General features: G+C 40.5%; 50 protein-coding genes, 1 tRNA gene, 1 pseudogene and 1 CRISPR repeat array (2 of these 53 running past the window's edge). Of the genes and pseudogenes, 38 read left to right on the top strand and 14 right to left on the bottom strand.

The genetic code is table 11. The features are described 5' to 3' along the window. Positions 1 to 1,453: the 3' portion of a magnesium-translocating P-type ATPase gene (gene mgtA, locus ABE954_RS13965; protein ID WP_230232986.1), read on the top strand. 1,253 nt of this gene lie to the left of the window's left edge; only the last 1,453 of its 2,706 coding nucleotides appear in the window; the start codon falls outside the window, past its left edge; its stop codon occupies positions 1,451 to 1,453. Positions 1,454 to 1,511: 58 nt separating this feature from the next. On the opposite strand, the gene ABE954_RS13960 is transcribed toward mgtA, so the two are convergent. After that, entirely contained in the window at positions 1,512 to 2,207 is a 696-nt protein-coding gene (locus ABE954_RS13960) for a hypothetical protein (protein ID WP_129466683.1), read from the bottom strand. A 180-nt stretch (positions 2,208 to 2,387) separates the two neighbouring features. After that, positions 2,388 to 2,696: a DUF5339 domain-containing protein gene (locus ABE954_RS13955; RefSeq protein WP_042847942.1), complete on the bottom strand. Its 309-nt coding sequence runs from the start codon at positions 2,694 to 2,696 to the stop codon at positions 2,388 to 2,390. Positions 2,697 to 3,715: 1,019 nt separating this feature from the next. Between ABE954_RS13955 and fliZ the strand changes: the two genes are divergently transcribed. Continuing rightward, positions 3,716 to 4,231, top strand: coding sequence for a flagella biosynthesis regulatory protein FliZ (gene fliZ, locus ABE954_RS13950; RefSeq protein WP_042847941.1), 516 nt, complete (start codon positions 3,716 to 3,718; stop codon positions 4,229 to 4,231). Positions 4,232 to 4,491: 260 nt separating this feature from the next. Here the strand turns inward: fliZ and putA are convergent, their stop codons facing one another. Then, positions 4,492 to 8,475 carry a trifunctional transcriptional regulator/proline dehydrogenase/L-glutamate gamma-semialdehyde dehydrogenase gene (putA, locus tag ABE954_RS13945; RefSeq protein ID WP_166686752.1) on the bottom strand — a complete coding sequence of 1,328 codons (3,984 nt, stop codon included), beginning with the start codon at positions 8,473 to 8,475 and terminating at the stop codon, positions 4,492 to 4,494. Positions 8,476 to 8,975: 500 nt separating this feature from the next. Between putA and putP the strand changes: the two genes are divergently transcribed. Next, positions 8,976 to 10,460 carry a sodium/proline symporter PutP gene (putP, locus tag ABE954_RS13940; protein ID WP_042847939.1) on the top strand — a complete coding sequence of 495 codons (1,485 nt, stop codon included), beginning with the start codon at positions 8,976 to 8,978 and terminating at the stop codon, positions 10,458 to 10,460. A gap of 94 nt (positions 10,461 to 10,554) precedes the next feature. Here putP and cycA read toward each other — a convergent pair whose 3' ends face one another. Beyond that, positions 10,555 to 11,955: a D-serine/D-alanine/glycine transporter gene (gene cycA, locus ABE954_RS13935; RefSeq protein ID WP_042847937.1), complete on the bottom strand. Its 1,401-nt coding sequence runs from the start codon at positions 11,953 to 11,955 to the stop codon at positions 10,555 to 10,557. A gap of 254 nt (positions 11,956 to 12,209) precedes the next feature. Here cycA and ABE954_RS13930 point away from each other — a divergent pair. After that, positions 12,210 to 12,285, top strand: a tRNA-Lys gene (locus tag ABE954_RS13930). Positions 12,286 to 12,299: 14 nt separating this feature from the next. On the opposite strand, the pseudogene ABE954_RS13925 reads toward ABE954_RS13930, so the two are convergent. The 3 genes and pseudogenes from ABE954_RS13925 to ABE954_RS13915 all read right to left on the bottom strand — a co-directional run. Next, positions 12,300 to 12,449 (bottom strand): annotated as a pseudogene (locus ABE954_RS13925) (integrase); the annotation flags it as partial. Between the two features lie 325 nt (positions 12,450 to 12,774). After that, on the bottom strand, positions 12,775 to 13,920 hold the full coding sequence (locus tag ABE954_RS13920) for a hypothetical protein (protein WP_371025487.1): 1,146 nt from the start codon (positions 13,918 to 13,920) through the stop codon (positions 12,775 to 12,777). 1,006 nt (positions 13,921 to 14,926) lie between these two features. Next, positions 14,927 to 15,142 carry a hypothetical protein gene (locus tag ABE954_RS13915; protein WP_048606782.1) on the bottom strand — a complete coding sequence of 72 codons (216 nt, stop codon included), beginning with the start codon at positions 15,140 to 15,142 and terminating at the stop codon, positions 14,927 to 14,929. Positions 15,143 to 15,494: 352 nt separating this feature from the next. Here ABE954_RS13915 and ABE954_RS13910 point away from each other — a divergent pair, with 352 nt between their 5' ends. After that, the gene (locus ABE954_RS13910) at positions 15,495 to 15,851 is read left to right on the top strand and encodes a hypothetical protein (protein ID WP_042844291.1); all 357 of its coding nucleotides are present in this window, start codon (positions 15,495 to 15,497) and stop codon (positions 15,849 to 15,851) included. Positions 15,852 to 15,943: 92 nt separating this feature from the next. Then, positions 15,944 to 16,156 carry an AAA family ATPase gene (locus tag ABE954_RS13905; RefSeq protein WP_129465768.1) on the top strand — a complete coding sequence of 71 codons (213 nt, stop codon included), beginning with the start codon at positions 15,944 to 15,946 and terminating at the stop codon, positions 16,154 to 16,156. Between the two features lie 138 nt (positions 16,157 to 16,294). Here ABE954_RS13905 and ABE954_RS13900 read toward each other — a convergent pair whose 3' ends face one another. Further along, positions 16,295 to 16,723, bottom strand: a complete 429-nt coding sequence (locus ABE954_RS13900) for an antitoxin HicB (RefSeq protein WP_042844289.1) — start codon at positions 16,721 to 16,723, stop codon at positions 16,295 to 16,297. A gap of 1,653 nt (positions 16,724 to 18,376) precedes the next feature. Between ABE954_RS13900 and flhD the strand changes: the two genes are divergently transcribed. From flhD to ABE954_RS13835, 13 genes are all read left to right on the top strand, one after another. Further along, positions 18,377 to 18,727 carry a flagellar transcriptional regulator FlhD gene (gene flhD / locus ABE954_RS13895; protein ID WP_042844288.1) on the top strand — a complete coding sequence of 117 codons (351 nt, stop codon included), beginning with the start codon at positions 18,377 to 18,379 and terminating at the stop codon, positions 18,725 to 18,727. Further along, positions 18,724 to 19,314 carry a flagellar transcriptional regulator FlhC gene (gene flhC, locus ABE954_RS13890; RefSeq protein ID WP_042844287.1) on the top strand — a complete coding sequence of 197 codons (591 nt, stop codon included), beginning with the start codon at positions 18,724 to 18,726 and terminating at the stop codon, positions 19,312 to 19,314. Before flhD ends, flhC begins: the two co-directional genes overlap by 4 nt. A 96-nt stretch (positions 19,315 to 19,410) precedes the next feature. Continuing rightward, positions 19,411 to 20,298, top strand: a complete 888-nt coding sequence (gene motA / locus ABE954_RS13885; protein ID WP_042844286.1) for a flagellar motor stator protein MotA — start codon at positions 19,411 to 19,413, stop codon at positions 20,296 to 20,298. A gap of 7 nt (positions 20,299 to 20,305) precedes the next feature. After that, entirely contained in the window at positions 20,306 to 21,223 is a 918-nt protein-coding gene (gene motB, locus ABE954_RS13880) for a flagellar motor protein MotB (protein ID WP_042844285.1), read from the top strand. Positions 21,224 to 21,326: 103 nt separating this feature from the next. Beyond that, positions 21,327 to 23,393, top strand: coding sequence for a chemotaxis protein CheA (gene cheA / locus ABE954_RS13875; RefSeq protein ID WP_042844284.1), 2,067 nt, complete (start codon positions 21,327 to 21,329; stop codon positions 23,391 to 23,393). Positions 23,394 to 23,409: 16 nt separating this feature from the next. Next, a complete protein-coding gene (cheW, locus tag ABE954_RS13870; protein WP_042844283.1) occupies positions 23,410 to 23,907 on the top strand; it encodes a chemotaxis protein CheW in 498 nt (165 codons plus the stop codon). A gap of 104 nt (positions 23,908 to 24,011) precedes the next feature. Next, on the top strand, positions 24,012 to 25,697 hold the full coding sequence (locus tag ABE954_RS13865) for a methyl-accepting chemotaxis protein (protein ID WP_042844282.1): 1,686 nt from the start codon (positions 24,012 to 24,014) through the stop codon (positions 25,695 to 25,697). A gap of 116 nt (positions 25,698 to 25,813) precedes the next feature. After that, the gene (locus ABE954_RS13860; RefSeq protein ID WP_042844281.1) at positions 25,814 to 27,382 is read left to right on the top strand and encodes a methyl-accepting chemotaxis protein; all 1,569 of its coding nucleotides are present in this window, start codon (positions 25,814 to 25,816) and stop codon (positions 27,380 to 27,382) included. A gap of 150 nt (positions 27,383 to 27,532) precedes the next feature. After that, the gene (locus ABE954_RS13855; protein ID WP_042844279.1) at positions 27,533 to 28,369 is read left to right on the top strand and encodes a CheR family methyltransferase; all 837 of its coding nucleotides are present in this window, start codon (positions 27,533 to 27,535) and stop codon (positions 28,367 to 28,369) included. After that, entirely contained in the window at positions 28,369 to 29,436 is a 1,068-nt protein-coding gene (locus ABE954_RS13850) for a chemotaxis response regulator protein-glutamate methylesterase (RefSeq protein ID WP_042844278.1), read from the top strand. The genes ABE954_RS13855 and ABE954_RS13850 overlap by 1 nt, the downstream gene beginning before the upstream one ends. Positions 29,437 to 29,475: 39 nt before the next feature. Continuing rightward, on the top strand, positions 29,476 to 29,868 hold the full coding sequence (cheY, locus tag ABE954_RS13845) for a chemotaxis response regulator CheY (RefSeq protein WP_034782834.1): 393 nt from the start codon (positions 29,476 to 29,478) through the stop codon (positions 29,866 to 29,868). A gap of 24 nt (positions 29,869 to 29,892) precedes the next feature. Beyond that, entirely contained in the window at positions 29,893 to 30,531 is a 639-nt protein-coding gene (locus ABE954_RS13840; protein ID WP_042844277.1) for a protein phosphatase CheZ, read from the top strand. Positions 30,532 to 30,747: 216 nt separating this feature from the next. Continuing rightward, positions 30,748 to 31,047 (top strand): helix-turn-helix transcriptional regulator, encoded by a 300-nt coding sequence (locus ABE954_RS13835; protein WP_042844276.1) that lies wholly within the window; start codon positions 30,748 to 30,750, stop codon positions 31,045 to 31,047. A 20-nt stretch (positions 31,048 to 31,067) separates the two neighbouring features. On the opposite strand, the gene ABE954_RS13830 is transcribed toward ABE954_RS13835, so the two are convergent. From ABE954_RS13830 to ABE954_RS13820, 3 genes are read right to left on the bottom strand one after another with little or no spacing between them, the layout of a single operon-like run. Continuing rightward, positions 31,068 to 31,625 (bottom strand): hypothetical protein, encoded by a 558-nt coding sequence (locus tag ABE954_RS13830; protein ID WP_129465770.1) that lies wholly within the window; start codon positions 31,623 to 31,625, stop codon positions 31,068 to 31,070. Between the two features lie 15 nt (positions 31,626 to 31,640). Then, a complete protein-coding gene (locus tag ABE954_RS13825) occupies positions 31,641 to 31,949 on the bottom strand; it encodes a CcdB family protein (RefSeq protein ID WP_166686864.1) in 309 nt (102 codons plus the stop codon). Further along, positions 31,949 to 32,149 (bottom strand): type II toxin-antitoxin system CcdA family antitoxin, encoded by a 201-nt coding sequence (locus tag ABE954_RS13820; protein ID WP_238563506.1) that lies wholly within the window; start codon positions 32,147 to 32,149, stop codon positions 31,949 to 31,951. Before ABE954_RS13820 ends, ABE954_RS13825 begins: the two co-directional genes overlap by 1 nt. A 204-nt stretch (positions 32,150 to 32,353) precedes the next feature. Between ABE954_RS13820 and flhB the strand changes: the two genes are divergently transcribed. Continuing rightward, positions 32,354 to 33,505: a flagellar biosynthesis protein FlhB gene (gene flhB / locus ABE954_RS13815; protein WP_048606786.1), complete on the top strand. Its 1,152-nt coding sequence runs from the start codon at positions 32,354 to 32,356 to the stop codon at positions 33,503 to 33,505. Continuing rightward, positions 33,498 to 35,597, top strand: a complete 2,100-nt coding sequence (flhA, locus tag ABE954_RS13810; protein ID WP_042844272.1) for a flagellar biosynthesis protein FlhA — start codon at positions 33,498 to 33,500, stop codon at positions 35,595 to 35,597. The genes flhB and flhA overlap by 8 nt, the downstream gene beginning before the upstream one ends. Positions 35,598 to 35,967: 370 nt before the next feature. Here the strand turns inward: flhA and ABE954_RS13805 are convergent, their stop codons facing one another. The 3 genes from ABE954_RS13805 to flgA all read right to left on the bottom strand — a co-directional run bounded on the left by ABE954_RS13805 (position 35,968) and on the right by flgA (position 37,669). Next, on the bottom strand, positions 35,968 to 36,408 hold the full coding sequence (locus ABE954_RS13805) for a flagella synthesis protein FlgN (RefSeq protein WP_042844271.1): 441 nt from the start codon (positions 36,406 to 36,408) through the stop codon (positions 35,968 to 35,970). A 9-nt stretch (positions 36,409 to 36,417) separates the two neighbouring features. After that, positions 36,418 to 36,720, bottom strand: a complete 303-nt coding sequence (gene flgM, locus ABE954_RS13800; protein WP_042844270.1) for a flagellar biosynthesis anti-sigma factor FlgM — start codon at positions 36,718 to 36,720, stop codon at positions 36,418 to 36,420. Positions 36,721 to 37,000: 280 nt separating this feature from the next. After that, positions 37,001 to 37,669, bottom strand: coding sequence for a flagellar basal body P-ring formation chaperone FlgA (gene flgA, locus ABE954_RS13795; RefSeq protein WP_206226935.1), 669 nt, complete (start codon positions 37,667 to 37,669; stop codon positions 37,001 to 37,003). A 208-nt stretch (positions 37,670 to 37,877) separates the two neighbouring features. Here flgA and flgB point away from each other — a divergent pair, with 208 nt between their 5' ends. From flgB to cas6f, 17 genes are all read left to right on the top strand, one after another. After that, on the top strand, positions 37,878 to 38,291 hold the full coding sequence (gene flgB, locus ABE954_RS13790) for a flagellar basal body rod protein FlgB (RefSeq protein ID WP_042844268.1): 414 nt from the start codon (positions 37,878 to 37,880) through the stop codon (positions 38,289 to 38,291). A gap of 5 nt (positions 38,292 to 38,296) precedes the next feature. Further along, the gene (gene flgC / locus ABE954_RS13785; protein ID WP_042844266.1) at positions 38,297 to 38,701 is read left to right on the top strand and encodes a flagellar basal body rod protein FlgC; all 405 of its coding nucleotides are present in this window, start codon (positions 38,297 to 38,299) and stop codon (positions 38,699 to 38,701) included. A gap of 12 nt (positions 38,702 to 38,713) precedes the next feature. Beyond that, a complete protein-coding gene (locus ABE954_RS13780; RefSeq protein ID WP_048606788.1) occupies positions 38,714 to 39,571 on the top strand; it encodes a flagellar hook assembly protein FlgD in 858 nt (285 codons plus the stop codon). A gap of 27 nt (positions 39,572 to 39,598) precedes the next feature. Then, complete coding sequence (flgE, locus tag ABE954_RS13775; RefSeq protein ID WP_048606790.1) at positions 39,599 to 40,819, top strand: flagellar hook protein FlgE; 1,221 nt, start codon at positions 39,599 to 39,601, stop codon at positions 40,817 to 40,819. Positions 40,820 to 40,834: 15 nt separating this feature from the next. After that, positions 40,835 to 41,590 carry a flagellar basal body rod protein FlgF gene (locus tag ABE954_RS13770; protein ID WP_042844263.1) on the top strand — a complete coding sequence of 252 codons (756 nt, stop codon included), beginning with the start codon at positions 40,835 to 40,837 and terminating at the stop codon, positions 41,588 to 41,590. An 18-nt stretch (positions 41,591 to 41,608) separates the two neighbouring features. Beyond that, positions 41,609 to 42,391: a flagellar basal-body rod protein FlgG gene (gene flgG / locus ABE954_RS13765; protein ID WP_042844262.1), complete on the top strand. Its 783-nt coding sequence runs from the start codon at positions 41,609 to 41,611 to the stop codon at positions 42,389 to 42,391. Positions 42,392 to 42,472: 81 nt separating this feature from the next. Beyond that, positions 42,473 to 43,255 carry a flagellar basal body L-ring protein FlgH gene (locus tag ABE954_RS13760; RefSeq protein WP_173424802.1) on the top strand — a complete coding sequence of 261 codons (783 nt, stop codon included), beginning with the start codon at positions 42,473 to 42,475 and terminating at the stop codon, positions 43,253 to 43,255. A gap of 33 nt (positions 43,256 to 43,288) precedes the next feature. Then, positions 43,289 to 44,392, top strand: a complete 1,104-nt coding sequence (locus ABE954_RS13755; protein WP_042844261.1) for a flagellar basal body P-ring protein FlgI — start codon at positions 43,289 to 43,291, stop codon at positions 44,390 to 44,392. Further along, positions 44,392 to 45,372, top strand: a complete 981-nt coding sequence (flgJ, locus tag ABE954_RS13750; protein WP_042844260.1) for a flagellar assembly peptidoglycan hydrolase FlgJ — start codon at positions 44,392 to 44,394, stop codon at positions 45,370 to 45,372. The genes ABE954_RS13755 and flgJ overlap by 1 nt, the downstream gene beginning before the upstream one ends. Positions 45,373 to 45,514: 142 nt before the next feature. Beyond that, a complete protein-coding gene (flgK, locus tag ABE954_RS13745) occupies positions 45,515 to 47,158 on the top strand; it encodes a flagellar hook-associated protein FlgK (protein WP_166686867.1) in 1,644 nt (547 codons plus the stop codon). A 28-nt stretch (positions 47,159 to 47,186) separates the two neighbouring features. Continuing rightward, positions 47,187 to 48,122 carry a flagellar hook-associated protein FlgL gene (gene flgL, locus ABE954_RS13740; RefSeq protein ID WP_042844258.1) on the top strand — a complete coding sequence of 312 codons (936 nt, stop codon included), beginning with the start codon at positions 47,187 to 47,189 and terminating at the stop codon, positions 48,120 to 48,122. A 269-nt stretch (positions 48,123 to 48,391) separates the two neighbouring features. Next, positions 48,392 to 49,498: a CRISPR direct-repeat array (repeat unit 28 nt; unit sequence GTTCACTGCCATACAGGCAGCTTAGAAA). 149 nt (positions 49,499 to 49,647) lie between these two features. Then, positions 49,648 to 50,622: a type I-F CRISPR-associated endonuclease Cas1f gene (gene cas1f, locus ABE954_RS13735; protein WP_371025486.1), complete on the top strand. Its 975-nt coding sequence runs from the start codon at positions 49,648 to 49,650 to the stop codon at positions 50,620 to 50,622. Then, a complete protein-coding gene (cas3f, locus tag ABE954_RS13730; RefSeq protein ID WP_371025485.1) occupies positions 50,619 to 54,098 on the top strand; it encodes a type I-F CRISPR-associated helicase Cas3f in 3,480 nt (1,159 codons plus the stop codon). Before cas1f ends, cas3f begins: the two co-directional genes overlap by 4 nt. 27 nt (positions 54,099 to 54,125) lie before the next feature. Beyond that, positions 54,126 to 55,394: a type I-F CRISPR-associated protein Csy1 gene (gene csy1, locus ABE954_RS13725; RefSeq protein WP_042844255.1), complete on the top strand. Its 1,269-nt coding sequence runs from the start codon at positions 54,126 to 54,128 to the stop codon at positions 55,392 to 55,394. Then, positions 55,391 to 56,335 (top strand): type I-F CRISPR-associated protein Csy2, encoded by a 945-nt coding sequence (gene csy2 / locus ABE954_RS13720; RefSeq protein WP_166685257.1) that lies wholly within the window; start codon positions 55,391 to 55,393, stop codon positions 56,333 to 56,335. The genes csy1 and csy2 overlap by 4 nt, the downstream gene beginning before the upstream one ends. A 3-nt stretch (positions 56,336 to 56,338) precedes the next feature. Next, on the top strand, positions 56,339 to 57,361 hold the full coding sequence (csy3, locus tag ABE954_RS13715; RefSeq protein ID WP_042844253.1) for a type I-F CRISPR-associated protein Csy3: 1,023 nt from the start codon (positions 56,339 to 56,341) through the stop codon (positions 57,359 to 57,361). A gap of 8 nt (positions 57,362 to 57,369) precedes the next feature. Further along, positions 57,370 to 57,671: the 5' end (the start) of a type I-F CRISPR-associated endoribonuclease Cas6/Csy4 gene (gene cas6f, locus ABE954_RS13710; protein WP_042844252.1), read on the top strand. It continues 334 nt past the right edge of the window; 302 of the gene's 636 nt are visible here — the first part of the coding sequence; the start codon lies at positions 57,370 to 57,372; its stop codon lies off the right edge, out of view.

Raw genomic sequence — 57,671 nt, 5'->3', positions numbered from 1 at the left:
TCAGGCGATAATTCGCCGAGGAAGAGGGAATAGTGAAGTTGAAAAACTAAAAGCATTTCAGAAAATTGATGAATTACCGTTTGATTTTATCAGACGTAAATTATCAGTGACGGTTAGAACCCCTTCAGGAGAGGCCTTGTTAATATGCAAGGGGGCAGCCGAAGAAATGCTGGCAGTATGTCAACATTATCAGCAGGATGGACAGTCTTATTTACTTGATGAGCAGGCGAGGGCGAAAATAACTGAGCTAGTAAGTGACTATAACAGGCAAGGTTTTCGTGTGTTGTTACTTGCGACTCGCCAGTTAAATGATGCGGAAGCTAGTTTGCCCTTATCTGCACAAGCGGAGCAACAGTTGGAGTTACAAGGTATTTTAACATTCCTTGACCCAGCAAAGGAAAGCGCTATTTCTGCAATTGCTGCACTGCGTGAAAATGGGGTTACTGTTAAAGTTCTGACGGGTGATAATGCCATTATTACCGAAAAAATTTGTCATGATGTAGGGCTAAATATTAGTGAAATCATGTCAGGTTTAGAAGTTGAAGCATTATCTGATGAAGAATTAAGTCAAAAAGTAGAGCAAGTTTCTGTTTTTTGTAAATTAACGCCATTACAAAAATCGCGTATTTTAAAAAGGTTACAAGCGAACGGTCATACTGTCGGTTTCTTGGGTGATGGGATCAATGACGCTCCTGCTTTACGAGATGCCGATGTGGGGATTTCTGTTGATACTGGAACAGATATCGCCAAGGAATCAGCAGATATTATTTTGCTAGAAAAAGATTTAATGGTGTTAGAGCAGGGGGTTATTAAAGGAAGAGAGACTTTTGGTAATATTATTAAATATTTAAATATGACTGCAAGTTCAAACTTTGGTAATGTATTTTCGGTATTAATTGCCAGTGCATTTATTCCATTCCTTCCTATGCTAGCCATTCACTTGCTCGTTCAAAATTTACTGTACGATATTTCCCAACTAGCATTACCTTGGGATAAAATGGATAAAGAGTTTTTAAAACGACCTCGTAAATGGGATGCGAAAAATATCGGGCGTTTTATGATTTGGATTGGGCCAACCTCTTCAATTTTTGATATCACAACTTTCGCCTTGATGTGGTATGTGTTCCAAGCAAATAGTGTTGCCCATGAAGCGCTTTTCCAGTCAGGTTGGTTTGTTGAGGGTTTGCTCTCGCAAACATTAGTTGTCCATATGCTAAGAACACAAAAAATTCCGTTTATTCAAAGTACAGCGGCATTACCTGTGTTATTAACAACAGGGCTAATTATGGCATTAGGTTTATATATTCCATTCTCTTCATTTGGTGAAATGATCGGGTTACAACCATTACCAATAGAGTATTTCCCATGGTTAGTATTAACATTGGTGAGCTATTGTGTTGTTGCTCAATTGATGAAGCAGTTTTATATTAAACGTTTTGGGACCTGGCTATAATAGGTTGTTAAATAAGAAAAAGGGAGGGCAAGGACTGCTCTCCCTATCTCCAACTAAATCACCTTTTTTTTTCGATTGAAAAGTATAAAGTAACAATCTCATTATTTGCTTGGTTGAGTTTATTTTCTAGTAATTCCTTAGTTTCAGATTCTGCGCAATCTTTGATTTTCTTAAAATTAATATCCGGGAAAAAAATTTCCTGAACTCTGGCATTGAGTGTACCAATTACATATTTTGTTACAGCCGCGTTATCTCCATTCGGCTGTTCTTTGTTAAGGAATAAATCATGTGTAATTACTTTTTGTATCTGTTTTTGCTGAGAAAGAAGGTGCTTAATAAATTGCTGAGATGCATTTGTATCAATCTCAGACTCAGAAATGCCACATTTTTTCGCAACACGATGAAAAATTTCTTTTTTATCGCTAGAGGTAAGAGAGACTTTTGTTTTATTTAGTTTATCCGATAATTCTTCCCTTGTTTCATCAATAGCTCTATTGATAGTGCTGCCGATTTGAATTTTCTTTTCGCTTATTTTAAATTTTTCTAATTTATCAGCCGTTTCAATTTGAGATTTTAGTTTTCTCACTATTTTACTTTCATTTAACGTAATCGTATTACCCTCAAATTTAAGTTCTATTTTTTTACTATTGATATTTAAAGCTTCTTTGATTTTATGGCTAAATTTACTACAACCTTTTGTTATAGTGATAAATGGCTTGGGTGACTTGATAACTTGGTTTAAATGCACGCTCATTATTTTTCCTTAATGTATTAAATCAATTTAATTCTATAAAGTTAAGGGGGGATAAGCTTGCAAAAAACTATGGGAAAAGTGAATGTATAGGAAGGCATGATTTTCTAGGGAGTTAAGGAAATAAAAAAGAGCCGCAATAGGGCTCTTTTTGGAAAACTGACTAATCTAAATAATTCTTTATTATAGACCTAAAGCCGTTTTCATTTGTTTCATCGCATCAATACCTTGTTGGCAAGCTTTGTCTTGCTGGTCTTTAGGTAGTGCTGCAACTTGCTTTTTACCTTCTTCCAGTTGACCTTTCATTGCATCCAACTGTGCTTTTGCTTGAGGGTTTTCTGAAGCTTTAGCAATTAAGCTATCAACTTCAGCGAAGTAAGTATTACAAGTTTCAGTTGCACCAGCAACTTCACCTTTTTTCTCTTCCTCTGAACAAGCAGTGATCGTCAGTGCCAATAAACCCATACCACAAGCTAAAATTAACTTTTTCATAATCAACCTTATTAAATTTATTTATTTATATAGCAAAACGAAGTATATAAGAGATGTTTTTAATATCAAACGTAACAAATCCTAAAATAATACTTCAACAATATAGTGGTATATGCGAAAGGTTGGATAATAATATCGGGATATTTTTTATTTTAGATTGCTATTATTCTTATAGCGATAAAATCATTGTTTATCAGTGTATTGAGTTGTTGTCATGAGACATGCATTCGAAGTAAGTACTGGGTACTAAGATAAAACATTTCAAAATTTAGCGAAGAAAATGACGTTGCTTACATATTATTGGGGTAAACATATTTTGAATTGAAAAATATGCTTACCCTAATGTTACGCATATTTACTTAACTTTATGGGGTCATATAACATTTTTATATTTATTATAATACTTTGTTATATGCGGTATCTATTGATTAAAACAAGGGTCAATTGTAACTAAATGTTTACATGTGAGTGATGAATTGGCTTTATTAAATATTTTTAGAATTAATATCTGTACATTTAAGATGCAACTATAGATACGAAAAGTGAGCTGCTTCACAAATTTACGAATAAAACCTTTGTATATGTATAAGTTTGATTTTTAAATCAAATTTTCTTTGTACGAAGATGAAATTATAAGGTAAAGTCTTTGCCTTTAGGCAGTCTGAACAGCTCATGTCGCTATTTGGTAGGTTAACAATAAGTGTACAGAGTTAACGGTATTTAGGTTAATTAGGTTGACGCTAAATCAAATTCATACCAAAATTGACTCACTGTTGAAATTCGCCAAAGAGCGAAATACAAGTTAGAATGCTTCAAATAAAGGGTATTAAATTTTCTTACACTACATTCTCAGGAGGATCATTCTCCTAAAGAGAAAGTAAGAGGGCGAGATGCGGGGTTACTCGTATCACTATGCAACATAGCAGATATTCTATTAATGCTATGGGCATGTAATGTATGTAGCTTGATTTATCTAGTTACAATTTTATATTTAGACTTACACACAGGGCTTTACCATTATGTCTGCTTCTATTGTAAAGAAACGGCCTCTGAGTCGTTACATTAAAGATTTTAAACATAGTCAAACTCATTGTGCACATTGTCACAAAACTTTGGATCGTATCTCTTTGGTTTTCAACGATGACATCTTAAATAAAGAAGCTATCGCTGATATGACTGAATTGGTCGATGAAAGTACTTGGGGGGAACTACAAGGTAAATTTACTGCACTTTGCCGCTTTTGTAGTGAGATTTATTGCAATAGTAATACTGATTATTTTGATATCATGTCATTTAAACAGTATTTATTCTTACAGACTGAGATGAGCCATAGTACTGTTCGCGAATATGTTGTTCGCTTACGCCGCTTAGATGAGTTGTTATCTTCATCTAACTTTTCTATGAAAGAATTTACTGCAAGTAAGGTTCAAGAACAGTTAAGTGAAAAAATGACAGACTCTGCATTTAGTAACTATAATATTGCCTTGCGCAAGTATGAGCAGTATTTATTCTGGGAATCAGAAAAAACTCAATAACATATTGAAAATACATAAATAATAGCTATTTTCATTGTTATAATTTAATGAATTGGTGTCCGTAGGGCACCTTTTGCGTTTTTATAGTATTAACCTATTGTTATAAAATGAATTATTATTCGAAATAATGCCCCAAAATTCATTATTCTCATTTGATAAAAAATATGGAAGGTTGAATATTCAAGGGATAAGTAAATAATGAATAGCACTATAAAGTAAAGACCTAGTCTCATGTACGGTGAAACTAGGTCTTTTGTTTTTTAGCCGATGGTCATTAAGCTTGCGTTACCGCCCGCGGCTGCGGTATTGACACTTAAGGAGCGTTCATGAACAAGGCGTTCGATAAGCAAGTTTGTTTCACCTCGTTCAAATCCTTGTACTGAAATAATTGGCCCTTTACGTTGTGCAATAGCTGCGCAAACGTCTTTTAACTGATCACTATCGCCGTGATAAATCACTCCTTCAATTGGCTCCTTCGTTTCTTGCCAGTTTTTAGTCAATGAGATTGATTTTCTCACTTTTTCAGGAAGTGATTTAAACAGTTTTTGATGGAGTTCGCTTTGTGGCCATAAGGACTGACAACCGGAGGAAAGAACCGCGGCTAACTGAATCAAACAATCTTTTTCGTTGTCACTAATACACAGAATTAAACCACGTGGGCGTAAGGTATATGTATTTCTTTCGCCTGTTGGGCCTGGCAACACTCTGGTGGTTCCAGCTTGTGTATAGCGAGTAAATAATTCAATTACCGAAGGTTCAATAATGTTATTTTGTTTTTCTACCCATTGGGCAAAGGACTCAAAAGATGACAGTAAATCTGCTCGAGCACTTGCATCCATAGGTAAATGATTATCTTGTCTTTCTAATGTATTTGAAACTGCGTTATCCGGTCGTTCACTTAATAAACGATAAAGGTATAATGGACCGCCAGCTTTAGGCCCTGTGCCTGATAAGCCTTCTCCACCAAACGGTTGAACGCCAACAACCGCTCCGACCATATTGCGGTTAACATATAAATTTCCGACTTTAGCCTTAGAGACAACTTGGTTAATTGTTTCGTCAATGCGAGTGTGTACACCTAGAGTTAACCCATAACCGGCTGCATTAATTTGGTCTACTAAGGCATCTAATTCATTACGGTTAAAGCGAACAACATGCAGAACAGGGCCAAAAATTTCTTTTTTCAGCTCGTTGACATTATCTAGTTCAATTAATGTCGGTTTAACATAAGTTCCTTCTGTTTGTTCTTGTTGATCGTCAGGGTTTTCGAAAGCGGCTTGGAATACGGCTTTCCCTTTACTGCGCATTTGCTGAATATGTTGTTCAATATTTTCTTTTGCTTCGCGGTCGATAACTGGGCCAATATCAGTAGAAAGGTGCTCAGGGTTAGCCATCCGGCATTCTTCCATTGCGCCTTTTAACATGCGGATTGTTCTATCGGCAACATCTTCTTGTACGCATAAAATACGTAATGCGGAGCAGCGTTGACCCGCACTATCAAATGCAGAAGCAACTACATCAGCAATAACTTGCTCTGTTAGCGCAGAAGAATCGACAATCATAGCATTCAAGCCCCCGGTCTCTGCAATGAGCGGAGTAGGGCGACCTTGTGCATCTAAACGCCCAGCAATATTACGTTGTAGTAGCCCTGCAACCTCAGTTGAACCTGTAAACATGACACCACGAACACGCTTATCACCAACCAACTGTGCACCGATAGTTTCCCCTTTACCGGGTAAAAACTGTAATACATCTCTCGGTATTCCCGCTTGATGAAGTATTGATACAGCAATGGCACCAATTAGCGGAGTTTGTTCAGCAGGTTTGGCGAGGACAGTATTACCTGCAGCAAGGGCTGCCGCAATTTGCCCTGAAAATATCGCCAATGGGAAGTTCCAAGGACTGATACAGACAATCGGACCTAACGGTCGATGGGTATTATTATCAAAGTCATTTTTGACTTGGGTCGCATAATAATTGAGGAAATCTACCGCCTCTCTGACTTCAGCGATTGCATTATTGTAGGTTTTACCCGCTTCACGTACTAAGACATCCAATAATGGTTGCAATTGCTGTTCCATCAGATCGGCTGCGCGTAATAAGATAGCAGCACGTTCAGAAGGGGGCGTTGCGAACCAAATGGTTCCTGCTTCATCGGCAATATTTAAGGCATGTTCCGCCTCTTGCTCAGTAGTTTCACGAACTTGCCCGACAATATCTTTATTACATGCAGGGTTAATGATTGGTGTCGATTCAGGTATTGCTTGGGATGGTTGGAAATCCCCACCGAGTAGCGGCTGGGCAATTTTTTGCTGCATTGCTGCACTGAGTAGAGCGCTAGATAAAGACGCCAAGCGATGTTCATTAGAAAGGTCAAGGCCCATAGAATTTACACGATCTTGACCATATAAATCGCGAGGTAATGGGATTTTGGGGTGCGGTAGCCCAATTTGGCCTTCTGTTTTTGATAATTCAAGGATGTCTTTTACTGGGTCTGCGACTAGCTCATCCAGTGGAATAGTTGCGTCAGCAATACGGTTGACAAATGAAGTGTTCGCGCCATTTTCCAGTAATCGGCGAACTAAATAGGCAAGTAAGGTTTCATGGGTGCCAACAGGCGCATAAATTCGGCAAGGGCGATTAAGTTTACCATCAGCAACTTTGCCTACGACTTGTTCATATAAAGGTTCACCCATACCGTGGAGGCATTGGAATTCATATTGCCCTGGGTAATAGTTTTTACCTGCAATTTGGTAGATAGCCGCAAGAGTATGTGCATTGTGTGTCGCAAATTGAGGGTAAATTAAATTTGGTACAGACAATAATTTACGAGCGCAAGCCAGATAAGAGACGTCAGTATATACCTTACGAGTATAAACAGGGTAACCCTCTAAACCGTCAATTTGAGCACGTTTAATTTCACTATCCCAATAAGCCCCTTTAACCAGACGGATCATCAAACGGCGTTGGCTACGCTCAGCTAAATTGATAATAGAGTCAATGACAAAAGGGCAACGCTTTTGGTAGGCCTGAATAACAAAGCCGATACCATTCCAGCCCGCCAATTGTGGTTCAAAACAGAGTTTTTCTAATAAATCTAAAGAAATTTCTAAACGGTCAGCTTCTTCTGCATCAATATTAATACCAATATCATATTGGTGTGCTTGTAATACTAAAGACAAGAGACGTGGGTATAATTCATCTATGACGCGTGAGTATTGGGCACGGCTATAACGCGGGTGTAGCGCCGATAATTTAATCGAAATACCCGGACCTTCATAGATACCGCGTCCATTTGATGCTTTACCAATCGCGTGGATCGCTTGCTGGTAAGATACCATATAATCTTGGGCATCTTTTTCTGTTAATGCAGCTTCTCCGAGCATATCGTAAGAGTAACGGAAGCCTTTATCTTCAAGCTTGCGTGCATTCGCTAGCGCTTGAGATATTGTTTCTCCTGTTACGAATTGCTCCCCCATTAGGCGCATTGCCATATCAACACCTTTGCGGACTAAAGGCTCACCACTTTTACTAATGATCCGATTCAAAGAGGTCGATAGTTTTGCTTCGTTGTGGGTAGAAACCAACTTACCTGTAAATAAAAGGCCCCATGTTGCTGCATTAACGAACATTGAACTACTTTGGCCTAGGTGTGATTGCCAGTTACCATTACTAATTTTATCGCGGATCAGGGCGTCACGGGTTGCTTTATCTGGAATACGAAGTAGGGCTTCTGCTAGGCACATTAATGCCACACCTTCTTGAGAGGACAGGGAAAATTCCTGTAGCAAACCTTGAACTAAGCCAGAACGACCGACACCATTTTTTTGGTTACGTAATTTTTCGGCAATCGAATAGGCTAATTTATGAGCAGCTTCGGCTTGTTCTACGTGCAGTTGTGCTTGCTGTAATAACATCGGTACTGCTTGTGTTTCAGGAACCCGATAGGCAGAAGTAATTGCGGAGCGTTTTACAGATTGTGGTAAAATGTGCTCTGCAAAATCTAAGAATGGCTGATAGCTAGAGTCAACCGTTGTGTCTTCATCTGTTGATTGGTTTTCTTTTGCGTCGACATCGGCTGATAGCTCAGGAAGAAATTGGCCATTATCGAATTGTTCTAGGTAATTATAAATAGCTTGTTTGATAAGCCAATGTGATGTGCGGTCAAGACGTTGAGCGGCATTTTTAATGCGTTCACGAGTTGCTTCATCAAGTCTCACACCCATAGTTGTTGTGCTACTCATCTTAATTCCTCTAGTTCACGAGTCGGTTAAATCGAAAAGTTACATCAGAGTATCCTAATGTTGCAACTTTGTGCAACATTGTTAATCGTGGTTTCTGAGGGAAATGTGAAACACATCTGGTTTTTATATGGTGAATATTATTTGCTCAATTTATGGTTATTTATTTTGTATGTATTTCATATGGTTATAAACTTTGGGTTGTTGTGGTATTAGTTAGTCATTCATTTGTAAATCCGACTTTAAATTTTAACATTTGTGATATGGATTCTATTTATGGAATAAAAAATAGTTAATTTCTTGTTAATTTAATAGGAGTCTGTCTAGGATGGAGTCGCTAAGAAATTAAAATTAGTGCAACGCAAACAATCACAGCCTATTTGGTGTTCATAGAGATAAATGAAAAAGTGCAATAAAGTGCAACACCATGAAGTGACAAGTTATCAAAGGCAATTATATAAAGATAACTAACAATTTTTAAAAATACTCAATGGAGAAAACGGATGACTGTAAGCACTCCGATGATCATTATGTTCATCGTATACATTACTGGCATGTTATTAATCGGCTACTTGGCCTATCGCTCGACCAAAAACTTTGATGATTATATTCTTGGTGGCCGAAGCTTAGGGAGTGTTGTCACCGCATTATCTGCAGGTGCTTCCGATATGAGTGGTTGGTTGCTGATGGGGTTACCTGGTGCTATTTTCTTGGCGGGTATCTCTGAAAGCTGGATAGCAATTGGTTTAAGCCTAGGGGCTTACCTTAATTGGCTATTTGTTGCTGGGCGTTTACGCGTACAAACAGAAAAGAATAACAATGCCTTAACTTTACCCGATTATTTCACTAGCCGCTTTGAGGATAATAGTAAAATTTTACGTATTATCTCCGCTGTGGTTATTTTAGTTTTCTTTACTATCTACTGTGCATCAGGCGTTGTTGCTGGCGGTTTACTGTTTGAGAGCACATTCAATATGAGCTACGAAAAAGCCATGTGGTTAGGGGCATTAGCGACAATCGCTTATACCTTTTTAGGGGGTTTTTTGGCGGTTAGTTGGACAGATACCGTTCAAGCGTCATTAATGATTTTTGCTTTGATTCTGACGCCTATCGTGGTGATCCTTTCATTAGGTGGAATTGATACTTCAATTGAAGTTATAAAAGCGAAAAACCCTGAATACCTAGATATGTTTAAAGGAATGAACTTTGTTGCCATCCTATCGTTATTAGGCTGGGGGTTAGGCTATTTTGGCCAGCCTCACATTTTAGCGCGTTTTATGGCTGCAGATTCCCATCGCACTATTCGTTCTGCACGTCGTATTAGTATGACATGGATGGTTTTATGTTTAGTGGGAACTATTGCAGTGGGTTTCTTTGGTATTGCTTATTTTGAAAACAATCCAAGCTTAGCGGGTTCAGTGTCGAATAATAGTGAACGTATTTTCATGGAGTTAACCGGAATACTGTTTAACCCATGGATAGCGGGTATCTTGTTATCTGCAATATTAGCGGCAGTAATGAGCACATTAAGTTGCCAATTGTTAGTATGTGCAAGTGCGTTAACGGAAGATTTATATAAACCATTTTTCCGGAAGAAAGCGAGCCAAAAAGAGTTGGTTTGGGTCGGGCGTGGTATGGTGTTAGTTGTTGCAGCCATCGCTATTTATATTGCTCGTGACCCAAATAATAAAGTTTTAGCGCTAGTAAGTAATGCATGGGCAGGATTTGGTGCAGCATTTGGGCCAGTAGTATTAATCTCTGTGATGTGGAAGCGGATGACTCGTACAGGCGCATTGGCAGGTATGTTGGTGGGTGCTGTAACCGTATTAGTTTGGATGAAATATAAATGGTTCGATTTATATGAAATCATCCCAGGCTTTGTGTTTGCAACAATAGCAATTATTGTTGTCAGTATGGTAACTAAAGGGCCTAGTGCGGCAGCACAAGCACGGTTTGATGAAGCGGAAGCGGAATATAAATCTCATTAATTGAGGTGTACCGATAAGATAAAAAGCCGAGTAATTTCAATTGCTCGGCTTTTTTGTTTGTCAAATCAACAGCCTAGTAATTAATGGGCAAAGGTTAATTAACTTTCCTACGTTTAGCTATTTGGTAACCAATAGCCAAAACGATAAACCAGACTGGTGTTGCAATTAAAGCCTGTCTTGTATCGTGTTGGAATGCCAGTAACACCACCATAAAGGCGAAAAAGGCTAAGCTTAACCATGACATAACAATACCCGCAGGCATTTTATAACGTGAAGATTTATGCATCTCTGGTCGTTTCTTACGGAAATTCAAATAGCTATATAAGATCATACTCCAAATAAACATAAATAGGATAGCAGACACAGTGGTAACCAATGTAAATGCATGCATGATATCAGGAATAAAGTAGATCAGAATGATGCCGAAGCTCAGACAGATGCAAGTAAATATTAGGCCTGTTGCAGGTACAGCTTTTTTTGATAATTGGCTGAATTGTTTTGGGGCATCCCCTTCTTTAGACAGCCCAAATAACATTCGACTGGTGGAAAATACACCACTGTTGGCTGATGAAGCCGCAGAAGTTAACACCACAAAATTGACAATGCTTGCAGCAGCAGGGAGGCTGATAAGGACAAACATTTCTACAAATGGGCTTTTATCAGCCAAGATAGTTCTCCATGGCGTTACTGCCATAATAACAATCAAGGACAAAACATAAAATGCAATAATTCGGATTGGGATTGCATTAATGGCTTTTGGTAATGATTTTTCGGGATCTCGAGTTTCTGCTGCTGCCGTTCCTACTAATTCAATCCCAACGAAAGCAAAAATAGCAATTTGGAAGCCAGCAAAAAAACCGCTTATTCCCATCGGGAACATACCGCCATCATTCCAAATATTATTTAAGGATGCGATATGCCCAGTTGGTGACTGGAAGTTCATGGCGATCAACGTCCCACCTACGGCAATTAAGGCAACAATGGCAACAATTTTTATCATTGCAAACCAAAACTCTAATTCACCAAATAGCCTGACTGAAACAAGGTTTAAGGTGAGTAGGCTGATCACACAGATAAACGAGGTTACCCATTCTGGAAATTCCGGAGCCCAAAAACTAACATAGGAGGTTATGGCAATAATATCCGCTATTCCTGTGATAACCCAGCAGAACCAGTAGGTCCAACCTACAAAAAAGCCAGCCCATGGGCCAATTAAGTCAGTTGAAAAATCACTAAAAGATTTATAATCAAGGTTGGATAGCAGCAGCTCTCCCATCGCTCGCATAACGAAAAACAGCACAAAACCAATTATCATATATACGAATATGATTGACGGGCCAGCAAGTGAGATAGTTTTACCTGACCCCATAAATAGGCCGGTTCCAATTGCGCCGCCAATTGCAATAAGTTGTATATGGCGGTTACTAAGGCTACGTTTTAATTGATTACGGTCAGCATTATGCTGCTTCGGTGTTGATGTTGGATTTTCTTCCATACTGTAAAGTGTCCGTAGTGGTTTGTTATTGTTAGCCACAGTCTTTTTTTATTTTGTGGTTATGTTTGCATGAAATATTGTGACATAAATCTCAATTAGAGTAAGGAAAAGTTACCTTACTGGAACCGGAGTGATGTTTATTCGAACTATAATTATCCTAAATTTAACATTCGCAACTAAAATTTAACTTAGGTAATAAAAATAGCAGAATAGTATTGACTGTATCAATTGATGGGCGTTAAATATTTCGTATTGGGTTGTTAGCTCAGTTGGTAGAGTAGGTGACTCTTAATCATTAGGTCGGGGGTTCGAGTCCCCCACAACCCACCAAGTTTTTCAATAAGTTAGGTGTTGGTTGCGTTACTTATGCGTACCATTTGGGATGTATTTGGGACGTGAGCATTAAATATTGTATCAATTTGCTTGGCGTGTTTGGCTAAGTGATCTGGTGTTAAGTGTGCATATCGTAGAACCATTTTAATGTTTTTCCATCCGAAATCCCCATGATAGATTGTGCTTGACTGCATCACCACTTATCCCGAGTACCAAAACGAAAACGGCGACGAATTAGAAAGCGAGGCCCTTGCGATATTCCAAATGGTCACTGGATCGACGTTCGTGTAAACATGCCATCAAACTCTATCTACAATTAAAAGCAAGCTGAAGCTGAGAGACTCGCTAAGATAGAAGCAGAGCGATTAGCGCAAGAGGAAGCTAAATGTGTTGCGGAAGAAGCGGAAAGGGCAGAGCAGGAAGCGGCAGAACAGGTAGAGCAACAATAGAAATCAATGCGCCAACGACTTAAGCTGGCGCATTGGTTTAATCAACGTATTCTATCAAAATAGAGACATTCACATGCCCTTTGTAGGAGCCCGGCTTAACATTTCCTAGAGCGCATAAATTAAAATATAACGACTTAATAAAGTTTTGGCTAGGAAGCGTTGATAACGAGTGGCTGTTTAAGTATGAAATTGCGTCAGATGAGTTAGCATTACAAACAGTATCACTTTGAGAGCTTAATGATGTGGCGATATAAGGCAAGTCTGCTACAGCATTAGCAGTGCTACTCGTTAACACCATTCCTGTGGTGCTATTTTCCACCAGTGCATTCCCGGGGGATAACGTTAAAAAGCCTTCCTTTCCGGCCTCGTTACAGCTTACCTGTATAGACGCTAGGTTACTGGCTAATTTTTTCGGTGTCGGGAAATTCTGGCTTAATTGTGTTGGAAAAGTAATATCAGTTTGTGTTATAGGGGTGACTCTGCACGCTTTGAGTGCGGTGATAGTGAAGTTATCACCGCGAGTAAATAAAACGGGTCGACTTTCACTAGTTATGCCACCAGATGTAGCTCGCAAAGCTACCGAGTCAATAGTTGAGCGCAATTTATATGTCCCCGGTTTTAACTTACCGCCAACAGCATAAGCAGAATAACTTGATACAGTAAAGACCGATGCGTTTTGACTATCATTAATACCTGTAGGTTTAAAAAATTTTTTATTGCCACTTCTCGGGTTTATCCCCCAAGAGCCCTCCCCTTTTTCATAGGCATTATTGAAAATATAAAGTCCATTCAATGAAGTTATTTTCGTCTTATTAAGAGTTGCAGAAACATGTTGCATTGCCCCATAATCGCGCATAAATTGTGCATTAAAGGCTCCATTGACGGTAAGTACAATCATCGCACCGTTAGGGTCGTCCTCATTGACAAAGGGAATACCCGTTGTGCCTATTTCAGAATAATAGGGTAACCCTGAAACGACATAGCGTTCAGTGATTCTAAGTCCATAATAATAAGTATTGGCTTCAAGCACCGCTGATGTTATAAGGTAGGCTGTAGTTACTGCAACAGGAGGAACAACCTCTCCTAAATATCCAGTTGCACCAACCGGCACTTTTAATTCAATGGCATGACTCTGTGTGGATAGGGTTAATAAGGTGCTGAGCAAGAGTAATGTTTTTTTCATATTCGTTATGCCTGCTGTAGAAAGTCAATATAAGCGTAAAATAAGTATAATAGTGTATTGTAGAGCATATAACGAAATGCTAAGAGAGAATTTGTATTAGCATTTGTAAGTAATGGATACATTTATAATGGGTAAGAGTAGAGTTATATTTTTTATCCGTTCAGCAATGTGTGTTCTGAGTGTATTAGTGAATATGATACTTTGTGTAATAAGATAGAAAAAAGCCGCAGAGAGTGACTTTACTTGCTATATGCATCCAATAAGTCTTGAATACTCACATCCAGAATACCTGTTATCATGGATAGGTCATCTACGAATATTGATTATTTTCCATTTTCATATTGAATATATTTAGTTTCAAGCACGTCTAGGTATTTTATCATTTCTTTAGTTGAGATATTTTGGGCTATCCGCAAGGATTTAATAAATTCACCGAGCTTTTTATTTTTTATAACTCATCCTACCTTTAGATTTGATACCTTGAATACTGAACTCATATTAAGAAAGCCTAATGTGGATTGCTTTTTTTATTTTATATATCAGGTTATTACATTTATTTTTTGTGGGATATAAGCTCGTTGGTATGAATAATTTTGCTTTCTGTCTCAGTTTTATAGAAAACATAGATGAACACTAACTCTTTGTGAGGTGGCTCACTATTTTAATTAATGCAACTGAGCACCCGCAATATAGGAGAAGAAAATGGGTGAGTAAGTGGCTGTGATAAATTGTGACACAAAAGTAATGGGATGTGGTTGGGACTAAGTGATCTTTAAATCATTTTCAAGTATTGTTAAGTGTACTGTTATGGGACGCAATTTCCACTACCTCTGTTAGCTTTTTAATCGGTTTAAAATTTATAGCGTAAAGTGCTTATACGTTATGATTTCATACCATATTACCATATGAGTCAGTAAAGTAGATATAAACACATCATGGTCAACCGCAGAGATTGAAACATTGCAATGTTTCAAATGTTCCATAAATCTTAACAAAGTCACTTTGTTTACGCTAAAAGCGATTGTGTTACCAATATTTTGATTGTTCTTTTAAATAAGGGTAGGTGAACATCATTGTTGTTGATGACTAATGGCCCACCTAGGTCAAACCAAAACTTAAATTTAGGCGTTACTTCAAAAAATAAAATGTCTTTATACCATTTTATGGCATCGTCAAGGCCATCGACATACACATGTACATGGTCTATTGCTGTCAGTTTCATTGCGTACTTCAATAAACATATAGAGTAGGATTCATCAAGGTGAATAATTATGCCAAAAATGATTTTTTAATATTCTATGAGGGGACGGTTGTAGCCTATAAAAAATAATGCCCACCGATAAGTCAAAGATTGTTTAAAAAAGTATGAGATATCTAGGCGAAGCTAACTGAATTTATTGCTGCATTGGAGAATGTTATACAGGGTTGAGGGTGTTTTTTGATAAGAAAAATAGTTTTTACGCATTTTTCTTGTATTGAATATCAGTTTTTTATGTTTGTGTTGTAACAACGTAGATAGGAACCTAGTTAGCTTAACTTGAAATGCGAGCAATAAGCTAACCTACGGAGTAAAAATGGCAAAGGTAATCACTATTTTTGTATTACTGTACAGTATGAGTTTACCTACTTATGCGATGAAAACCTATCAACTGGATTGCCCTGATCGTGGAATAATGACAGTGCTACATACGAATTATTTAATTACCACTTTGAAATGGGGAAGCGAGTTTTTTGTATCGCGACCGACTATCCGGTATCGCAAGGAAGATGCAAGATATAATATCTACGATTTTTTAAACGGTGATTCTTTGATTAAAACCCTAGGTGACAATAAGCGTTATTATTTTATATATAAAGATGGGGATAGGGTGGAGTGCCATAAGCAAAGTGAAACCCAACTAGTTATTACCCAACTACCTATAGTGCCTTAATAACAGGCTACACCTACCTTTCAAGCTTGTTGTGATATTCTAATTCTGATAAGTTTTGCTTCTTCTAATACGCGCTTAGGTAAATAGACTTAATGAAACTTATTTCTTCACTTTTTTGTTCTTTTTTGATTGCTGGGTGTACATTTAATCCTAGTTTTGAAGCGAATAAATCAACATGGCCAAAGCCACATAAAGATCAGCGCACATCTGAACAAAAAAGAATAGATAGAGAAGCTGTACATGAACAACAAAGAGCAGTGATGAGAGGTGAAAAACCAGATTATGGTGTTTTTGATAGGTACTAACTTTTTGTTAAGTGTTTTTTAAAACTGTATGTTATAAACCTTTCTTTTATCACTAAAACAAGTGATTTTCTGGTGGTGAAAACCACCAGTTAAACCATACAATTATATTTCAATACGCCAATATGAATGGTCTCAATACTACCTTGGGGTGACGGTGACTGAGGCTTCATAACCTAATAAATACAAAGCTTGCTCTAAAATATCGAGCTTAGAAGCATAATGGATATCGAGTAAGCGTTCTATCTGCTGCGCATTGATATTTAACCTACGGGCGATATCGAGTCGTTGAATTTTTGAATCTAGCATCGCATTATGTAAGGCAATTTTTAGGCAGCAAGTTATTGGTAGGTAGACAGTGAATGCATTCTCAGTTGGTTGAGTTGGCGTAGGTATTCGTTTTTTCCCTTCAATATACTCTGCAAAAGTGGCTAATAATATTTCTTGGGCTTCTAATTCAACATCTTCTCTACAATAGCTCACACCTTGAAGATCAGGAAAATCAGCAAAACTGATTTCATATGCTCCTTCTTCCTCGACAAACTCGACTGTTGCTTGATAAGTAAACATACCTTTCCTTTTGCTTTTTTAATGAGGGAGGAAGTGTTGCATTTGCTTGAGGGTAAAACAAGGGATAACACATGACTTCCGAGTTTGTATGCTTATCTCTAACCATTATAAGGTAGGCCAAGGAAAAACAGACTAGCTAAAAACCTGATGGGAAGGCCGATAATTTTTCATATGGTCGCCGTAACACAAATGCATCAATAGCGGAATAGTTTTATTCGGAAACTATTAAGAAAGACAAGAAATATATGTGAATTAAGTCACAAACTTAACAATATTTTTAAGCTTAAAATGCAGCAAAATTTGTATCTTTTATAAGCATTATTTTAACTGAATTATTTTAAATAAAATTAATTTATTTTTATTGTTGTTGTTATTGAATTACGGGGTTTACTTAGATTTGGTTTTTAGTCAGCACCATTTGTTAAAATAAAAGTATATAGTAATCTTTGTAAATAATAACACATAGTTATTAGGTGAGCAGTGTACAGTTGGGGGCCATTTAAAAAAATAAGTATTGTTACCAGTAAAAATGTGTTTATCGGCAATTATTTTGATCATATTTTGAGTATATTAAAATGATACAAAAAACATATCCTGAACAGAATGTTCTTAATTGAAACCTCTATTTTTTCTCAAGATGATAAAAGAGATTAGTTATCGTAGGTTGATCATTTTATTAAAAAAAATAAATATTCGACTATTTAAATAGAAAAATAAAATCGAATTAATACAAAAATAGACTTTAATGAAGTAATAACAAGATGATTACTGAAAATATAAAATAAGCAAAAATATATAACAATGAATTTTAAGTTAAATGAATGATTAATTATATGCAATACTCACAAAGTTAATTAATTTTATTAATATTATGATGTGACTATATAATAGACAATGTTTAATGATTCTAATGAAATTTGTGTGGGGTGACGATAATATGTATGACAATATAATTATTTTTTATCTATACACGATTGAATAATTTTGAATGATGGTTCGTTTTTCAATTAAACGTATTGAAAATTAATGACTAAATTTTATTCCTCTTATGCCGATATTGACTTAAATGTAATTTCAACAATTCAGTTTCTCAATACCAAACTTTGATTTGGATCAATATGTTGGTTTTGATGTTGTGATTGGTTTTTATTGCTTAGTTATCGCATAAGGAGAGTGAACAGATTGATTAAAATCCTGCCATTTACCTTAGGTTGATTCAAAATGTTGTAGATATTTGGGATAAGATGAAAGAAGATAAAGAAATAATAAAGATTATTTAATGAATTAATGGGTAATCGCCCCAATGGTACAAAAAGAAACATAAGTACCTTGAATAGTTAATTTAGTGGTGCATAATAATTGACGACTAATAATGACATCGGCAAATTCTGACTTTTACCGAAAATGCTAACTTTCTAGTCATTCTTTATTGTTGTAGGTATTCAGGAAATGTATTTAATTTAAGTTTGAAACTTTGTGTTTTTATACTCCAAACTGGGTATTCACCAATGGACAACATGGGAAAGTAATGGAATACATATACCCAATTTAATTACTTTTTATATTTAATAATTTGGCTACACACAATACTTTCAAATTCATATTTGTTCTTTTTGCACACAGATGTTGATAAATATTCGTAAAGGAAAAAAAATGAGCTCGACGACAGATTTTCTGAAGCATATATACGATATTAACCTCTCATATTTGCTATTAGCCCAAAAACTCATCTCTCAAGAGAAAGCCTCTGCGATGTTCCGTTTAGGTATCTCTGATGCAATGGCAACTACTTTAGCAGAACTCACGCTTCCTCAATTAGTCAAATTAGCAGAAACAAACCAGCTAATCTGTCAGTTTAGATTTGAGAATAGCGATACGATAGAAAAGCTAACTCGTGATTCAAGGGTGGATGAATTGCAACAAATTCATACAGGTATCTTACTTTCGACCCGATTATTGCAAACGCATAATGAAGGCGACAATGAAATAGCGAGAAAAAGATGAGTACCGCAGCTGAGAAAAGTATTGTTAAAGAAGCGAATGATATTCGCTTAGCAATGGAGTTAATCTCTTTAGGGGCTCGTCTTCAAATGTTAGAAAGCGAAACTCAAATCAGTCGTGGCCGATTAGTTCGTTTGTACAAAGAGCTAAGAGGCTGCCCTCCACCAAAAGGAATGCTACCTTTTTCGACAGATTGGTTTATGACATGGGAGCAAAATATTCATTCATCCATGTTTTATAATGCTTATCAATTTTTACTCAAAAGTGGCCAATGCAAAGGGGTTGATGCCATATTAAAAGCGTATCGGTTATACCTTGAGCAATGTATTCCAGAGCCTGATCAGGAACCTTTGTTAGCTTTAACGCGTGCTTGGACGCTTGTCCGTTTTGTTGAAAGTGGCATGTTGCAAAGTTCACAATGCAGTTGTTGCCATGGGTCATTTATTACTTATGCACATATCCCTGAAAACAGTTTCACTTGCAGTTTATGCCAGCCGCCATCAAGAGCAATAAAAAAACGTAAACTTTCCGAGCATCTAGCCGATATTACGGTATATCGACAGGATGGCATTACTAAAGCGGTAATGTAATTGGATTGATTGGTCAACAGGCAAAGCTTTTTGCCTGTCATTTCCAAAATTCCCTTTGACTGCCATCTGTTAACCAACGGAGTGAAAGGGAATATTGTGTTAATACTCATCGGGTATCTCATTGTTACAGTAGCGGTTATTGGCGGATATATAATGGTCGGTGGCCATTTAGGTGCGTTATATCAACCAGCTGAATTTGTCATTATTTTAGGCGCAGGCTTAGGTGCGTTTGTTGTTGGTAACAGTGGCAAATCTATCATCGCTTTGTGCAAAGTATTACCAAAACTCTTTCGCCGTTCTTCTTATAACAAAACCATGTCGATGGATTTAATGGCGTTGTTATTTCAATTACTCAATAAATCACGTCAACAAGGGTTACTTGCCCTTGAGAAAGATATTGAGAACCCGCAAGAAAGTGAAATTTTTTCCCAATACCCTCGTATTTTAAAAGATGAAACAACCATGATGTTTGTGGTGGATTATTTGCGTCTGATGGTAAGTAGTAACTTACAAAGCCATGAAATTGAGGCGTTAATGGATGAAGAATTAGAAACCTTTCGTCAAGAAAATGAAGTCCCAGCTTCAGGTTTAAACATGGTTGGAGACTCGATGCCTGCATTCGGGATTGTTGCTGCAGTTTTAGGCGTAGTGAATGCGCTTGGCTCGGCCGACCGTCCTGCGGGAGAGTTAGGCGCTTTAATTGCCCATGCAATGGTTGGGACATTTTTAGGTATTTTAGTCGCTTACGGATTTATTCTGCCATTAGCAGCACTGATTAGGCAGCGTAGTAGCGAACAACTGAAAATGATGGAGTGCATTAAGGTGACCTTTCTTTCAGCATTACAAGGTTATGCGCCGCAAATCGCCGTTGAGTTTGGTCGTAAAGTACTCTTTAGCGTAGATAGACCTTCCTTTGTTGAACTTGAGGATAGAGTTCGTGAGGTGAAAGTAGGCGCTCGCACACAAGAAACGACTGAGGAGTAGCATTAGGATGGCAGCCAATACTCCTCATATTATCCGAGTTAAAAAGCGTAATTCACATCGGCAAAGTGGCCATGGCGGTTCATGGAAAATTGCTTATGCCGATTTTATGACTGCAATGATGGCGTTCTTTCTCGTGATGTGGCTGATCTCAATTTCAAGTCCTCAGGAACTGACTCAGATTGCTGAGTATTTTCGCACCCCATTAAGTACCGCAATTAACCCAGGTAAAAAAAGTGGGGATGCTACAAACCCAATTCCCGGTGGTGGTAAAGACCCTATTTTCCGCGAAGGGGATGTGATGCCAGAACCAAACAATATTATTGACGGTGACGCAAATTATCGCTTTGAAAAATTAAAAAAGTCCCTTGAACAAGCCATTTTAAAAGACCCTCGTTTGAACGAATTAAAACCACATTTGCTCATTGATATGATTAATGATGGTTTACGTATCCAAATTGTTGATAGTGAAAATCGACCCATGTTTAAAGTGGGGTCTGCCACTGTTGAGCCTTATATGCGCGATATCCTACGTGCGATTGCACCGCTTCTGAATGATGTCCCAAACCGTATCAGCATTTCCGGTCATACGGATGATTTACCTTATGCTAATGGGGCAAATTATAGTAACTGGGAGCTGTCATCTGACCGAGCAAACGCTTCTCGTCGTGAGTTAATTCGTGGAGGGATGGATGAAAACAAGGTACTACGAGTTGTAGGAATGGCATCTGCAATCCATTTAGATACCGAAGATGGACTTGCACCTATTAACCGCCGGATAAGCATTATCGTGTTAAATGATGAAGATGCAAAACAAATATTACGTGAATACAGTGGGGCAAAACCCATCAACGATGTTCTGAATAAACCGCAAAAAATATCGTCTGACCCCATTGTGGATGAAATATCTGCGGTAAAAATACCGTGATAAATCATAGTAATTTGAATTTATTACATGATTTGTTTAGTTGTCTGCCGGTCATTCCGGCAGACAGCGTTAAGTGAAACCTAAGCGAAACTGGATAAAAACCATGGATATTACCGAGTTTTATCAAACATTTTTCGATGAAGCCGATGAGTTGCTCAGGGATATGGAACAACATTTACTTGAGCTTGATCCTTTTGACCCGGACAGCGAACAGCTAAATGCCATTTTCCGCAGTGCCCATTCAATAAAAGGAGGAGCTGCAACCTTTGGTTTCACTCAGTTGCAAAACACCACTCATACATTGGAAAACTTGCTGGATAAAGCGCGTCATGATGAGTTAACGCTCACACCTGACATCATTGACGTATTTCTTGATGCAAAAGATGTAATGGCGTCACAGTTAGATGCGTATAAAAATGATTCTTTACCTGATGAGGAAACATTTAAGCGGATTTGCGAGGTCCTTAGCCGGGTTGAAAACCATGCTGAGGAGGTCACTGAGCTAGCTCCATCGCAAACGGAACAATTAGTTGAAACTGAGATTGCTGAAACGGCCACGTCACAAGGCGAGTTTTCACACTATTTTATGATCACATTAAATCAACTAAAAGAAAGTGAAGTTGATTTACTTGCCGATGAATTAAGTTTATTTGGCAATCTGTACCACACTGAAAAAACCGCTGATAGCCTACAGGCTTGGCTTGGAACTAATACAGATATTGATGATATTTGTGGCGTATTATGTTTTGTGGTTGACGAGTCACAAATTACTCATCAAACGGTCTCTTTTAGCGACTGCCAGGCTGTTGCTCCTGAAAAAATCACTGCTAGTGAACCTGACAACCAAGCCAACGCCAACGTTGTTGAGCCGAAGGAAGAAACTAAGCCAGTAGCCACATCACCGGCTACTGCTGTAACAACGAATACATCGAAAAAACCTGCTGTAGCTAAACCCAAAGGGGACTCTAGCAGTATTCGTGTTGCAGTCGAAAAAGTTGACCAACTGATTAACTTAGTTGGCGAGCTAGTCATTATCCAATCTATGTTGACGCAACATAGCCAGCAAGTAGACCAAAACGAATACAGCGATTTATTAAGTTCGATTGTGCAATTAGAGCGGAATTCACGGGCATTACAAGAATCTGTTATGTCTATTCGCATGATGCCAATGGATTATGTCTTTAGCCGTTTTCCTCGCATGGTACGCGATATTGCATCGAAATTAGGCAAAAAAATCGAACTCAAAGTGGAAGGTAGCTCCACGGAGCTAGATAAAAGCTTAATAGAGCGGATTGTTGACCCGCTAAATCATTTGGTACGCAATAGTCTTGATCACGGAATTGAAAAACCAGAAGTTCGGTTAGCCAATGGTAAACCAGAAGCTGGCACATTGACGTTGGCTGCGGCACATCAGAGCGGCAATATTTGCATTGAAGTTCGTGATGATGGTGCGGGGTTAAACCGTGAACGCATTTTGGCAAAAGCCAAGTCTCAAGGCATGAATGTGCATGACGGGATGAGCAATGATGAAGTAGCCATGCTGATTATGGCACCCGGTTTTTCAACTGCTGAGGTCGTGACGGATGTCTCTGGTCGGGGTGTTGGAATGGATGTTGTTAAGCGGAACATTCAAGACATGGGAGGGCGTATTCAGATAGGTTTCACCGAAGGTAAAGGGACAATCATCCGTATTTTACTCCCCTTAACTTTGGCTATTCTCGATGGTATGTCCGTAAAAGTTGCGGAAGACGTATTTATCGTGCCGTTAAGCGCCATCATCAGCACATTACAACCACGTCAGGAAGATATTTACCGTTTAGCGGGTGAAGAAAAAATGTTGCTTGTGCGTGGAGAATACTTACCACTCGTTGAATTACATAATGTTTTTTCAATTGACGGGGCTGAACGCCATTTAGATAACAGCATTGTGTTGATTATCCAAAATGCAGGTCATCGCTTTGCCTTATTAGTTGACAAGCTAGTAGGACAACAACAAGTGGTGGTGAAAAATATTGAAAGTAATTATCGCAAGATCCCAGGTATTTCTGCAGCAACAATTATGGGCGATGGCTCTGTTGCATTGATTTTAGATGTGGCCGAGCTGCAAAGAATGAATAACAGCATTTTGATTAAAAAGAAACAACAGGTTTCTCAACCTGTCGTGCACTAAATAGAGGCCATACACCATGTCTATGTTAGATGATGATTTAAATAAACACGAAGAAGAAAAGAACGGCGAAGGCTATCTTATTTTCACTTTAGGTGAAGAAGAGTACGGCATTGAAATTTTAAAAGTGCAGGAAATTCGTGGCTATGAGCAGGTTACTCGTATCGCGAATACACCAGATTTTATTAAGGGCGTGACCAATTTACGTGGTGTGATTATCCCTATTATTGATTTACGCGTGAAATTCTCCCATGAAAACGTGGTGTATAACGATAATACCGTTGTCATTGTGGTGAATTTAAAAGACCGAGTCGTTGGAATTGTTGTGGATGGTGTTTCTGATGTGCTGGTATTAAATGAAGAACAAATCGCACCGCCACCTGATTTTGCAGTGACCTTATCGACACAATATTTAACAGGTCTTGGGACAGTTAATGACCGTATGTTGATATTAGTCGATATTGAAAAGTTACTAACAAGCGATGAAATGGCACTAATTGACAGCATGGCTGAGTAATTCTCAGCCTAACTATTTGTGCAAATAATAATAAGTCATTGGCTAAAGTTTTTGGCTTGATGACCGATATCCAAAATACAACAAAATTATGTTAGTAAAACGTCATGTACAGTCGAATTAAAATCGTATCAGGACTTTTGTCCGTCATTTTTATCTTTATTTTACTGCAGCTGGTATCCAGTGGTTTGATGTTTACCAAACTGGGCGATAACAGCGACAGTATAAATTACTTGAATTCATTACAACGCCAAAGGCAAGTCTTAACAGAAAGTTGGGTTAATTTATTACAAGCTCGAGCTAATTTAAATCGGTCAATTAACGCTTATTTATTAGAAGGGCGCAAAATTCAAGACGATGCCACCAATGAAGAGCTGATTAAGGCTGCGAAAAATAACTTCAAAGCGGCGGATGGTGCTTATGACCGTTATAAGAAGCTAATGCAAAGTTCGGATTATGATAAAGCCAAATTTGAACAGCTTTTTAACACTTATGAAACCTACCGAAATGCACTAATTAAGCTAGGTGAATATGCAGAAAAAGGTGATTTAGAAGGTTTTTATGCCCATAGAACCTCAGGGCATCAAGTGAAATTTGAAGAGCAATTTAACGCATACTTTGCTGATATCTCCTCTGACTTTCAAGCCGAAGTCGTAAATGCAGACAATAATTATCGCCAGTCATTATATATGTTGATGACGTTATCGATTGCGTTAGCCTTTATTGGTTTCTTCAGTTATCGCTATGTTCGTAAGGGAATTATTGAACCTCTCAGTTTATTAAATCAACGAATTCAAGTCTTTGCTTCAGGGGATTTGACGCCAAATATAACCACAACGGCGAACAATGAAATTGGTGAGTTGGCGAATGGTGTCCAGCACATGCAGCAGGAGTTGATTAATACGGTGCGTGGCGTATTGGATGGTAGCGAAACTATTTACCAAGGTACTACTGAGATTGCTGCGGGTAATAATGATTTATCTGCACGAACAGAGCAACAAGTAGCTTGCTTGGAAGAGACTTCTGCCAGTATGAGTGAGCTGACGGCAACGGTGAAACAAAACACTGAGTATGCACATCAAGCCAGTGAATTTGCTAGCCAAGCATCGGTTATTGCGAAAGAGGGCGGTAAGGTTGTTTCCAATGTGGTGAGTACCATGTTGAACATTGCGGATAGCTCGCAAAAAATTTCTGATATTACCGCCGTCATTGACAGCATTGCCTTCCAAACCAATATCTTAGCATTGAATGCAGCAGTAGAAGCTGCACGAGCGGGTGAGCATGGGCGCGGGTTTGCAGTCGTTGCCGATGAAGTGCGTAACTTAGCTCAGCGTAGTGCGGATGCGGCAAAAGAAATTAAAACGCTTATTGAAGATTCAGTATCAAGAACGGATACCGGGGCACGCCAAGCCGAAGACGCAGGTGAGACAATGACTAAAATTGTCGAATCGGTTACCCGTGTGACAGACATTATGACTCATATTGCAACGGCTTCCGATGAGCAAAGCAAAGGGATTGCCCAAGTCAGCATCGCCGTAGCCGAAATGGATAAAGTCACACAGCAAAACGCGTCTTTAGTTGAGCAATCGGCAGTTGCTGCCAATGTATTGGAAGAACAAGTCGCGAAACTGTCGCAATTGATTTCTATCTTCCGCTTACCACCATTAAAACAAAGTGAAATACGTAATATTAAACCGGCAGAAAGAACGGTTTCGAATATCGTTAAAACGCCGGATTTAACAAAAATATCATCGAAGGAACATAAAGATGATGACAATTGGGAAACTTTCTAACGATTAAGCTCAGTTTTACGCTGCAAAGCTTCGGTTTTGCAGCGTTTCTGTGCATTAGAAAACAAGGCAATGTATTAGGCGATCAGTTCTCTTAGCTGGCACAAGTGGGGATTTCAATGTTTGGTAAAAATATCCGGATTTCAGTGAGTTTATATCTACTTCTCATTTTATTTTGTGGGATGCAGATCGTGTCTAGCGGGGTTTCTGTTGGAATAGTTGTTAGTGAATTAAATTCATTGGAACGCATCGATTTAGGGTCAAATAAGCGTGCACTATTAGAAGAAACGAATAAACACTTAATGCAGGCACGTAACAGCCTGACGCAAATTGCATTACTGAATAAAGTTGGGGGGCATGAGCCTCTGATAGAAGAAACACAGGTGACATTCGATAATTTACTAGCGGAAGCGGCTAAAGATTACACCGAATTTAAAAACCAGCCAATCCTTAGTGAAGAAGAGAACCTCGCGGCGCTGGATGAAAGGTACCAAGCTTTTGTTATCACATTAAAAGCGTTAAAAACGCATTTAGATAATAAAGATGTTCCAGCTTACATTGCCTTACCCGCTCAAGAAAACCAAGAACAACTTGAAGCAGGGATTCGCGATTACCTCGATTTACTGAAAATCGAGAATGAAGAGTCTTTATCTGCGGCAAGGATGTACAACACCTTCGCTTGGAGCTCATTTATCTCTGTTATCGTGATCATCATAGTAGTCATCGCATTTGCCCACTATTGGATGAAACGCAAGGTAATCACTCCTCTTAAAAGTATGGGAGAACACTTTGCATTAGTCGCAGATGGGAAATTAAACCAAACTATCGAAGTGAAAACGGGTGATGAAATTGGCGAGGTTTTTGGCAAGTTAAAGCAAATGCAAGAGTCTTTAGTCACATCAGTGACAGCGCTGCGTTCAAATACCGACCAAATGTATACGGGTATCCGCGAAATTGCTTTAGGCAATAATAACTTATCCTCACGTACTGAGCAGCAAGCCGCATCTTTGGAAGAAACGGCGGCTAGTATGGAAGAGCTGACAGCAACGGTTAAGCAAAACGCAGACAACGCGCGTCAGGCGAGTGAATTGGCGGTGAGTGCTTCTAAGACGGCAACGAAAGGGGGCGAAATTACAGAAGATGTCATCGATACCATGACGTCGATTGCAAACAGCTCTCAAAAAATCAGTGCCATTATTAGTGTGATTGATGGTATTGCCTTCCAAACTAACATCTTAGCGCTAAATGCTGCTGTTGAAGCTGCGCGAGCGGGTGAGCAAGGGCGAGGTTTCTCTGTTGTTGCAGGGGAGGTTAGGGCCTTAGCCCAGCGCAGTGCCGAAGCCGCCAAAGAAATTAAAACTCTTATTGATGAGTCCGTGGGCCGTGTAAGCCAAGGCTCTCAATTAGTGAATGAAGCGGGTACCACAATGAGTGAGTTGGTTGCAGCTGTTAACCAAGTTACTGAATTGATGGGAAATATTGCTTCAGCCTCAAATGAACAAAGTCGGGGTATTGAGCAAGTAGCTACCGCTGTAAGCCAAATGGATCTTGTCACCCAGCAAAACGCAGCTTTAGTGGAACAATCTACTAGTGCTACTGCCGCCTTAGAAGATCAGGCTAACAACTTAGTTGATACCGTTGCGTTCTTTGAACTCCCCGAAAATGGGACTCAGCGAATTCGACGTTGAGTAGATGAGTTTTAATTTACAGTTTTAAGTGAATCAATTTATTGGTTTTCGGCTGAGGAAGTGAAACACAATTTTCATTTCCTCCGCCATCAAGAGCAGCCTGAATATCCGGCTGCTTCTGGGTTTTTATTGAATAGGACGACAAGTACGATGCTTTTTGTACCACAGGTGGAACCACTGACTGATGACGAGTTTAGTCGGGTTTGTCGATTTATTCATAAAAAATCAGGCATTGTCCTTACCATGAATAAAAAAAATATGGTCTATAACCGGCTATTAAAGAGGTTAAGGGATTGTAATATCGGCAATTTTTCGGATTATTTGCGGATGTTAGAGCGTGAACCTCAGCATCCAGAGTGGCAAGCTTTTGTAAATGCTTTAACCACCAATTTAACGGCTTTTTTCCGCGAACCGCATCATTTTGTGACGCTGGCGGAGTTTATCCGTACACGGAAAAACAGCCCTATTAATGTTTGGTGTGCAGCTTCTTCGACTGGTGAGGAACCCTACTCTATCGCCATGACACTGAGTGATGTTCTGGGGCCTAATGCTGTTAATGCCAAAGTGATTGCTAGTGATATTGACACTGAAGTCTTGGAAAGAGCTAAGCAGGGTGTATACCGCATTGAAGAGTTGAAGAACCTAAGTGCATTACAGCGACAGCGCTATTTTATGAAAGGTGTTGGTGAGTTTGATGGCTATGCCCGAGTGAAACCCGCATTACGGCAAATGATTGAATTTCGTTACTTAAATCTTAGCGACCATGACTGGCAATTACAGCATCGTTTTGACGCTATTTTTTGCCGTAATGTCATGATTTATTTTGATAAAGAAATGCAAATGAAAATGCTAGAGCGTTTTGTTCCATTGCTTAAGCCAGATGGTTTGTTATTTATTGGACATTCAGAAAATTTATCTCAGTTATCGCAAAGTTTTGTGATTAAAGGGCAAACCGTCTACAGCTTGCAAGCTGCGAGGAGGGGGTAATGAAAAAAATTAAAGTGCTATGTGTGGATGACTCAGCACTGATGCGTCAATTAATGCGCGAAATTATTAATAGTCATGAAGACATGGTAGTGGTGGATACCGCTCCAGATCCTTATGTTGCACGTGACTTAATTAAACAACATGAGCCTGATGTCATTACGCTAGACGTCGAAATGCCACGTATGGATGGTATTGATTTCTTAGAAAAATTAATGCGTTTACACCCAATGCCCGTCGTCATGGTTTCGACATTAACCTCTAAAGGTTCCGAAGTGACGTTAAAAGCACTGGAATTAGGCGCGGTAGATTTTGTCACCAAACCGCAAATTGGTATCCGTGAAACGATGATCAGTTATCGCGATGTGATTGGTGAAAAAATTCGTGCAGCGGCGATGTCAAAAATTACACAGCGCAGTCGTTTTACGCGTGCAGAGAAAAAAGTTACAGAGCCGATTTCACAGGCTAAAGCTTTGTCTCCATATGTTTGTAATAGCCGAGTCATTGCGGTTGGTGCATCGACTGGGGGGACAGAGGCGATACGTCAATTTCTTGAAATGCTCCCTAAAGAGTGCCCGCCCGTAGTGATCACCCAGCATATGCCCGCAGGGTTTACTCGCTCGTTTGCTGAAAGACTAAATAAACTTTGCGTGTTGACAGTCAAAGAAGCGGAGCACAACGAATTGCTGCAAAAAGGCCATGCGTACATTGCTCCTGGCGACTCACATATGCTAATTGCAGATAAAGGCAAAGGTTTTCAAGTCATTTTGCAACAGAGTGAGCCGGTTAACCGCCATCGCCCATCTGTTGATGTGTTATTTGATTCTGTTGCCCAGTGTGTTGGCCGAAAATGTATTGGCATTTTGCTGACAGGAATGGGAATGGATGGGGCAAAAGGGCTACTTAATTTACGCCAGCAGGGGGCTATCACTTATGCGCAAAACGAAAGTAGTTGCGTTGTATTTGGTATGCCGCGTGCTGCGATAGAAATGGATGCGGCGGATGAGGTGCAAGATATTCTTAAAATTGCCCCTAGCGTTTTAGCAAGACTTTCTTCTGTGTCGGTTTAACGATGCAGAAATTCACAATTGTTTTTTGAAGGAGTGGTTATGGCCGCTAAAGATCTCAGTTTTTTGGTTGTCGATGATTTTTCTACAATGCGTCGTATCGTCCGTAACTTATTAAAAGAGCTCGGGTTTAATAAAATAGAAGAAGCAGAAGACGGCGTTGATGCATTAGAGAAGATCCGCACAGGCAATATCGATTTTGTTGTTGCAGATTGGAACATGCCAAATATGGATGGTTTAGAACTGCTTAAAACTATCCGTGGTGATGATGCCCTGAAACATATTCCAGTTCTAATGGTCACCGCAGAAGCCAAAAAGGAAAATATTATTGCAGCCGCACAAGCAGGAGCAAGTGGTTATGTGGTTAAGCCGTTTACCGCAGCTATCTTGGAAGAAAAATTAAATAAAGTTTTTGAAAAAATGGGTCTGCAATAAACGCGTATACCAAAGGAGATTGTCATGACAGAACAGTGTGGTATCGGGAGCAATCGCAATGGTAATGATGATTTAAAACAAGTCATTACGCGGATTGGTACCTTAATGAGAACGCTAAGAGAGAGCATGCGAGAGCTTGGTCTTGAAAAAAGTGTTCAACAGGCGGTTGCCAGCATTCCTGATGGTAAAGATAGGTTACGTTATATTGCTCAAATGACTGCGCAAGCGGCAGAAAAAACGTTAAATGGCATTGATGTTATCAAGCCATTACAAGTTGATATGAATAAAAACGCACAAGCGTTACAACAGCAATGGCAAGAAGCGGAAAATGATGCTGTCCCGGCTCAATTGCGACAATCAACAGAGGCATTTTTAAGCCAAGTGATCCAAGACAGCGAAACGACTAAAGCTGAACTACTTGAAATTATGATGGCGCAAGATTTCCAAGATTTAACAGGGCAAGTCATCAAAAAAATGATGGAAGTTGTTGAAGAAGCGGAAAAACAATTACTGGCTTTGTTGATGGAGAATACGCCACCAGAAATGCGCGTCAAAACGCAAAATGAAGGTTTGCTCAATGGGCCTCAAATTAATAAAGAAGGTGTGAACGTAATGGCATCACAGTCACAGGTTGATGATCTTCTTGATGAACTCGGTTTCTAACCGAACATTTTAAGCCTTTGTTTATGGAGCTACCCTAATAGTCATCCTGCTAGAGTAGCTTCAATTTAGTTGAATTATATCTTCATCAGGCTGCAAGCGGCTGCGCTGTTGACTACATTCATTCACCTTAGTCACTTTGTTGATAGAGGCTTTATCGACGAGTTCATTTATTGGCTAGCGCTAACTTGAGTTATTTAGAGTATAGGGGGTATTGTAATGATAAATAACGATTTAATCTCTACTATAGTCAGGGACACTGAAACAGAACAACATAATGAGACTGATATTGAATCACCTTATATAGAATTAGAAATACGCAAAGAGATGATTAACCAGCTTAAATTAGCCCGCATTGCCAATAATTTAACCCAAGTCCAAATCGCTGAAAAAATGAAAACGCAAAAGCAAAATATTTCACGTTTAGAAAAAGGGCAATTTGACCCTAAGCTTGGCACATTACTAAAGTATGCAGATGCATTAGGCATGCGCCTTTCACTGAGCGTCACGGTCAAATAAGTTGAAAGGTACAGCGAATATTAATCATGCTGATATACCGTGATGATTTTGCTGCCGAGCACCTGTTCTAGTTGGTCGATAAAGCAGTCTTGTATGTCCCAATTATGGAAGCTAAAACCTAAATTTCCAAAAGCCCATTGTGGGTCAAAATTCCAACCGGAAAGTGGGGCATTGAAGTTGCAATTAAAACACCCAAGAATTTCAGGTCTCCCTTCGTACCAATCGGAAACGGTATCGCCCCATGCGTTACTATGTTCACTTTGTTCTTTGGCGCATTGTGGGCAATAAATACCAAGACCATTTCCCCCTGCGTGGAATACGGTGCGTTCGGTGACGATAGTTAAATAGTTTTTTAATGTCTCTTCAGGTAATTGAGTCGGTACTATCTCATCATTGACAACATAGAGAATTGGCTCTTTATAGGCGGGCGTTGGGCGATAAATGACTTCACCATATTCAATATGTTGAAAATGTGGGTCAATAATGCCTTGTTGCTTTAGCCAATTAAGTATGTGCTGCGCATGCTTAGGGGCATCTTCTAAGGGAATATCAGGGGCAACAAGATGACAAATATCCATAATAACCTTTTATTGTTAAAAGCCATCAATAAGTAAGTCAATTGCGTGTTTAATCGTGTTTTGTTGGCAGTTCAAGTCAACGATTTCTTTCCCTAATAATGAATGAGGGACGCAAGCCATTTGGTGTGTCATTAAAACAAACACCTGCCCGTTGCTAAATAACTGGGGGTTAAGGCAAGTAGGTAATGGTTTTTTAGCTAGCCTGCTATCGAATAACGGGATGACTAAAAGAGTATTCAATATATCAATAATATTACTTTGAATGTCCAGTAAATATGGGTGTTTGACTGTATTTTCTCGATTTTGATAGAGGCAATATTGCATTAAAAACCCTTGTATTTATCTGAGAGTAATCCGTATTCTTCATTGTTCCTATTTAATTGATTAAAACCTTCGATATTTTCATTTTTCCACTTTTGTGCTTCTAGGCGTTTTAATTCAGCTTGTAAGGCACAAGTTAGTATTGCAGATAAGTTGAGTTTAGCCCGCCTTGCTTGTTCGCAGAGCTCAGGCGCTACAGTGATACTGATGTTTTTTTATTCTTTATTAATACGAAATATAGGATTATCTTCAGTGAGCGCTCATGTTTGCGAAGCTATTCGCAAGATTGCTGGCTTATTGCTCAATGGGCAAATAACCCCCTCGAAGTGTGTCTATTTTCCACCATTGATTTTCTTACACTCTGTCATGCTATGCGATAACTCGTATTTTAAAATGATGGAACAGATGTGTCCGACGAGAGTGATGTAGAAAAAACAGAAGAACCCACTCCCCATAAAAAGCAGAAAGCCAAAGATGATGGGCAAATAGTTCGTTCAAAGGAATTGAGCTCGTTAATGATGATGTTAGCGGGTATTAGCTTACTGTGGCTAAGTGGTGGGCATCTGGCAACTCAACTAAGACAAATAGCTCGTCAAGGATTTATTTTTGATGGGCATTATTTACAAAATACGGGCTTAATGATCAGCTACTTAGGTAGGGTCGTTAGTGAGGCATTATTTGCTTTACTTCCGGTGATTGGTGGGTTGGCGCTCGTTGGGATTTCGGCTTCGTCACTGGTGGGCGGGCTAGTATTTAATAGCAAATTGATTAAGTTTGATTTGAAAAAACTTAACCCGTTGAAAGGGTTAAAACGTATTTTTTCAATGAATGCATTATCTGAGCTATTTAAAGCAATTTTGAAATCGTTATTTGTTGGGTTAGGGGCCTTTATATTTTTATGGGAAAGCTGGCCATCATTGCTGCATTTAGTGATGGAATCACCGATTACCGCCCTTAGTAATGCACTACAAAAAGTAATTTTTGCTGGCTACTTAATTGTCTTTTTACTGATCCCAATGGTGGCGTTTGATGTGTTTTACCAATTTCGCTCTCATTTGAAAAAATTAAGAATGAGCCGCCAAGAAATCAAAGATGAATTTAAACAGCAAGAGGGTGACCCCCAGATAAAAGCCAAAATTCGCCAGCAGCAACGTGCTATCGCGCGTAATAGGATGATGGCGGATGTCCCCAATGCGGATGTGATAGTCACCAACCCAACCCATTATGCGGTGGCGCTAAAATATGATGATAAAAGAATGGGAGCGCCAAAAGTATTAGCAAAAGGTGCCGGGGTTTTTGCTCAACGTATTAAAGAAATCGGTGAAGAACACCGAATATTGCAGTTAGAAGCACCGCCCTTAGCACGTGCATTATATCGCCATGCAGAGATAGGACAAAGTATCCCTGTTGCCTTATATGCTGCGGTAGCAGAAGTTTTAGCATGGGTTTACCAATTACGTCGTTGGCGTCGTGAAGGTGGGCTCAGACCGAAAAAACCGAAAAATTTACCAGTGCCACCAACACTGGACTTTGCTGGAGATAACAATCGAGATGGCTAATTTGGCTTCACTTTTAAAATTGCCGAAAAACTTACAAGGAACGCAGTGGCAAATACTTGCGGGTCCGGTTCTTATCTTATTGATTTTGTCGATGATGGTACTGCCATTGCCGGCATTTTTATTGGATTTATTGTTTACTTTTAATATCGCACTTTCCATCATGGTATTGCTAGTGGCGATGTTCACTAAACGGACCCTCGATTTTGCCGCGTTTCCAACCATCTTGTTATTCGCCACATTGTTACGTCTTTCCCTTAACATTGCTTCCACGCGGATTATTTTACTTGATGGTCATACAGGGCCAGACGCAGCAGGGCGAGTCGTTGAAGCATTTGGCCACTTTTTAGTCGGCGGTAATTTTGCTATCGGTATTGTGGTATTTATCATCCTAGTATTAATTAACTTTATGGTTATCACTAAAGGTGCGGGGCGCATTGCGGAAGTGGGCGCACGCTTCGTACTTGATGGTATGCCGGGTAAGCAAATGGCTATCGACGCAGACCTCAATGCTGGCATCATTAGTGATGACGAAGCGAAAAAACGCCGTGCCGAAGTAACCCAAGAAGCTGATTTTTACGGTTCAATGGACGGGGCGAGTAAGTTCGTCCGTGGCGATGCTATCGCGGGGATCATGATTATGGTGATTAACGTGATTGGAGGCTTAATTGTTGGGGTCGGTCAACATAATATGTCTCTGGGGGATGCGACCAGTGCCTATACCTTGTTAACCATCGGTGATGGTTTAGTTGCCCAAATTCCGGCATTAATTATTTCGACCGCGGCAGGGGTTATCGTCACTCGTGTTGCAACGGATGAAGATGTGGGTGAACAGATGGTCAACCAACTCTTCAATAACCCGCGAGTGATGTGGCTCAGTGCAGGGGTCCTTGGGCTAATAGGTTTAATACCTGGAATGCCTAACTTTGTTTTCCTGTTGTTTACTGCAGCGTTAGCGGCATTGGGTTGGTATCTAGTTCGTAAAGCTCAGCAACCGGAAAATGCCGCGGGGGACAACAACCAAGCACAACATTTTCAAGAAGCGAACAAAGTTGTTGAAGCAACGTGGGATGATGTGCAATTAGAAGACTTGTTAGCGATGGAGGTCGGGTATCGATTGATACCGCTCGTTGACAGTGAGCAGCAAGGTGAATTGCTGGGTCGCCTTCGTGGTTTACGTAAGAAATTCGCTCAAGAAGTAGGCTATTTGCCCCCTGTTGTCCATATTTGTGACAACCTAGCACTTTCCCCATGTGAATACCGTATTTTAATTAAAGGCGCTGAAGTTGGGCGTGGTGAAGCACAACCGGGGCGTAGTCTTGCTATCGACCCTGGTAATGCGGCGGGGTCATTGCAAGGTGATGAGACTAAAGAACCTGCATTTGGTTTACCTGCCGTTTGGATTGATGATGATTTACGTGAGCAAGCGCAAATTCAAGGCTATACGGTAGTGTCTGCGAGTACCGCGGTAGCAACGCATTTCAATCAAATTTTATTGCAAAACTCAAGCACGTTATTTGGTCGCCAAGAAGCACAAATGTTATATGACCGAGTGAAAAAAGAGATGCCAAAACTGGCTGATGACCTGATCCCCGATACCATCTCATTAACAATTTTGCACCGTGTTCTACAGAATTTATTAATGGAAGACGTAGTGATCCGCGATATGCGTACCATTATTGAAACACTAGCAGAAATGGCGGGGGAAAATGGCGAGCAAAAAGACACGGACTATTTAACTTCGCAAGTGAGAATTGCATTAGGCCGCGCTATTACTCAACAGTGGTTTGGTAATGCAGAAGAAATTCAAGTTATTGGTTTAGATGCGGGGCTTGAACAAATTTTATTGCAAGCGGCCAAAAATGGTGGGGGCTTAGAGCCTAACCTTGCGCAGTTTATTCAAACTCAAGCAGAACAAGCAATTTCTCACCAAGAAGCGATGGGGGCTCCTACAGTGTTATTAGTTAACCATGCTTTACGCCTAATTTTATCGCGTTTCTTACGCCGAAGTTTGCCGCAGTTAGTGGTGATGTCTAATTTAGAAATGACTGACCACCGTAAGATTAGAATGACTTCGATGATTAGTGGTAGCTAACCCTGTTGCGCCAACCTATATGGCCTGTAGGATAGGTATGTCATTGTTTTAAGGCATATACCGAAGGCGTATATTTGAACCCACGTTAAAGCGTAAAGAAAGTATGCAAGGTCACTCTTATTCGAGTGGCCTTTTCGCATTTGATAGCTGATTAAAATGAACCAATTTGTTTATGAGGGGAAACTGAATTAGGCCTTTATCAGAGGCTTCTTAGATGGGCTGCATATCAGGGGATAGCCAGCAGGTCGGTTAAATGGCGGTAGGTTTCCTTTAGTCGACTTAATGTTGAAGCTATATCAGGTCATTGAGTAAGCTGTCTGATAGGCTTTGAGATGATAAAAAAGGGTTTTTGAACTAGGCAGAACACAGCTTAAATCGAAATTTTTTTACCTAAAACAGGGCGTTTTGATTCTAAACCATCAGCACCATAAGTGGATTGGTTATTGTGTTTCTTTACAAAGTTTAGGCGTTGAGCATTGAGTTCTATATGTAATTGCAGCATTTGGTGGTTGCGATAGTTTAATTCTTTTAAGCTGGTTGTTAATACTTTAATCGCTTCCCATACACTGGCTAATTCAGTATTACCTTCATAAGGCGCGGTAATTTCTGCTTGTGATTCGAGTTGTAGCCGCTGGGTCTCCCCATGGCCTATCGCCGCAACAAGGAAACGTTTTTGTTCAGTCGTTTCCTGAAAAGGCGAAGGCGGAACACGCTGGTAACCTAATAGTAGTTCCTCATTTTTCATCACGATTTGCAATGATTGTAAATGAGCATGTTGCTGTTCTAGCAAGATTAATAGTTCATCAGTCATGGTAGTTATTTATTTCATTGATAACATGCACTCATGTGCATCACGTAAAATGCCATCAGCAATCTTTTCTGCATCCATTTTCAGGGTGCCATCTTTGATAGCTTGTTTAATTTGTTCAACTTTAGCGCTGTTAATATCGCTAGCTTGGGGCTGTAATAATTTTTTTTGCAGCTCACTTGGGACAAATGTACTTTCTTTAATGATTTCATTTGTCGAAATTTTTTTATCGCGCATCGGGGTAGCCGTATCTTGTGGGTCACGGTTTGTTACCTGAGTTAGCGCAGAAATTGCAGGTGTTTGCTCAATAGCCATAATGTGTTTTCCTGTTCCCGATTTTTATCATATGAGAGTTATCGGCGTATTTTGTGGGATCTTTAGTCTTTATAGTGTTACAAAATATTGCCTTTATTCGTCATATTTCAAGCCGCCTCTGCGTTAACTTACGCTCATTCGCACTAGTCACTTACTTATGTAAGCTCCTAGCGACTCATTCACTTGTCGCCTTGATGCGACTTGAACTATTTAGAATAAAGGTTCATTTTGAGTGAGTTGACATTAAGTACAGACTCGTCATATTCGGTCTTGATGGCATTTATTTTAATGCGATATTAACACTGCCATTCTCTTGTGCTAACCCATTGACTACTTGACCATTGAGTAATCTTACACGAATATTTTGCCCAATGGTGGCATTATTAATGGCGCGCCCCTCATACTTCACCGAGAAATTATCGCCATTAGCAAAAACAAATACGGTTTGACCTGCTTTTATTGCCCAAGGGAGCCGGATCATCGATTTGGTAAATGTTTGCCCCGCAGGGATATTACGAAGTGCTATTGCGCCGCGTAGTGCCATTTTATCAGTACTCGCTCCAGCGGGAAGCTTATGTAATAAGCCTTTTTTACTGCCAATATCCACAAACTCAATAGATTCACCACGATTTATATTACGTGTTGCAACGAAATATTGCCCCGTCACATTCACAATTAGCTGAATAAATTGTTTTTTCTTACCACACTGCACTGGAATAGATACATTTCCCATATTTCTGCCCCCAATAGGTGGACTGATTTGGGGTTTCTCACAGCTTGGCCAACGTTCAATCGGCGTTTTGATCTCAATAGAAACTTGGTTTTTTTTACCGTGAATTTGGCGGAAATAGTGATTGATATCTTGAGGTAATGAAGCTTGAGCAAGGCTAATGGTTAACCCTAAGACACTAATTACAATGCTAAATGACAGCTTTTGACGATAACGCATGTAGGGATAGCCTCCTTGGTAAGCAAACTTTTTCACGATTGCAGTTTACGCAGGTCTTTAATAATGAATGAGCCAAATAGGTCAATTATTTTGCCTTTATCTTGCCATTAGATTTTTTAGTAGACGGCTAAGATATGCAGGTCGAATTTTAAATTATATGAGCGAATGTTCAGATTCAGGAGTCGCTTTATTTCCATTGAGGGCCATCATGATTGATAAATTAAATGCCACGTTTGCTTTTCAGCAGCAGGCGTTATCAATACGCGAAGCAAGGCAGACTGTTTTGGCTTCAAACATCGCAAATGCGGATACTCCGGGCTATCAAGCACGTGATATTGACTTTAATCGTCAACTTCAACAAGCAATGGACAAAGGTGTCGTTGGTTCAAAGGGCGTCACCCTTGCCGTGACAGCTAAAGGCCATATCGAAGGACGAGGCATTAAAGCGCCAAATTTAGACTTGAAATACCGTGTTCCTTATCAGACATCGATGGATGGTAATACGGTAGATATGGATATTGAACGTAGTCAATTCGCTGATAATACCCTGAAATATCAGGCTGATCTCACATTTATTAATAGCCGCGTTAAAAGTATGTTGGCTGTTCTACAGCAAGGGTAATAAGCATGGCGTTACTGAGTATTTTTGATATTTCTGCTTCTGCATTAACAGCGCAGTCTCAGCGTTTAAATGTCAGTGCAAGCAACATGGCAAACGCTGAAAGCGTCGCAGGACCGGACGGGCAGCCGTATCGTGCAAAGCAAGTGGTCTTTCAAATGGCACCACAAGGGCGCAATGAAGTGGGTGGTGTGCGTGTGAGTGAACTCATTGAAGACCCCGCACCGCCGCGTATGGAATATAAGCCTGGCCATCCACTGGCTGATGAAAAAGGTTATGTGCAAATGCCAAATGTCGACATGGTCGGGGAGATGATCAACACCATTTCGGCTTCTCGGAGTTATCAAGCCAACCTTGAAGTGATGAATACGGCAAAAACGTTATTGCAAAAGACATTAACAATAGGCCAGTAAGGGAGGTTTGTAATGGGAATTGCCGCCACAATGTACGACTCTTTGGATAATACTACAGCCGGTCCAGAGCCGGCTGCCAGTAATGTACCAAAGAAAAGTCAAAGTGATGATATGCGTGACACATTTTTAAAGATGATTGTCACACAGATGCAAAACCAAGACCCTACTAACCCTATGGAAAATACCGACTTGACCAGTCAATTGGCACAAATCGCAACGCTTGAGAGTATGAATAAGCTAAGTGATAGCGTTAGTGGTATTTCCCAACAAATCGGTTCAGGGCAATCATTACAAGCCACTCAGCTTGTTGGCAAAGGTGTTCTTATTCCTCGCAACGAAATTATTTTAGCGCCACTTAAAAAAGAGAGCACTGGCGAAGATAGTTCAATCATTAAACCTTCAAATCCATTACCGGATGAGGGGATTAGCCCTGATAGTCCTTCAAACTTTGCACTGAGTGATAAAAGTGTGATGGGTGATGAAGGCGGCAGCGAAGAACCACAATCCGAATTTATCTCATCTCCGTTTGGTTTCTTTTTGCCGAAATTGGCAGATAACGTTGAAATTACTATTCGCGATAAAAACAGAATGGTGGTACGCACCATTACTTATGATACCGAAGTCAAACCCGATATTTATGATATGGCTTGGGATGGTCGCGACAACAAAGGAAACCTAGTGGCAGATACAAAAGGGAAATATTACTTTGATGTGAAAGCCGTCAGAGCCGGAGCCGAAGTTGAAGTCACAAAACTAGGTTATACCCGCGTCAACGGCGTGACCCCAGGTTCTGACGCACCATTATTAGATGTTGGTATTGGGCAAAGTGTCCCCCTGAGCAGCATCTTCAAAGTTTATCCTTCATCTTAATTTATCCCCAATACTCATGGAGAAAATATGTCTTTTTCACAAGCAGTCAGTGGCTTAAATGCAGCATCAGCGGGGCTGGATTCAATTGGTAATAATATTTCCAACTCCGCGACCAATGGTTTTAAAGGGGCGACAACCTCTTTTGCCGATATGTTCGCAGGATCAGGCGTTGGTCTGGGTGTTAATGTTGCAGCAGTAACACAAAATTTTAAAGATGGCCCTATCACACGTACGGATAGACCAACGGATGTCGCTATTTCTGGCAATGGTTTTTTCCGTGTGCAAGACAAAAATGGCGATATTTACTATAGCCGTGATGGCCAGTTTTTACGTGATAAAAGCGGTAACTTAGTGAACAACCAAGGCATGATCGTCACAGGTTATCCGGCAGGTGTTGATGAGGACGGTAATGTCACTATTCAAAGTGGTGGTGTTCCTGCGGGAATTAACATTCCAACCGATATGATGGATGCTAAAAAATCAGACTTAGCCAAACTGACAGTTAACCTTAATTCAGAAGATAAAGTTAAAGATAAAAAGTTTGATATAACAAAACCTGATGATTCAGCAACTTATAATTTCAGTACCACAATGACTGCATTTGATAGTCAAGGTAATACTCACGAAATTTCAGTGTATTTTGTCAAAGAGTCTGACAATAACTGGACGGCTTATGCAAAAGATACTAACGACACAGAAGCTAAAAAATTAGGTGAATTAGAGTTTGACGGCAACGGCAAGCTAAAAGACGCTGATAAAGCCACATTCGCCTTTGCTTATAACGGGTTAAATGGGGCGGATAATGGAACGTTAAATGTCGATCTGAGTAAAACTCGCCAACAGAAAGTCAGTGAATCCTCGGTCAGTGCTATTGATGTAGATGGCTTTCCTGCCGGTGAATACACCACGTTTAAAATTGAAGATAACGGTTTAATTACTGCGAATTATTCTAACCAACAAAAACGTGTGGTAGGGCAAGTTGCGCTGTCTGCTTTTGCTAACCCGAATGGTTTAGTTTCTCAAGGTGGTAACGTTTGGGCTTCTTCAAATGCTTCAGGTAACCCAATGGATGGTGTCCCGGGTGTAGGGCAATACGGCAAATTAACCAGTGGTGCGCTGGAGTCTTCTAACGTGGATATGAGCCAAGAGTTGATCAGTATGATTGTGATGCAGCGTAATTATCAATCCAATGCGCAGACCATCAAAACGCAAGATCAAATGTTACAAACATTGGTTAACTTACGATAAACCGAGAGGGTGGGCATGGATCACGTCATTTATACTGCCATGGGTGGGGCGCGTCATGCGCTTGAAAACCAAGCGGTTGTTTCAAATAACATTGCTAATGTGTCAACGGCGGGCTTTAAAGCACAACTATCGGCAATGCGTGCTGTGCCCATTAACGGGGACAGCGAACCAACAAGGACACTGGTCGTTGCCTCAACACCCGGTGCAGATATGAGCCAAGGGCCACTGAACTATACAGGCAAGTCAACAGATGTGGCGTTAAATGACAAGCACTTTTTGGCTGTTGAACTTGCCGATGGCAGCGAAGCCTACACGCGTAACGGTAATATTCAGGTTTCGAGTGAAGGTGAGTTAATGATTGGCGAGCGTCGTTTACAAGGGGATGGTGGTCCTATTAATGTTCCGCCGAATGCCGAATTAACTATCGGCACAGACGGCACAGTGACAGCGCTATTGGCGACCGACCCCCCAACGATGCTAGGGCAGATTGGCCGTTTAAAAGTGGTTGAAGCACAGCCACAAGACCTACTTCGTGGGGAAGATGGGTTATTTCATTTATCACCTCAAGGCCAAGCGGCTAATGGCAATGTGCTTCCACAAAGTGAGCGCGCTATCGTTACCGCTGGTGTGATTGAGGGAAGTAACGTTAATGCTGCTGAAGCCATGGTTTCCATGATTGCCAATGCAAGGCATTTTGAAATGCAAATGAAAGTAGTCCGTAGTGCTGATGAAAATGCACAGCGGGCAAACCAATTGCTTGCCGTCAGCTAAATTCAGTAAGGAATTATTATGATCCGTTCATTATGGATTGCAAAAACAGGGCTTGATGCTCAACAAACCAACCTTGATGTTATTTCTAATAACTTGGCAAACGTCAGTACTAATGGTTTTAAACGCCAACGTGCCGTTTTTGAAGATTTAATGTATCAAAATATTCGCCAACCTGGCGCGATGAGCTCTGAGCAAACATCGTTACCGTCAGGGTTACAAATGGGGACGGGGGCTCGTCCCGTTGCCACAATGCGAGTTCACGCACAAGGTGCGTTAAACAAAACGGGTAATACCAACGATATCGCTATTCGAGGCCAAGGTTTCTTGCATGTACAAATGCCAGATGGTACCGACGCCTATACCCGCGATGGGGCATTGCAGCCCAACCAAGATGGCCAGCTTGTAACCTCAAGCGGTTACCAAATTGTCCCTGCGATTATGATCCCTGATAACGCAAACAGCATGTCAATTGCCCGTGATGGTACGGTTTCTATCACCGTTTATGGTGATAATCAGCCGCAACAGATTGGTCAAATCACCTTAACTACTTTCATCAATGATGCAGGTTTAGAAAGTATGGGTGAAAACCTGTATATGGAAACGGCAAGTTCAGGTGCCCCTAATGAAAGTGCTCCGGGAACGAATGGTGCAGGGTTGATTTATCAAAATATGCTAGAGACATCTAACGTCAATGTTGCCGAAGAGTTAGTGAATATGATCCAAACTCAACGTGCTTATGAAATTAATAGTAAGGCAGTATCCGCATCTGACCAGATGCTACAGCGTTTAACTCAGCTGTAATTGGTTTATTGAGCGGGAAAGACACAGAAAGGTAACTTGCAATCACGATGGTGAGTTACCTATGAGAGGGATCTCTTCGTGATGGTAGAACGTACACTGCAGCAAAAGAGTAGCATGATGATTGAAAGCAGCACGATTTCTCAACAGCAAAAAATAGCGTTGCAAACGCCTTTAATCGCAACCAAACAGGTGGGATTAGTCATTGCTTTGGTTTTGATTACCAGTGGCTGCGCACACATAAAATCACGTCCGTTAGTGGACACACAGACAACGGCAATTCCAAGTGCACCGACGGCACCTGCACCGAATGGCTCAATATTTCAAAGTGCTCAGCCGGCGTATTATGGCTATCAGCCCCTATTTGAAGATAGGCGCCCTCGTAATGTTGGCGATATTTTGACTATCAATCTACAAGAAAATGTCAGTGCTAGCAAAAACTCGTCTGCAAATGCGAATCGCACTGGGAAAACTGGTTTCTTGGCTGCGATACTGCCCGGCTTTATGCAAGGTTGGATTGGCGGTAAGAATACCGAACTCGATATTAAAGGTAATAGTGACTTTAGTGGTAAGGGCGGAGCGAATGCCAATAACACCTTTAAAGGGACGATTACCGTGACGGTAGACCAATTACTGGCGAACGGTAACTTACATGTCGTCGGTGAGAAGCGTATTGCCATTAACCAAGGGACGGAGTCGATCCGCTTCTCTGGCGTGGTTAACCCACGGACCATTGGGTCAGATAACCATGTAAGCTCCACACAGGTGGCGGATGCACGTATTGAATATGTGGGTGATGGTTACATCAATGAATCGCAAAACATGGGCTGGCTGCAACGCTTTTTCTTAAATGTTTCGCCTTATTAATTGAACATAAGAGAGAATAGCCGAGAGAACTCAATGAAAAACAAAGTATTAATTTTGCTATCGCTATTTTGCTGTTTTGTATTTGCAGCGCACAGTGAACGTATTAAAGATTTAACCACGGTTCAAGGGGTACGTGATAACGCATTAATCGGTTATGGACTTGTTGTCGGGCTCGATGGCACGGGTGACCAAACCATGCAAACCCCATTTACAACCCAAAGTTTAAATAACATGTTGTCGCAAATGGGGATTACGGTCCCCCCCGGTACTAACATGCAATTGAAAAATGTGGCAGCGGTGATGGTAACCGCAAAATTACCACCTTTTGCGCGTACTGGTCAGTCTGTGGATATCGTTGTTTCTTCAATGGGGAATGCAAAAAGCTTGCGGGGTGGAACATTATTGATGACGCCACTGAAAGGTGTTGATGGGCAAGTCTATGCCATGGCGCAAGGAAATATTCTGGTTGGTGGAGCTGGCGCAAGCGGTGGTGGTAGCAGCATTAAAGTGAATCAACTTAATGGTGGACGCATTACTGGCGGGGCAACGATTGAGCGTGAACTACCAAGTAACTTTGGGCAAAGTGGCGCAATTAACCTGCAATTAAACGAAGATAGCTTCACATTAGCGCAAGATATTGCAGATGCAATAAACCGTATGGGGGGAGTCGGTTCAGCTTCCGCGTTGGACTCGCGTACGGTTCAATTATTAGTTCCGGCTAACAACCGTGACCAAGTACGCTTTTTGTCTCGGGTACAGGAACTTAACGTGCGGACACCAATGGCAGAAGCAAAAGTGATCCTCAATTCACGGACCGGTTCAGTTGTCATTAACCGCAGTGTGACACTCGAAAGCTGTGCGGTGGCTCATGGTAGTTTAGCGGTTACCGTTGAAAGACAAACACAAGTCAGCCAACCTGATACCCCATTTGCAGGTGGGCAAACGGTCGTAACCCGTAACACCAATGTTGGTATACGCGACCAAGGTGGTTCATTGCAAAAAGTGAATGCGAGTGTGCAATTAAACCAAGTTATTCAGGCTTTAAATACTTTAGGTGCGACGCCAAACGATTTGATGTCAATATTGCAAGCTATGGAAAGTGCAGGTTGCTTGCGTGCAAAATTGGAGATCATCTAATGAGTGATATGCAGCTATTGCAAGGTGCCGCGTTTGATTTACAGTCGCTAGGCCAGCTAAAAGGCGAACTGAATAAAAACCCAGAGCAAGGGCTGCGCCAAGTCACGCAGCAACTTGAGGCAACATTTGTCCAAATGATGCTAAAAAGTATGCGTGACGCATTACCCCAAGATGGTTTATTTTCCAGCGACCAAACACGTATGCTCACCAGCATGTATGACCAGCAAATCGCCCAAGATCTTTCACAAAAAGGCTTAGGTTTTGGTGAGATGATGTACCAACAGTTAACGCGCGAGCAAATAGAGCCTAATGTAGCGCTCAGCAATAGCATGTTACCGCTCGATGAAAAAGCCATCCAAACATTGCCACCATTTAATATGCAGCAGATGATGCGCCATTTTTCGCCTATGGGGGATACGCTTTCAGCACCATTTCAAAAAATCAAAGCGTTATCGCTTAACAGCAGTAATTTTATTCGTCGCTTAATTGAACCAGCAAAGGCTGCAAGTCAAAACAGTGGTATTTCACACTTTCTCGTCTTAGCGCAGGCGGCATTAGAAAGTGGTTGGGGACAGAGGGAAATTTTGAAAAGTGACGGTAAAACCAGCCATAACTTATTTGGTATTAAAGCTGGGAAAAACTGGCAGGGACCCGTCACTAATATCATGACAACCGAAGTCATTAATGGCAAAACAATAAAAATGCGCGATGACTTCCGAGTCTATGGTTCATACGAAGAAGCGATTGCTGATTATATCAGTCTATTAACCGAAAACCCGCGCTATAAAGATGTGAAAAAAGCGCCGACGCCTGAAATTGCTGCGCGTCGCTTACATCAAGCCGGTTACGCCACTGACCCAAGTTATTCAGACAAACTGATCACCTTGATTAACCAAATTCGCGGTCATCAACCGACAGCAAATACCTCGGCATCAAGGGCAGTGCAAGCCTATACCATAGACTTAAACGATATTTTTTAAAAACACGGAATTAATGCGAGTTTGGCCTAAACAATTACGCTGAATTTCCGATAACCAAATATGCTGTAAATAATTTGAGTTGCTTATCACTTTGATTGTGTCAGCCAATTAAAGGGGTCAGCATCTAGAACAGGAAAAGCTTATGCTGAACAATGTAATGAATAATGCGCTCAGTGGTGTGAACGCTGCACAAGGCGGGTTAAGTGTGATTTCTAACAACTTAGCGAACGCAGGTGTAGGTTATTATCACCGCCAAAGTGCTGTTTTCGGGGAGAATCCCGGTACGATGACACCTAATGGCTATTTTGGTAACGGCACTTATTTCAGCCATGTTCGCCGTGAGTTTGATGAATTTATCAATGCACAGTACAGCCAATCACGCGCTCGCAGCGGTGATTATGAGGCGTACGTTAAAAACTGTAATAAAGTCGATGATTTGCTTACTAATGATATTGAAGATATCTCCAGTAATATCGGTAGTTTTTTCACTTCATTAGATGCAGCAACCAGTGACGCCAGTGATAAAACATTGATTGACGTTTTCTTGGGCAATTCAAATGCGTTGGTAAGTCAATTTAAAGACGCTGATCGCCGTTTACAAGAAATGGAGCGGGATATTAATCACCAAATCGAAAATAAGGTGAAAGATATCAATACATATGCGGAAAAAATTGCTGGTCTAAACCAGCAGATCTCCCGTGTACGTTCAGTCAGCGGTTCTGAACCTAATGATTTATTGGATGTGCGTGATCGCTTAGTAAATGAAGTTAACTCGTTAGTTGGGGTTAAGGTCATTGAACAAAACGGCAACTATAATGTGACGTTTGCCAATGGTTTACCGCTGGTGACTGGCGAAAAAGCTAACCGTTTAGAAGCAGTCCCTTCATCAAAAGACGATAGCCGTTTTAGTATCGGTTTTGTGGGAGCAAATGGCCAAGCGCGTGAAATCCCAGATGGGTCATTTCGTGGGGGAGAGCTAAGCGGTATTTTGCGTTCTCGTCAGGAAGTGATTGACCCGGCTTATCAAAAACTCAATAAATTAGCATTAGTTTTTGCAACGAAATTCAATGAAGTTCATAGCAAAGGCTATGATGCCAATGGTAATACGGGTAAAGACTTTTTTGAGATTGGTAAAGGCAGCGTTGTTAGCAATACCCATAATAGTGGTAAAGCGGATTTCGATTTGAGCTATAGCGATGTCTCTAAGGTGACAGGCAATAACTATGAAATGCGTTTTGATGGTAGCGAATGGAATGTCACTCGTTTACCTGAAGGCACTAAAATTTCGGTAGATGATTCAACCGCAGGCACACTGAAATTTGATGGTATAGAAGTCAAAATAAGCAATAGCCAAGGCATGACAAAAGGTGATTCTTTCCTTGTTAAGCCTGTGAGCGGTGTTATCAACGGTATGCAAACATTGATTAGTGATGCATCGGGCTTTGCTGCCGCGGGGAGTAAAGATAGTGGCCCAGGTGATAATGAAAATATTAAAGAGCTGGTTAAATTACAAGACCAAAAACTGATTGATGGCGGCTCGACCTTCTCTGATTTCTACGCAACCTTAGTCAATGATGTCGGTAGTAAAACTAAACAAGCCCAAATTGATTCGGAAACACAAAATAAAATGACTGAGAGCTTTTATGCCCAAGAGCAGGCTATCTCAGGCGTGAATATGAATGAAGAAAGTATTCAAATGCAGAAGATCCAGCAGTTTTTTAATGCGAATGCGCAAGTATTAAAAACGGTGGATGATTTGTTTAATGCGTTGATGCGTGCATTCTAAGTTTTAGCAATATAATAAGGGTTTAGCGATGCGTTTAAGTACAAATATGATTTATCACCAACGCCTGCAAGACATGAATAATGCTCAGGCGCGTTGGATGGATGCAGGTAGCCAATTAGCCTCGGGTAAGCGCGTGAGTAAACCGTCTGATGACCCTCAAGCCTCATCACAAGCGGTGCGAATTAGCCAATCAGAAAACCGTAACCAGCAATATGTCGCAAGCCGTGGGTTTGCAAAAACGGGCATGACATTGCAGATGAGTATTTTGACTCAAATGACGGATGTGACCACACAAATTGATACCACTATCATTCAAGCTTCTAACCAAGGTGCTTTAAGTGATAAAGACCGTCATTCACTGGCAGAACAGTTAACAGGTTTAAAAGAACAACTGGTGGGATTAGGTAATACAACGGATGGTAATGGCCGTTATATTTTTGCTGGTTTTAAATCGGATAAGCCCCCGTTTGAAATTGACGCTGATGGTAATGTGTTGTACCACGGCGGCGATAAACCAATTATGCAAAATGTCGCTAGTGACCGAGAAATGACCACCTATTTTACGGGTGCGCAAGTTTTTGAGACGGGCAGCGATAATGTTGTTAATGTTTTCAAAGCGTTGAATGCAGGTATTGATGCGCTGAAAATTCCACAACAAGATGCGCCTCAAGCTGATTTAGACCGCGCTCAAGCAGGGATGGATGAAGCTAACCGTGGAATTAAAGCAGCGCTTGACCAAATTTCTAATATTGAAGCGAAACAAGGCTTACAACTGCAAGAAATTGATAAATTAGATTTCTTGGCAGATACCCGTTCGATTCAAAATGCAGCTCGTAAAAGTGAGCTGCTTGAGACCAACTGGACGGGTACTACGACGGATTACTATAAAGAAAAGGCGATGTTTGATGCATCCCAAAGTATTTTTAAAGATTTAAACAGTATGTCACTTTTTGGTAACCGTTAATAAATTAAAGGTTTAATTTTACTCACCGCGCTTTGGAGTGATTCGAGCGCGGTTTTTTTATTTTGAGGTACCTATATTTACGCACTATTTTTGTTTAGTGCATATTGCATAAATCCCGATTTGTTTTACCCTAGTTTAACCTTTATTTTTTGCTATTTAAAAAATTAATTATTAAACAATAAGTTAGAATGCCCTCCCAAAACAAAGGTATTTTGGCGTTTATAAAACTAGTACATTGTTTTTCTTTGTTTTATCTTATTTAACTAATAGTTCACTGCCATACAGGCAGCTTAGAAATGTGGAATCAATCCCGATGTATTGCACGTTGTGTTCACTGCCATACAGGCAGCTTAGAAAACATAACTCCATATCCGAATTTGCTGTCATCGGTTCACTGCCATACAGGCAGCTTAGAAAAAAACGATATTAATAGATAATGACGAGCTTTTGTTCACTGCCATACAGGCAGCTTAGAAAGTGCCACTACCGCCAGTGGTAACCGCCCAACTGTTCACTGCCATACAGGCAGCTTAGAAATATTGATGCTTAAATACTAACACCCCCATTTAGTTCACTGCCATACAGGCAGCTTAGAAAGCTGAAAAACATCAAAGTCAATTCGTCAATCCGTTCACTGCCATACAGGCAGCTTAGAAAGTTAAACTTATTGGCGGCGGGTTTTCGTTGTTGTTCACTGCCATACAGGCAGCTTAGAAAGGCACGTTAGAAATCGACTTATGCCAGCCTTGGTTCACTGCCATACAGGCAGCTTAGAAATAGGTAGGCGCTCGGTGACGACGATATCGAGCGTTCACTGCCATACAGGCAGCTTAGAAAATTTGCTCACAAAATCATAGTAATCAGACCAAGTTCACTGCCATACAGGCAGCTTAGAAAGGGTCAGGCTACGACAGGTTTTTATGGTGACAGTTCACTGCCATACAGGCAGCTTAGAAACGACAATCACGCTCGCCCTTGATGGTGAAGCTGTTCACTGCCATACAGGCAGCTTAGAAAAGATTTAGTGGGGATTTCAGGCTTATCTAAGTGTTCACTGCCATACAGGCAGCTTAGAAATATTTTTAAGGTGACCTTATGGATTTTGTTTCGTTCACTGCCATACAGGCAGCTTAGAAAATAAGGTTGCAAATCCCCGCAAAATGAACACGGTTCACTGCCATACAGGCAGCTTAGAAATATCACTCCGCGTGAATATGACTTGCATCCAGTTCACTGCCATACAGGCAGCTTAGAAATCAGAGGTTTGGGGTATCACATTGGACTGGGGGTTCACTGCCATACAGGCAGCTTAGAAATCTTCATTGCATCCCTGCGAGTTAAATTAATCGTTCACTGCCATAAAGGCAGCTAAAAAACAGCCAAGGAGTTATTTTTACTGGATATTCTGTGAAACCCCTCGCAAATTTGGCTTTAGTGATAATTTAAGGCTTGTTTCATTGGTTAAAGCTTATTCTAATAAGATTGATTCAAAAAACTTATTATTTAAGGAAGAATTCAACTGCTTATGGATGACTTTTCACCTAGTGACTTAAAAACCATCTTACATTCCAAGCGCGCTAACATGTATTACTTAGAGCATTGTCGAGTGATGCAAAAAGATGGTCGAGTGTTGTATTTCACAGAGGCAAAAAATGAAAACCTCTATTTCAATATCCCTATTGCAAATACAACAGTTTTGTTACTTGGTACAGGAACATCAATTACCCAAGCCGCAATGAGAATGTTATCTCAAGCGGGGGTACTAGTTGGGTTTTGTGGGGGTGGTGGTACACCTCTGTATATGTCTACAGAAGTAGAATGGATGACACCACAAGGCGAATATCGGCCAACGGAATATTTACAAAGCTGGTTATCGTTTTGGTTTAATGATGAAAAAAGGTTAGCCGCGGCTAAGGTATTACAACAGTCGCGTATCACATACCTACAGAAAGTTTGGCAAAGTTCTCGTGAATTACAGAATGAAGGGTTTGTATACCAAGACAGCACGATTCAATCCGCATTAAAGGCCTTCCATAATCGCACTATCTCTGCTCAATATACACAAGAACTACTGCTTACAGAAGCTCAGTTAACTAAAACCTTGTATAAATACGCTGCTAATAATACAGGGCAAAAAAATTTCACTCGTCAACACCAAGCTGTTGATAAAGCGAATTCTTTTTTAAACCATGGTAATTATCTGGCTTATGGGTTAGCCGCAAGTTGCCTATGGGTACTGGGTATTCCCCATGGTTTTGCAGTAATGCATGGTAAAACTCGTCGTGGCGCTTTAGTCTTTGATATCGCAGATTTAATTAAAGATGCGGTTGTTTTACCGTGGGCATTTATTTGCGGTAAAGAGGGGGCAACAGAGCAAGAGTTTCGCCAGCAAATATTGCAATCATTTGTTGACCATCAATCCCTTGATTTTATGTTCGATGTAGTTAAATCTTTGGCATTACAACAAAACGAGGCACAACAACAGGTTACTCAGCTATGATGGTAACCTTTATTTCTCAGTGTGAAAAGCACGCGTTAAAGCGGACTCGGCGGGTACTAGATGCATTTGCTAACCGAATTGGTGATAACACATGGCAAACCTTGATCACCCAAGAAGGGTTGCATACAGTACAAAAATTACTGCGCCGCAGCGCCAGTCGCAATACAGCTGTAAGCTGCCATTGGATACGTTCTCGCTCTCGCAGCCAATTATTATGGGTAGTGGGAAGAAAAAACAAATTCAATGAACAAGGTTATGTTCCAGTGAACCGAACAGAAAAATCCTTACTGGGTAGTGAGCAAGGAAATGATTGGAAGTATTTGCCGTTAATTAATGGATTTGTTCGTTTAGCCGCTTTGTTACATGACTGGGGAAAAGCCTCACAATTGTTTCAAGATAAATTAAACCCCGCGTCAAACATGCGTTTTAAAGGCGACCCGCTGCGCCACGAATGGGTATCGTCACTGCTATTTAGTGCATTGGTAAAAAGCCAGAAAGAACCGAATAGTGACGAAAATTGGTTGGATGCATTAATCACTTCATCATGGCATGAGCAACAATTACAGTCGTGGATGAAGGGAAAAAATCAACTGGAAAAACCACTAAACCAACTACCTGATGCAGCTTCATTGCTGGTTTGGTTGATTGTTTCCCATCACAGGTTACCCTTTTTGGCTAATAAAACAGAGCGTCTACAATATGCAGATCAACCCTGTAACTCATTAGCTCAATTATTAGATATTGTTGATAAACAATGGGGATACCAAAATCTCTATGATGCTTCAGAATATGCGCAACGCATTCAGCAATGCTTTGAATTCCCTCATGGCTTATTAAGTGAGTCAAAAGTTTGGCGTCAAGCCCTAAGTCAAGCGGCAGAACACCTTAAACACCAACTTCCGTTATTTGATGAAGCGCTAAGCAATGGTTGCTGGCAATTAGTTGCTGAACAAGCACGCTTGTGCTTGATGCTGGGAGATCACAATTACTCCTCAAAGGAGGCAGACCCAACATGGCAATCAAATATGGCGTTATATGCCAATACCCAGCGCGTGAATGGGCAAACTGCATACAAGCAACGGCTGGATGAACACTTGGTTAATGTGGCTAATATTGCGGCAAATATTACGGAGTACTTGCCATTCTTTGTCATAGAACCCCCTGTAGCGAGTGATATTAACTTACTGAAACAGCATAAAAATGCCTCAGGGCAATTTAGTTGGCAGGAAGATGTGGTTAATACCATTGAGCAATATCGAGAACAGCAACAAGATAAAACGGAAGGATATTTTGTTGTCAATATGGCAAGTACGGGCTGCGGTAAGACGGTTGCCAACGCTAAAATTATGCAAGCGTTATCGGAGGATAAACAAAGCTTGCGGTTTATTCTTGCGTTGGGCCTCAGAGCTCTCACATTGCAAACAGGGGATGAGTATCGTACTCGCTTAGGCATAAAAGATGACAACCTTGCAGTATTAATTGGCTCTAAAGCCGTTTTAGACCTTCATCAAGAAGATAAACAAAAAACAATTCAACAAGAGCTCCAATTAGCAGAATTTGGTTCTGAGTCCCAAGACCGCCTTTTTGATGATGAAGGGCTTGAATTAAATTGGTCAGAAGAAAAATGGCAAGGTAGTTTACCAGAAGAAGAGTTGGCTACTGTATTGACGCGGCCTAAAGATAGAGCTTTGCTTTATGCCCCTATTTTAGCTTGTACCATTGACCATATTATGGGGGCGACGGAAACCCTGCGAGGTGGTCGCTATATTCTTCCCTATCTTCGATTAATGTCATCTGACTTAGTTATTGATGAAATTGATGATTTTACAGGGAATGACCCCGTAGCTATTGGGCGGCTTGTTTATCTCGCAGGGGCCTTGGGGCGTAAAGTTATGATTTCATCAGCCACTATCCCCCCTACACTTGCTGTTTTTTATTTTAATGCTTACCAACAAGGCTGGCATATTCATGCACTTAGCCATCAAAAATCCTTAAAAGTCGGTTGTGTTTGGGTGGATGAGGGGCAGTATGATGAGAAAAAAGATAAATGCATACATGCATGCCAAATCGCAACCATTACCACAGCCGATGATGAATTAACGGTCAGTCATTATCGTCAGTACCATAACAATTTTATAGAAAAACGTGTAAAGGCATTGCGGGGGCTGGTTGCTCGCCGAAAAGCCTTTATCTTGCCGATACAAAAAGAACAAGGCAAAGACTTACAAACTCAGTATTTTACTCACATTCAGCAAGCTATTCTTAGATTGCATCAGGCTCACGCCTATTCTGAGAGGGAAACCCAGTTGCAAGTTTCCTTTGGGGTTGTGCGTGTTGCTAATATTCCAGTTTGTGTTGCATTGACTCACTATTTACTGGCGGCACAATGGCCTGAAGAGGTGGAAATTCGTACTATGGCCTACCATAGCCAACAGGTACTACTTTTACGTCATGAGCAAGAAAAACACCTTGATGGCGTATTGAAACGTAAGGAAAAAGAAGGAGAGCAGCCTGAAGCATTCCAAAACCCTATTGTTAGGCAGCATTTAGACCAAGCCCACCGAAATGGGAAAGCTAAACATCTTATTTTTATTTTAGTGGCAACACCGGTGGAGGAAGTCGGGCGTGATCATGACTTTGATTGGGCCGTTATTGAACCATCATCTTACCGCTCAATCGTACAGATGGCGGGGCGGGTTCGTCGGCACCGTGCGGGTGAAGTGGCGAGCCCTAACATCGCTTTACTGCAATATAACTGGGTCGCTTTTCAAGGGAATAATCAACGAGATGCATTTTCCAAACCAGGTTATGAAAATCGCAATCTAAACCTTAGCTTATCAACTTATAACCTATCTGAGCTGGTGGATGAATCACAGCTACTTAAATCTGTTGATGCCATTCCTAGAATACAACCCATTACAGGTTGGAAAACTCAGCAAACAACTAATTTAGCCTGTTTAGAACATGCATCAATCGAACGGCTGATGGGCGATGTATCCACCGCTAAGCCTGCTAAGGCAGCCGTAAGAACACGCTCTACATTTTTATCAAGCGCAGTACTTCCTAAAAAACGCCCGACCACGCTATGGGGGTATACCAGTGGGGGGTGGTGGATGACGGCACTTCCTCAGCAGTTTGCGTCATTTAGGGAAAGTGAAGCGACCAAACGGGTATCCTTAATCTTATCAGCAAAAAATAGACTTCACTTTTGTGAGTACGACAAAGACAGTGGTTGGGTCACGAAGGAGGATGAATATGGAATTGGTTTTCAACCACTTGCCGAACCATTAAAACAGCGCTTATGGCTCATCCGAGACTATCAGCAATCATTGGCGAGCCGAGAAAATGAATATCAGCAAGCAGAGCAGCTTTCAAAACGGTATGGCGAAATTAGTTTCTTACCGCGTAAAAGTAGCGGAGTTTTTTACCACTATAACGACCAAATGGGGCTCAGCACATTTAAGGTTTTTGAATAGAAACTTAAGTCACAAGGACCATTTACTATGTTAGATCCAGCAATAGAGGCTTTCTTTACAGAGCGTAAAGAAAGTTGGCTTAAAAAAAATGTAAAAGCGTCGATGAGTGAAGGGGAAATACAGCAACTGCAGCAGAAATGTGATGCTATTTTATCATTGGCTCAGTGGTTGCCGAGTGCTGCGAAGCGGGCGGGGCAAATTTCATTATCCACGCATCCTTGTACCTTTAGTCATCCAAGCTCTAGAAAAAACAAAAACGGGTATGTCACCCCAATATTAGCGAGGGCAGAGCACACAAATGATGGCTTGCTCCGAACAGGGAATGTCATGGTTGAGACGGATGCATTGGGTAATGCGGCAGCGCTTGATGTATATAAATTTCTCACACTTGAATTGCAAGATAACCGAACGTTGTTGGCCCATATTAAGGATGAAACACCGTTAGCAAAAGACATACTTAATCAAGGGGATGAAGAGTATCATTTACTCAGGGATGGTTTTCTTGCCATGGTGGCGGCAGATAAAACCGTGATCACTAGCTCAAAAATAAAACAAGTTTACTTTCCTGTGTGGTTGGAGGATAACGAATACCATTTATTATCTCCACTGACCCCATCCGGTTTGGTTTTTGAACTACGCAAACGTATTGATACAATTCGATTTTCTGAGCAAACTAAGGCACTGCGTGATTTAAAACGCAAGGGGGAATTTAGCCAGGTTGGCTATAAAGAAATTTATGGGTTAACTACTATTGGCTATGGGGGAACTAAGCCCCAAAATATTTCCGTGCTTAATAATCAAAATGCAGGGAAAGCCCATTTATTGCCGTCATTACCCCCCCAAATAGCTCAGCGTAAGCGGCGTTTACCTACTTATGACTTCTTTACCAATACTGTAAACCCTTGGCAAGTTAAAGAAACGTTAGAAGCATTTCATGGTTTGATCTCCCTACCGAAAGCGCAGCGTGGTAGCCGTTTTATTGAATATCGTGATAGGCGTATCCAAGAATATGTAGACTACATTATGTTGACCATGTGGGAGGTCAGGCGTGGGTTTGAACAGAATAACATTCAATTACCCACTCAATTAGCAAAAGTACAGCAAATTTGGCTGTTTCCAGACCAACAGCAGCGTAATAACTCGGATGAATGGCTAGAGGGAATTATTACTCTTATTGCTCAGCAATTTATGCGTCATTACAAAAAAGTGTTAGGGAAAAAAGCCATTGCTTTAGGTAACGACGAGCTAGCGGCTATCGCGCAGGTTATCGCCATTAATAAGGAGCTGTTACGATGAGCTCAACCTACATACTCAAGCTTCCTCATATCAAAATACAAAATGCCAATGCGTTATCTAGCCCTTATACCATTGGCTTTCCAGCCATGACGGCTTGGCTCGGTTTTATGCATGCCCTAGAGCGTAAATTGCGGGCTGATGGCCACTTGGATATTGTGTTTGATTCTATTGCTGTTATTAGTCACGCGTGTGATTTACAAACCTATCGCGGGCCGAATGATTATGTTAACTCCATTGTAGGTACTGCAAACCCATTGAATAGTGACGGTACGCGTTCCGCATTTATTGAAGAGGCCCGTTGTCATTTAGATGTGTCATTACTTATCAGATATGGCGTGAATGACGGTGGTAAGACTAAAGCACTCCCTACACAATCGCCTATTTTAGAGGTCATTTACGACTTAATACAGACGATGAAGCTCGCTGGTGGCGACATTCTTTCATTAGGTAAACCAACAGCACATATTCTGCAATCAGATGAGGTAGACGGGGAATCAAGGCAGGGGCTGCTAAATAGCGTAATGCCCGGTTATGCGCTAATAGAACGCAGGGATTTAATGATTCGAGCGATGGAAGATGGGCAAGATGCTATGGATGCTTTGTTGGACTATGTGGTGGTAGAGAATAATTGCGTCGAATGGGGCAACGAAAATGAGGGGAAATCGCAATTTGAATGGCGTGCTCAACGTAAAGTGGCAGGTTGGGTTGTACCTATTGCTACCGGATATCAAGGGGTTTCGCCACTTGCTCAGGCAAAAAATCAGCGAGATTTAGACGTACCTCACCGGTTCGCAGAAAGTGTTGTGACGCTCGGTGAGTTTATTTTGGCAAACCGCGCTAACAATATTAATGAAATATTGTGGCAATACGGTTATGACGAACCTAATAACCTTTATTTATGCCAACAAGTGGCATCTAAATTTATTTCGAGTGGAGAATAAGTAATGGCGAAGAATAATGATGTTGCATCTGTTTTAGCATTTGAAAAAAAATTGGTTCCATCTGATGGTTATTTTTATGGTACTTGTTGGGAAAATAAATCGCATTTTACCCCTTTATCATTACAAGAAAAATCGGTACGGGGTACTATTTCCAATCGCTTAAAAGGTGCGGTAAAAAATGATCCTTTAAAGCTAAACTCTGAGGTGGAAAAAGCCAACTTACAAACAGTCGATGCCTGTGCGTTAGGAACTGAGCAAGATACTTTAGTTCATCAATTCACCTTAAAAATACTTGGTGGAGTTGAGACACCTTCTGCGTGTAATAACGTGTTATTTAAAAAAGGTTATGTGCAAGCAGCAAAAGGTTATATTGAAAAAGAAGGCTTTCGTGAATTAGGTTATCGTTATGCGCAGAATGTCGCTAATGGGCGCTTTTTATGGCGTAACCGAGTAGGTGCCGAACATATCGAAGTGGTTGTCAAAGTACTTAATAAAGGGCAATCAATGGAATGGGTTTTTGACGCCACACAATATAGTATTCACCAATTTGATACTCAAGATGAAAAAGTGGCTCAATTAGGTGAGAAAATTGCTACCGCTTTAGCTCACCCTCAAGGTGCATTATTATTAGAAATTACCACTTACTCTCAACTAGGCAAAGCACAAGAAGTTTACCCAAGTGAAGAGCTGGTGATGGATAAAGGCAAAGGGGATAAAAGCAAAATTTTATATCATGTGAATGGGCATGCTGCGATGCATTCACAAAAAATTGGTAATGCTTTGCGCTCCATTGACACGTGGTACCCCGCGTATGGAACTGAAAGTGGTGCAGGGGCTATCGCAATTGAGCCTTATGGCGCAGTGACGAATTTAGGTACCGCTTTTCGAACGCCAAAAGATAACCAAGACTTCTATACCCTATTCGATAAATGGGCTCGCGGTGAAAAATTATCACGTATTGAAGATGAGCATTATGTGATGGCAGTTTTAGTGCGTGGCGGTGTGTTTGGTGAAAGTGATAAATAAGGTGAAATATGAATTATTATCAGGAGGTCACTTTATTACCTGACTCAACCGTTTCAGTGGATTTTTTGTGGCAGAAAGTTTACCAGCAAATTCATATTGCGCTGGCAGATAACCAAACGGCTGAAGGCCAAAGCGCTATTGCTGTTGCATTTCCTGAATATGGTAGCGTTGGTTTTCGCTTAGGTAGAAAAATCCGTTTGCATGCTAAAACACCAGAGGAACTTGAGCAGCTAAATTTACCGAAGTGGTTAGCAAGGTTAATGGATTACGCTCATATTAAATCTATTCAAACCGTGCCAGAGCAAAGTGT

This window comes from Providencia sp. TYF-12 (assembly GCF_041344805.1).
In the GTDB taxonomy this organism is placed as follows: domain Bacteria; phylum Pseudomonadota; class Gammaproteobacteria; order Enterobacterales; family Enterobacteriaceae; genus Providencia; species Providencia huashanensis.
Note: the sequence above shows the minus strand (reverse complement) of the source record. Positions and strands in the feature narration are given on the sequence as shown.

Coding starts and splice junctions, on each gene's coding strand:
- ABE954_RS13900 (WP_042844289.1), bottom strand. CDS start 16,723: ATGTTTACTTATCAAGCAACAGTCGAGTTTGTCGAGGAAGAAGGAGCA.
- ABE954_RS13835 (WP_042844276.1), top strand. CDS start 30,748: ATGATAAATAACGATTTAATCTCTACTATAGTCAGGGACACTGAAACA.
- ABE954_RS13755 (WP_042844261.1), top strand. CDS start 43,289: ATGAAAAACAAAGTATTAATTTTGCTATCGCTATTTTGCTGTTTTGTA.
- flgM (WP_042844270.1), bottom strand. CDS start 36,720: ATGGCTATTGAGCAAACACCTGCAATTTCTGCGCTAACTCAGGTAACA.
- ABE954_RS13955 (WP_042847942.1), bottom strand. CDS start 2,696: ATGAAAAAGTTAATTTTAGCTTGTGGTATGGGTTTATTGGCACTGACG.
- putP (WP_042847939.1), top strand. CDS start 8,976: ATGACTGTAAGCACTCCGATGATCATTATGTTCATCGTATACATTACT.
- flgB (WP_042844268.1), top strand. CDS start 37,878: ATGATTGATAAATTAAATGCCACGTTTGCTTTTCAGCAGCAGGCGTTA.
- ABE954_RS13960 (WP_129466683.1), bottom strand. CDS start 2,207: ATGAGCGTGCATTTAAACCAAGTTATCAAGTCACCCAAGCCATTTATC.
- ABE954_RS13805 (WP_042844271.1), bottom strand. CDS start 36,408: ATGACTGATGAACTATTAATCTTGCTAGAACAGCAACATGCTCATTTA.
- flgL (WP_042844258.1), top strand. CDS start 47,187: ATGCGTTTAAGTACAAATATGATTTATCACCAACGCCTGCAAGACATG.
- cas3f (WP_371025485.1), top strand. CDS start 50,619: ATGATGGTAACCTTTATTTCTCAGTGTGAAAAGCACGCGTTAAAGCGG.
- ABE954_RS13910 (WP_042844291.1), top strand. CDS start 15,495: ATGGCAAAGGTAATCACTATTTTTGTATTACTGTACAGTATGAGTTTA.
- csy3 (WP_042844253.1), top strand. CDS start 56,339: ATGGCGAAGAATAATGATGTTGCATCTGTTTTAGCATTTGAAAAAAAA.
- ABE954_RS13905 (WP_129465768.1), top strand. CDS start 15,944: ATGAAACTTATTTCTTCACTTTTTTGTTCTTTTTTGATTGCTGGGTGT.
- ABE954_RS13830 (WP_129465770.1), bottom strand. CDS start 31,625: ATGGATATTTGTCATCTTGTTGCCCCTGATATTCCCTTAGAAGATGCC.
- flgE (WP_048606790.1), top strand. CDS start 39,599: ATGTCTTTTTCACAAGCAGTCAGTGGCTTAAATGCAGCATCAGCGGGG.
- ABE954_RS13780 (WP_048606788.1), top strand. CDS start 38,714: ATGGGAATTGCCGCCACAATGTACGACTCTTTGGATAATACTACAGCC.
- cas1f (WP_371025486.1), top strand. CDS start 49,648: ATGGATGACTTTTCACCTAGTGACTTAAAAACCATCTTACATTCCAAG.
- csy1 (WP_042844255.1), top strand. CDS start 54,126: ATGTTAGATCCAGCAATAGAGGCTTTCTTTACAGAGCGTAAAGAAAGT.
- flgJ (WP_042844260.1), top strand. CDS start 44,392: ATGAGTGATATGCAGCTATTGCAAGGTGCCGCGTTTGATTTACAGTCG.
- flgA (WP_206226935.1), bottom strand. CDS start 37,669: ATGCGTTATCGTCAAAAGCTGTCATTTAGCATTGTAATTAGTGTCTTA.
- flhD (WP_042844288.1), top strand. CDS start 18,377: ATGAGCTCGACGACAGATTTTCTGAAGCATATATACGATATTAACCTC.
- flgG (WP_042844262.1), top strand. CDS start 41,609: ATGATCCGTTCATTATGGATTGCAAAAACAGGGCTTGATGCTCAACAA.
- ABE954_RS13770 (WP_042844263.1), top strand. CDS start 40,835: ATGGATCACGTCATTTATACTGCCATGGGTGGGGCGCGTCATGCGCTT.
- cheW (WP_042844283.1), top strand. CDS start 23,410: ATGTCTATGTTAGATGATGATTTAAATAAACACGAAGAAGAAAAGAAC.
- ABE954_RS13850 (WP_042844278.1), top strand. CDS start 28,369: ATGAAAAAAATTAAAGTGCTATGTGTGGATGACTCAGCACTGATGCGT.
- cheY (WP_034782834.1), top strand. CDS start 29,476: ATGGCCGCTAAAGATCTCAGTTTTTTGGTTGTCGATGATTTTTCTACA.
- fliZ (WP_042847941.1), top strand. CDS start 3,716: ATGTCTGCTTCTATTGTAAAGAAACGGCCTCTGAGTCGTTACATTAAA.
- putA (WP_166686752.1), bottom strand. CDS start 8,475: ATGAGTAGCACAACAACTATGGGTGTGAGACTTGATGAAGCAACTCGT.
- flhC (WP_042844287.1), top strand. CDS start 18,724: ATGAGTACCGCAGCTGAGAAAAGTATTGTTAAAGAAGCGAATGATATT.
- ABE954_RS13920 (WP_371025487.1), bottom strand. CDS start 13,920: ATGAAAAAAACATTACTCTTGCTCAGCACCTTATTAACCCTATCCACA.
- ABE954_RS13840 (WP_042844277.1), top strand. CDS start 29,893: ATGACAGAACAGTGTGGTATCGGGAGCAATCGCAATGGTAATGATGAT.
- ABE954_RS13860 (WP_042844281.1), top strand. CDS start 25,814: ATGTTTGGTAAAAATATCCGGATTTCAGTGAGTTTATATCTACTTCTC.
- cheA (WP_042844284.1), top strand. CDS start 21,327: ATGGATATTACCGAGTTTTATCAAACATTTTTCGATGAAGCCGATGAG.
- csy2 (WP_166685257.1), top strand. CDS start 55,391: ATGAGCTCAACCTACATACTCAAGCTTCCTCATATCAAAATACAAAAT.
- ABE954_RS13760 (WP_173424802.1), top strand. CDS start 42,473: ATGGTAGAACGTACACTGCAGCAAAAGAGTAGCATGATGATTGAAAGC.
- flgC (WP_042844266.1), top strand. CDS start 38,297: ATGGCGTTACTGAGTATTTTTGATATTTCTGCTTCTGCATTAACAGCG.
- ABE954_RS13825 (WP_166686864.1), bottom strand. CDS start 31,949: ATGCAATATTGCCTCTATCAAAATCGAGAAAATACAGTCAAACACCCA.
- flhA (WP_042844272.1), top strand. CDS start 33,498: ATGGCTAATTTGGCTTCACTTTTAAAATTGCCGAAAAACTTACAAGGA.
- motB (WP_042844285.1), top strand. CDS start 20,306: ATGGCAGCCAATACTCCTCATATTATCCGAGTTAAAAAGCGTAATTCA.
- ABE954_RS13865 (WP_042844282.1), top strand. CDS start 24,012: ATGTACAGTCGAATTAAAATCGTATCAGGACTTTTGTCCGTCATTTTT.
- ABE954_RS13915 (WP_048606782.1), bottom strand. CDS start 15,142: ATGAAACTGACAGCAATAGACCATGTACATGTGTATGTCGATGGCCTT.
- cycA (WP_042847937.1), bottom strand. CDS start 11,955: ATGGAAGAAAATCCAACATCAACACCGAAGCAGCATAATGCTGACCGT.
- ABE954_RS13855 (WP_042844279.1), top strand. CDS start 27,533: ATGCTTTTTGTACCACAGGTGGAACCACTGACTGATGACGAGTTTAGT.
- flgK (WP_166686867.1), top strand. CDS start 45,515: ATGCTGAACAATGTAATGAATAATGCGCTCAGTGGTGTGAACGCTGCA.